The 57,671-nt window shown below is 42.7% G+C and carries 47 protein-coding genes (2 of these 47 running past the window's edge); 35 read left to right on the forward strand and 12 right to left on the reverse strand.

The features are described from left to right. The 8 genes from hutH to ileS form a co-directional block, all read right to left on the reverse strand. Positions 1 to 359 carry the 5' portion of a histidine ammonia-lyase gene (hutH, locus tag ACLWMH_RS03730; RefSeq protein WP_411915406.1) on the reverse strand. The gene continues 1,138 nt to the left of window position 1, outside the view, so 359 of the gene's 1,497 nt are visible here — the first part of the coding sequence; its start codon is at positions 357 to 359; the stop codon falls past the left edge of the window. A 1-nt stretch (position 360) separates the two neighbouring features. Beyond that, positions 361 to 987 carry a cyclodeaminase/cyclohydrolase family protein gene (locus ACLWMH_RS03735; RefSeq protein WP_411915407.1) on the reverse strand — a complete coding sequence of 209 codons (627 nt, stop codon included), beginning with the start codon at positions 985 to 987 and terminating at the stop codon, positions 361 to 363. Between the two features lie 13 nt (positions 988 to 1,000). Beyond that, entirely contained in the window at positions 1,001 to 2,275 is a 1,275-nt protein-coding gene (gene hutI, locus ACLWMH_RS03740) for an imidazolonepropionase (protein WP_411915408.1), read from the reverse strand. A gap of 1 nt (position 2,276) precedes the next feature. Beyond that, positions 2,277 to 3,182 carry a glutamate formimidoyltransferase gene (gene ftcD, locus ACLWMH_RS03745; protein WP_411915409.1) on the reverse strand — a complete coding sequence of 302 codons (906 nt, stop codon included), beginning with the start codon at positions 3,180 to 3,182 and terminating at the stop codon, positions 2,277 to 2,279. 478 nt (positions 3,183 to 3,660) lie between these two features. Then, on the reverse strand, positions 3,661 to 4,788 hold the full coding sequence (gene tgt, locus ACLWMH_RS03750; protein WP_411915410.1) for a tRNA guanosine(34) transglycosylase Tgt: 1,128 nt from the start codon (positions 4,786 to 4,788) through the stop codon (positions 3,661 to 3,663). Between the two features lie 63 nt (positions 4,789 to 4,851). Beyond that, positions 4,852 to 5,685, reverse strand: a complete 834-nt coding sequence (locus ACLWMH_RS03755; RefSeq protein WP_411915411.1) for a DUF4296 domain-containing protein — start codon at positions 5,683 to 5,685, stop codon at positions 4,852 to 4,854. A gap of 6 nt (positions 5,686 to 5,691) precedes the next feature. Further along, positions 5,692 to 6,393 carry a lipoprotein signal peptidase gene (locus ACLWMH_RS03760; RefSeq protein WP_411915604.1) on the reverse strand — a complete coding sequence of 234 codons (702 nt, stop codon included), beginning with the start codon at positions 6,391 to 6,393 and terminating at the stop codon, positions 5,692 to 5,694. Positions 6,394 to 6,448: 55 nt separating this feature from the next. After that, positions 6,449 to 9,862 carry an isoleucine--tRNA ligase gene (ileS, locus tag ACLWMH_RS03765; RefSeq protein ID WP_411915412.1) on the reverse strand — a complete coding sequence of 1,138 codons (3,414 nt, stop codon included), beginning with the start codon at positions 9,860 to 9,862 and terminating at the stop codon, positions 6,449 to 6,451. 496 nt (positions 9,863 to 10,358) lie between these two features. On the opposite strand from ileS, the gene ACLWMH_RS03770 reads away from it, so the two are divergent. The 25 genes from ACLWMH_RS03770 (at position 10,359) to ACLWMH_RS03890 (ending at position 34,956) form a co-directional block, all read left to right on the forward strand. After that, positions 10,359 to 10,712, forward strand: coding sequence for a thioredoxin family protein (locus ACLWMH_RS03770; protein WP_411915413.1), 354 nt, complete (start codon positions 10,359 to 10,361; stop codon positions 10,710 to 10,712). Positions 10,713 to 10,826: 114 nt separating this feature from the next. Further along, a complete protein-coding gene (gene tpx, locus ACLWMH_RS03775; protein ID WP_411915414.1) occupies positions 10,827 to 11,324 on the forward strand; it encodes a thiol peroxidase in 498 nt (165 codons plus the stop codon). A 126-nt stretch (positions 11,325 to 11,450) separates the two neighbouring features. Further along, complete coding sequence (locus ACLWMH_RS03780; protein WP_411915415.1) at positions 11,451 to 12,434, forward strand: M28 family peptidase; 984 nt, start codon at positions 11,451 to 11,453, stop codon at positions 12,432 to 12,434. Between the two features lie 38 nt (positions 12,435 to 12,472). Next, on the forward strand, positions 12,473 to 12,898 hold the full coding sequence (locus ACLWMH_RS03785) for a SufE family protein (protein WP_411915416.1): 426 nt from the start codon (positions 12,473 to 12,475) through the stop codon (positions 12,896 to 12,898). A 3-nt stretch (positions 12,899 to 12,901) separates the two neighbouring features. Next, positions 12,902 to 13,813 carry a DUF2156 domain-containing protein gene (locus tag ACLWMH_RS03790; RefSeq protein ID WP_411915417.1) on the forward strand — a complete coding sequence of 304 codons (912 nt, stop codon included), beginning with the start codon at positions 12,902 to 12,904 and terminating at the stop codon, positions 13,811 to 13,813. Positions 13,814 to 13,827: 14 nt separating this feature from the next. After that, positions 13,828 to 14,829, forward strand: a complete 1,002-nt coding sequence (locus ACLWMH_RS03795) for a GNAT family N-acetyltransferase (RefSeq protein ID WP_411915418.1) — start codon at positions 13,828 to 13,830, stop codon at positions 14,827 to 14,829. A 554-nt stretch (positions 14,830 to 15,383) separates the two neighbouring features. Beyond that, on the forward strand, positions 15,384 to 15,884 hold the full coding sequence (locus ACLWMH_RS03800; protein WP_411915419.1) for a helix-turn-helix domain-containing protein: 501 nt from the start codon (positions 15,384 to 15,386) through the stop codon (positions 15,882 to 15,884). Between the two features lie 829 nt (positions 15,885 to 16,713). Next, the gene (locus ACLWMH_RS03805) at positions 16,714 to 17,358 is read left to right on the forward strand and encodes a CoA transferase subunit A (RefSeq protein ID WP_411915420.1); all 645 of its coding nucleotides are present in this window, start codon (positions 16,714 to 16,716) and stop codon (positions 17,356 to 17,358) included. Positions 17,359 to 17,370: 12 nt separating this feature from the next. Beyond that, positions 17,371 to 17,766 carry a 3-aminobutyryl-CoA ammonia lyase gene (gene kal, locus ACLWMH_RS03810; RefSeq protein WP_411915421.1) on the forward strand — a complete coding sequence of 132 codons (396 nt, stop codon included), beginning with the start codon at positions 17,371 to 17,373 and terminating at the stop codon, positions 17,764 to 17,766. A 56-nt stretch (positions 17,767 to 17,822) separates the two neighbouring features. Then, complete coding sequence (gene kce, locus ACLWMH_RS03815; protein WP_411915422.1) at positions 17,823 to 18,647, forward strand: 3-keto-5-aminohexanoate cleavage enzyme; 825 nt, start codon at positions 17,823 to 17,825, stop codon at positions 18,645 to 18,647. A gap of 45 nt (positions 18,648 to 18,692) precedes the next feature. Further along, positions 18,693 to 19,736 (forward strand): L-erythro-3,5-diaminohexanoate dehydrogenase, encoded by a 1,044-nt coding sequence (gene kdd, locus ACLWMH_RS03820; RefSeq protein WP_411915423.1) that lies wholly within the window; start codon positions 18,693 to 18,695, stop codon positions 19,734 to 19,736. A gap of 101 nt (positions 19,737 to 19,837) precedes the next feature. Further along, the gene (gene kamA, locus ACLWMH_RS03825) at positions 19,838 to 21,109 is read left to right on the forward strand and encodes a lysine 2,3-aminomutase (protein WP_411915424.1); all 1,272 of its coding nucleotides are present in this window, start codon (positions 19,838 to 19,840) and stop codon (positions 21,107 to 21,109) included. 27 nt (positions 21,110 to 21,136) lie between these two features. After that, entirely contained in the window at positions 21,137 to 22,144 is a 1,008-nt protein-coding gene (gene kamB / locus ACLWMH_RS03830) for a lysine 5,6-aminomutase reactivase subunit KamB (RefSeq protein ID WP_459349887.1), read from the forward strand. A 9-nt stretch (positions 22,145 to 22,153) separates the two neighbouring features. Continuing rightward, on the forward strand, positions 22,154 to 23,566 hold the full coding sequence (kamC, locus tag ACLWMH_RS03835) for a lysine 5,6-aminomutase reactivase ATPase KamC (RefSeq protein WP_411915426.1): 1,413 nt from the start codon (positions 22,154 to 22,156) through the stop codon (positions 23,564 to 23,566). Next, positions 23,553 to 25,130, forward strand: a complete 1,578-nt coding sequence (kamD, locus tag ACLWMH_RS03840) for a lysine 5,6-aminomutase subunit alpha (protein WP_411915427.1) — start codon at positions 23,553 to 23,555, stop codon at positions 25,128 to 25,130. Before kamC ends, kamD begins: the two co-directional genes overlap by 14 nt. Beyond that, positions 25,127 to 25,927, forward strand: a complete 801-nt coding sequence (gene kamE, locus ACLWMH_RS03845; protein ID WP_411915428.1) for a lysine 5,6-aminomutase subunit beta — start codon at positions 25,127 to 25,129, stop codon at positions 25,925 to 25,927. Before kamD ends, kamE begins: the two co-directional genes overlap by 4 nt. Positions 25,928 to 25,975: 48 nt before the next feature. Next, entirely contained in the window at positions 25,976 to 26,638 is a 663-nt protein-coding gene (locus tag ACLWMH_RS03850) for a 3-oxoacid CoA-transferase subunit B (protein WP_411915429.1), read from the forward strand. Positions 26,639 to 26,741: 103 nt separating this feature from the next. Next, the gene (locus ACLWMH_RS03855; protein WP_411915430.1) at positions 26,742 to 27,881 is read left to right on the forward strand and encodes an acyl-CoA dehydrogenase; all 1,140 of its coding nucleotides are present in this window, start codon (positions 26,742 to 26,744) and stop codon (positions 27,879 to 27,881) included. A gap of 18 nt (positions 27,882 to 27,899) precedes the next feature. Beyond that, entirely contained in the window at positions 27,900 to 28,688 is a 789-nt protein-coding gene (locus ACLWMH_RS03860) for an electron transfer flavoprotein subunit beta/FixA family protein (RefSeq protein WP_411915605.1), read from the forward strand. 5 nt (positions 28,689 to 28,693) lie between these two features. Continuing rightward, positions 28,694 to 29,710, forward strand: a complete 1,017-nt coding sequence (locus ACLWMH_RS03865; RefSeq protein ID WP_411915431.1) for an electron transfer flavoprotein subunit alpha/FixB family protein — start codon at positions 28,694 to 28,696, stop codon at positions 29,708 to 29,710. Between the two features lie 91 nt (positions 29,711 to 29,801). Beyond that, positions 29,802 to 30,560, forward strand: a complete 759-nt coding sequence (locus tag ACLWMH_RS03870; RefSeq protein ID WP_411915432.1) for an enoyl-CoA hydratase-related protein — start codon at positions 29,802 to 29,804, stop codon at positions 30,558 to 30,560. Positions 30,561 to 30,585: 25 nt separating this feature from the next. Then, complete coding sequence (locus ACLWMH_RS03875; protein WP_411915433.1) at positions 30,586 to 31,434, forward strand: 3-hydroxybutyryl-CoA dehydrogenase; 849 nt, start codon at positions 30,586 to 30,588, stop codon at positions 31,432 to 31,434. Between the two features lie 400 nt (positions 31,435 to 31,834). Next, a complete protein-coding gene (locus ACLWMH_RS03880) occupies positions 31,835 to 32,656 on the forward strand; it encodes a purine nucleoside phosphorylase I, inosine and guanosine-specific (RefSeq protein ID WP_411915434.1) in 822 nt (273 codons plus the stop codon). Next, the gene (locus tag ACLWMH_RS03885; RefSeq protein ID WP_411915435.1) at positions 32,657 to 33,304 is read left to right on the forward strand and encodes a DNA alkylation repair protein; all 648 of its coding nucleotides are present in this window, start codon (positions 32,657 to 32,659) and stop codon (positions 33,302 to 33,304) included. Continuing rightward, on the forward strand, positions 33,238 to 34,956 hold the full coding sequence (locus ACLWMH_RS03890; protein ID WP_411915436.1) for a glycosyltransferase: 1,719 nt from the start codon (positions 33,238 to 33,240) through the stop codon (positions 34,954 to 34,956). The genes ACLWMH_RS03885 and ACLWMH_RS03890 overlap by 67 nt, the downstream gene beginning before the upstream one ends. Positions 34,957 to 34,985: 29 nt before the next feature. On the opposite strand, the gene ACLWMH_RS03895 is transcribed toward ACLWMH_RS03890, so the two are convergent. Genes ACLWMH_RS03895 through leuS form a run of 3 tightly spaced genes read right to left on the reverse strand, consistent with a single transcriptional unit; the run spans position 34,986 to position 39,212 of the window. Then, entirely contained in the window at positions 34,986 to 35,420 is a 435-nt protein-coding gene (locus ACLWMH_RS03895; protein ID WP_411915437.1) for a DUF2752 domain-containing protein, read from the reverse strand. Next, on the reverse strand, positions 35,383 to 36,378 hold the full coding sequence (locus ACLWMH_RS03900) for a YitT family protein (protein ID WP_411915438.1): 996 nt from the start codon (positions 36,376 to 36,378) through the stop codon (positions 35,383 to 35,385). Before ACLWMH_RS03900 ends, ACLWMH_RS03895 begins: the two co-directional genes overlap by 38 nt. A 53-nt stretch (positions 36,379 to 36,431) precedes the next feature. After that, a complete protein-coding gene (gene leuS / locus ACLWMH_RS03905) occupies positions 36,432 to 39,212 on the reverse strand; it encodes a leucine--tRNA ligase (protein WP_411915439.1) in 2,781 nt (926 codons plus the stop codon). Between the two features lie 237 nt (positions 39,213 to 39,449). Between leuS and ACLWMH_RS03910 the strand changes: the two genes are divergently transcribed. From ACLWMH_RS03910 to ACLWMH_RS03940, 7 genes are all read left to right on the forward strand, one after another. Next, the gene (locus tag ACLWMH_RS03910; protein ID WP_411915440.1) at positions 39,450 to 40,853 is read left to right on the forward strand and encodes an MFS transporter; all 1,404 of its coding nucleotides are present in this window, start codon (positions 39,450 to 39,452) and stop codon (positions 40,851 to 40,853) included. An 89-nt stretch (positions 40,854 to 40,942) separates the two neighbouring features. Continuing rightward, positions 40,943 to 43,795 carry a M16 family metallopeptidase gene (locus ACLWMH_RS03915; protein WP_411915441.1) on the forward strand — a complete coding sequence of 951 codons (2,853 nt, stop codon included), beginning with the start codon at positions 40,943 to 40,945 and terminating at the stop codon, positions 43,793 to 43,795. A gap of 208 nt (positions 43,796 to 44,003) precedes the next feature. Continuing rightward, on the forward strand, positions 44,004 to 44,930 hold the full coding sequence (gene msrB / locus ACLWMH_RS03920; RefSeq protein WP_411915442.1) for a peptide-methionine (R)-S-oxide reductase MsrB: 927 nt from the start codon (positions 44,004 to 44,006) through the stop codon (positions 44,928 to 44,930). Positions 44,931 to 45,452: 522 nt separating this feature from the next. Next, on the forward strand, positions 45,453 to 46,592 hold the full coding sequence (gene nspC / locus ACLWMH_RS03925) for a carboxynorspermidine decarboxylase (protein ID WP_411915443.1): 1,140 nt from the start codon (positions 45,453 to 45,455) through the stop codon (positions 46,590 to 46,592). 9 nt (positions 46,593 to 46,601) lie between these two features. After that, positions 46,602 to 47,552, forward strand: coding sequence for a signal recognition particle-docking protein FtsY (gene ftsY, locus ACLWMH_RS03930; protein ID WP_411915444.1), 951 nt, complete (start codon positions 46,602 to 46,604; stop codon positions 47,550 to 47,552). Then, positions 47,553 to 48,857: a 30S ribosomal protein S12 methylthiotransferase RimO gene (gene rimO, locus ACLWMH_RS03935; RefSeq protein WP_411915445.1), complete on the forward strand. Its 1,305-nt coding sequence runs from the start codon at positions 47,553 to 47,555 to the stop codon at positions 48,855 to 48,857. A 31-nt stretch (positions 48,858 to 48,888) separates the two neighbouring features. After that, positions 48,889 to 50,187 (forward strand): LysM peptidoglycan-binding domain-containing protein, encoded by a 1,299-nt coding sequence (locus ACLWMH_RS03940; protein WP_411915446.1) that lies wholly within the window; start codon positions 48,889 to 48,891, stop codon positions 50,185 to 50,187. A 204-nt stretch (positions 50,188 to 50,391) separates the two neighbouring features. On the opposite strand, the gene feoB is transcribed toward ACLWMH_RS03940, so the two are convergent. Next, positions 50,392 to 52,890 (reverse strand): ferrous iron transport protein B, encoded by a 2,499-nt coding sequence (feoB, locus tag ACLWMH_RS03945; RefSeq protein ID WP_411915606.1) that lies wholly within the window; start codon positions 52,888 to 52,890, stop codon positions 50,392 to 50,394. A gap of 457 nt (positions 52,891 to 53,347) precedes the next feature. On the opposite strand from feoB, the gene ACLWMH_RS03950 reads away from it, so the two are divergent. The 3 genes from ACLWMH_RS03950 to dnaE form a co-directional block, all read left to right on the forward strand. Then, a complete protein-coding gene (locus ACLWMH_RS03950; RefSeq protein WP_411915447.1) occupies positions 53,348 to 54,067 on the forward strand; it encodes a hemerythrin domain-containing protein in 720 nt (239 codons plus the stop codon). Positions 54,068 to 54,076: 9 nt separating this feature from the next. Next, positions 54,077 to 54,670 (forward strand): response regulator transcription factor, encoded by a 594-nt coding sequence (locus ACLWMH_RS03955; protein WP_411915448.1) that lies wholly within the window; start codon positions 54,077 to 54,079, stop codon positions 54,668 to 54,670. 224 nt (positions 54,671 to 54,894) lie between these two features. After that, a protein-coding gene (gene dnaE, locus ACLWMH_RS03960; RefSeq protein WP_411915449.1) for a DNA polymerase III subunit alpha crosses the window boundary here: on the forward strand, positions 54,895 to 57,671 show its 5' portion. It continues 964 nt past the right edge of the window; the window shows 2,777 of its 3,741 coding nt (coding positions 1–2,777); it begins with the start codon at positions 54,895 to 54,897; its stop codon lies off the right edge, out of view.

Raw genomic sequence — 57,671 nt, forward strand, 5'->3', positions numbered from 1 at the left:
ACCTGAACACCGCTGTGCCCCAGCTGAAGCGCATAAGCTTTCAGTAGAAGCATGAGACGCACTATATCGGGGCGCACTTCATCTCCCATGCTGCAGGCGTGACTCTTGACAAGATTTTCCTGAAGCGTAGTAAGCTGTTCAGTGGAAATGGAGCGGTTGCAGAGCGAACCGAACCCGGTGGTAACGCCATAGATGGGCACATCGCTCTCCTTTACCTTATTATCCAAGTATTCACGGCAATGGTTGATGCGCGCTTTTCCCTCCTCACTTAGGACAATAGGATAGCGATTTTTTAGCCATTCAGTTATATTTTCAATGGTGAGGGGCGCTTTGCCCAATTCGTGCAATATTCCGTTCATTTTATTCACAGGCTTTCTTAGTGTGGGCAATAACGTTCTTTTCGCGTCTGTTTACCTCTTCTTCCATCTTATCGGCTTCTTGGCTCAGCTTGGAAGCAAAGTCCCTATCCTTGAGAGAAGTTAGGTTGATACGGACATTAAACAATGCACCTACAATGGCACAACGAGCGCACATCATAGCCACACAGCCATCCGTTACGGCATTCTGGTTACCACGAGCCACAACGGCATCTATCATATCGAGCAAAGAGTATACACGACGAGCAACCTCCATAGGTACTTCGGCAGCATACTTAGTGCTTTCCTGAATAGCTTGGCTACGGGCAGCTTTTTCCTCATCGGTTTCTTTTGGGAGCTTAAAAGCGGCAAATACTTTGTCGTATGCATCGCTGTCGCGATCCACGTCCAGTACAAGCTCTTGCGCTATAGAGGCAGCCTTAGCGGCAATTTCCTTCATTTCGGCCTCACTATCAGCATATTTTTTTTTCCCGATGGTTAGGTTCGCCACCATTTGGCAGAGCGAAGCGGCAATAGCTCCGTTCAGTGCGGATATACTTCCTCCTCCGGGCACCGGCGCTTCTCCGGCCGTTTCAGCGAGAAAGCCCTTTACGGTTAATTCTGTAAGCATATGTTTGTTATTTCTATTCTTGTTCTATTTCGTTGCGGTACACAACCCCTCCCTTGATCGTAGCATCTACAAGGTTCATTCCAAAGTGATAAGAGAGGAACTTGTAGTTAGGCATACGCAAAAGGGCAAAGTCACCTTCCTTGCCCACTTCTATAGAGCCAATGCGATCGGCACGATGTAATGCCGCCGCTCCATTAAGAGTAAGTGCGGTAAGGGTTTCTTCTATGGTCATACCCATATATATCGTGGCAAGAGCCATAAGCAAAGGCGTAGAGGCACTGAAGCAGCTACCCGGATTAAGATCACTGGCGAGCGCTACGGCACAACCACTGTCTATCATCTTACGAGCCGGAGCATACTCGGCTTTTAGGCTAAATGCGGTGAGCGGCAACAGAGTTGCCACGGTATTTCCCTCTGCAAGATCGTGAATACCCTTATCGGAAATGCGGAGCAAATGATCCGCACTGAGGCATCCCAAGGAAGCGGCAAGCTCAGCGCCGCCGAAGGGCACGATTTCATCAGCGTGCATCTTCAGCGCAAAGCCCATCTCTTTGGCTGCAGTGAGCAGGCGAATTGTTTCTTCGTGATTAAAGACGCCCTTCTCCGTAAATATATCGCATGCTTCAGCCAATCCTTCTTCCTTAACGCGTGGCAGCATATCTTCAATGATATACTCTATATATGCCATATTGCGTCCCTTGTATTCGGGCGGAATGTCGTGCGCCCCCATAAATGTGGAGAATAGTGCAACGGGCTGTATTTCCTGCAGGCGACGCGTAACACGCAGCTGCTTCAGTTCGGTTTCCGTTTGCATTCCGTAACCGCTTTTGGCTTCTACGGTAGTAACGCCCATAGAGAGCATCGCCTTAAGATGCGCTAAAGCGCTCTCGGTGAGGCTATCCTCTGATGTAGAACGAGTGAGCTGCATCGTTTTTGCGATACCGCCTCCACGCTCCATAATACTCATATAGCTATCGCCGGCAAGGCGCCATTGGAACTCGTCTTCCCGATATCCGCCGAATACTAAGTGCGTATGGCTATCCACGAAGCCGGGAAGCAGTGCATTTCCCCCGGCATCCAGCACCTTGCAGCCTTGTGGCAATGCGCTCGGTAGCTCACTTTCCTTGCCCACAAAGGTGATAATGCCGTTTTCCACTATTACAGCGGCACCTTCAATTACCTTAAGGGCACCCATCGCCTCCTTACCCTTTCGGGCAGAGGAGCCGACAGGCGTTGCAAGCTGACCTATGTTTTTGATGCAAAGATTCGCTTTTGGAGTCATTACCACGTTACTCCATCAAACGAGTTTCCAGTATTTGATCTTCGGAGAAGTTTTCGATTCCGAGGTAATATTCCGCACACTGAACAAGCGCCATCATAGGTACCAAGCCGATTACTTCACTTCCTACCACTTCCACTCCGTAGCGTTTTGCTTCCATACGCACCATTTCGTGCGCACGATATACGGCTGTTTTGGTATAGTCGGTTAGGTTCATCGATACCTGTACGATGTTACGATCGTGCAGTTCTACACCCATAGCTTTGCAGAAGCGTAATCCGCCACCGATAAAACGTACTTTTTTGGCAATAGCATCGGCAATGGAAAGATCACTTGTATTGAGGTTTACGTTGTAAGCTACCAGCGGCATACGCGCACCTACGGCTACTACACCGGCTGTGGGGTGAATATCCTTCGGACCGAAGTCGGGAATCCATTCCGGTTCGTGTACCTTTTCAGCCATTCCTTCGAATTGTCCCTTGCGAATCTTAGCAAGATTTTCACGATGAGGAGCAGATGCACTCTTTTCATACAGGAATACGGGCACACCAAAACGTTCTCCTATTGTTTTACCTACTTCCTTGGACAGGGCAATAGCTTCGTCCATTTCCATATTGCGAATAGGGATAAAGGGAACTACGTCCACAGCGCCCATGCGAGGGTGCTGCCCTTCGTGCTTGGTCATATCGATCTCCTTGACGGCAACTTCGATCGCTTCATACAGCGCTTCGGTGAGAGCTTTCGGCTCACCGATAACCGTCACCACGCAACGGTTGTGATCTTCGTCATTGCTGTAGTTAAGCAGCTTAACGCCTTGTTTGGTACGGAACGGATTGACAATTCGTTCGATCTTTTCTTTGTCGCGTCCTTCGCTAAAGTTAGGCACGCATTCTACTATTTTCGTCTGATTCGCCATAGTGATTTATTAAGTGTTATTTTACTATTTTCTTTACTGTTTTCTGAGAAATGTAGTAGTTTATAAGTATAAGAGCTATACAAACCTACTGACCTGATTGCTAAACATACTCTTCTTTCATTACCAATAAAGGAGAATATCGACTTAATCCTCTGCGACACTTATGCCACAGATCTAATTTCTACTTGCTCCGCTTACAAAGATAGTCAAATTAGAAGGAAAACCTCCCCGTGCTAAGCTGAAAAAATGAATATGTGTAAGGAAAATAATGAGTAATGAAATTTGGTCGATTGTTTAGTGGAAAGATGCAGACTTATTATCAAATAATTCCGCATCTAAGATTACGTATGTAGGAGGTGGAAGAAGAAAGTCTATGTCCCAGTAACAGTCAGCAGCGGTATCTTTTTAGCACACCACGCATAGAGAACCTCTTAATGTATAGAGGCATTGAGGTTTTTTATTTTGCAACGAAATGTTATTATAAGCGTTGCATGAGACGCTTTACAGCGTCATCCTTCCAAAAAGAAAATGTGCCATCAGCTATCTTTTCACGAACTGTTTCCATTAGTCTGAGATAGAAGGCTACATTGTGTATAGAGGCGAGAGTTAGGGCTGTTATCTCTTCTGCTCTGAAAAGGTGATGTAAGTAGGATAGTGAATAACGTTCGTCTATTGGTGAAGCTCCGTTACGTTCAATAGGCTCGAAGCAATTCTTCCATTTACTATTGCGTACATTTATAATGCCATTTTGTGTGAAAAGTTGAGCGTTACGCGCATTACGTGTTGGCATAATACAATCAAACATATCTACACCACGAGCAATTCCTTCCAATAAGTTGGCGGGGGTACCCACACCCATAAGATAACGGGGTCGATCCTTTGGAAGAATTGTATTAACCAACTCAATCATTTCATACATTTTTTCAGTTGGCTCTCCTACGGCAAGTCCACCTATTGCATTCCCTGGAGCATTGTATGCAGCCACCGCTTCGGCTGATTTACGTCTTAGATCCGGATAGACGCAGCCTTGGACGATTGGGAATAGGGCTTGGGTATATCCATACAAAGGTTCCGTTTCGTTAAAGCGCTTAAAACAGCGTTCCAACCAATGAAGTGTAAGCTCGAGAGAGTTTTTTGCATAGTGATATGAGGCAGTGCCTGGAGGACATTCATCAAAGGCCATTATGATATCACCTCCAATTATTCGTTCAATATCCATTACTCTCTCAGGAGAAAATAAATGTCTTGATCCATCAATATGCGAGGAAAAAGTGACACCTTCTCTTGATATTTTTCTACGATCGGCTAACGAAAACACCTGAAACCCACCACTGTCCGTAAGGATTGGCTTATTCCAAGTACCAAATTTGTGCAATCCTCCTGCAGCTTGTAAAATAGTTAATCCCGGCCGCAAGTAGAGATGGTATGTGTTCCCCAAAATGATTTTTGCATTGGTTTCTTCTACCTGCTCCATAGTCATTGCTTTTACGCTACCAGCAGTGCCGACAGGCATAAAAATAGGAGTGGGTATAGAACCGTGGTCAGTGGTTATAATGCCACAGCGAGCATCACTATATTTATCAGTAGATGTAATTGTGTAGGTCATTGTTTGTTGTGTAGGGGAACGATTTTAGCAGAGTGGCTTATTCTTATTAATGGATTATGAGAATTAATCATCCTCCTCGTTTTCTTTGTTAGAGGGAGGAGAAGCAAGCTGTGGCCTAATGGAAAGCTCAGTAACAAAGATAGGGCAGATGTGTGGGTTGTTTCCTGAATGAAGCAAAATGGAAAATCGACCATTTTTTATGTCTTTGTCAAAGTATAAGCAAAGGTCTTTCGTCCCATTTGAGGATAGGGTAGTCTGTGCTTTCACAAAATTTCCGTTAGTGTCAATACAAGACACTTCAAGGAGAGGACAGTCTTTCTTTTCTATTTTGTTTGGAAGCCCATAAAGTGTGATCTGTATCGTAATGGTAGTAGTTTTGTATAATGTATTCCTTACCAGAGTAGAGTAGAAGAGGGCATCAACACCATCTGAGAGAAGAATTGTAGACGGATATTGCTCTATGGGGATTAGGTCAGCCAATTCATAGGCATCTAAGCTCTTTGGAATTTGATACTTCAAATTTTCCTCAAAAGTAGGAGGGGTTGACTTCTTTTGATAATCTTCTAAGTCGGCTGTAATTCCATCAGCGGCTTTTTGGGCGATAGCAGAGAGACGATCAGACTTATAATGGGCATAGTATGTAATGACGCTATCGAAATCACTTTCAGTAACCTGATACTTTTTGAAAATTGAACGACGAAGGGAAATCAATAGTGTATCTGTGGAGGGGGATGGATCATTTATATAGATATTTTGAGCTACATAAAGCTCTCCAAGAATAGCTTCAATCTCTTTTTCAGAAAGCCTCTTTCCCCATTTATTGCCACATGAGAAACTTAGTCCTATAGTTGTAAAAAGGAGCAAGAGGGCAACTATCAAGCGTGCTTTTGAAGGCATTGTGTTTTACTTCTTTACTTTCTCTTTTGGTGCTGTTTGTCGCTTCTCTTCGTTAATGGTTTTAGTGGCTTTTCTAATTCGGGGGTTAGAGAAGTATTCCAAAGCCTCTGTAAATGGACGAACATGGAACACAAGCAATAAAATGACTCCTATTGAGATGCAGCTGTCTGCAAAGTTGAATACAGGATCAAAAAAAGTAAACGATTTTCCCCCAATGAAGGGTATCCATGAGGGCCATACCGTATCAATTAACGGAAAGTATAGCATATCAACCACCTTTCCGTGCATAAAGGTACCATATCCGCTACCAGTTGGAAATAGCTCTGCTACTTGCCCATGGCTGTCTGAGAAAATGATTCCATAGAACATGGAGTCTATTACATTTCCGATCCCACCTGCAAAGATAAGAGCCAAACAAGCAAGGAAGCCGAGAGGAAAGTGACGACTTTTAATAAGTATCACAATTGCATAAGCAATAAGCCCCATTGCAATAATGCGGAAAAATGTGAGAAAGAGCTTACTTCCGAGCTCAAGTCCAAAGGCCATTCCCATATTCTCCACAAAGAGAATGCGGAACCAATCAAAGACCCTAATTTCTTCTCCCAACTGCATGTGCGTTTTAACCCATATTTTGATCACTTGATCAATGATGAGAGTCAGCAAAACGATTGCACAAACCCAGACGGCTTGCTTGGTTGGGTTTTCTATACTAAAAGGATCCGAGTTATTGGCTCTCGGATCCTTAGGCAATGTGGACCGCTTCTTATCTTTCACTTTTATTTATGGACAAGGTTAATTTGTAGCTTTCCATGTCAATCTCAATTCCATCGCTTACTTTATCTGTAAGTACAAGATCGTCTGCTTGTACCTGCTCTGCAATGTAATCGTGAAATTTCTCAAAAGCCTGATCCATCTCCGTGCCGGATAGCACGAATACATTAATATGGTCATTTACCTCCAACCCAATCTGTTTACGCAGGTTCTGTATTCGGTTAACCAACTCTCTTGCTAATCCTTCAACGTAAAGATCAGGTGTGACTGTTACGTCAAGGGCTATCGTATTGCGACCATCTGTGGCAACCAGCCTACCCGGTATATCTTCCACATTGATAGTTACATCTTCTCTCATTAGCAATACCTCTTTGCCCGCTACATGAAGGGTGAGTTGTCCCTTTTGATCTAATTCGGTTATTTTATCTTGTGGAAGCGTAGAAATCTCTTGGGCTACGTCTTTCATGATCTTTCCGTAACGTGGCCCAAGTTTCTTAAAATCAGGTTTAATCGTTCGATGCCATACATCTGCGGAGGCATCTTCGTAGTTTATCGCCTTTACATTTACCTCATTAAGGATCCACTTGCTCACGGCTTCTATATCCTCTTTTTCTTCTTCGGAGGCTATGAGAATCATTATGGAAGCCAATGGTTGACGCACTTTAATATTTACTTTTCTACGTAAGGCGAGAACCATTCCTGTTAGCTCTTGAGCTCGCTTCATTCGGCGCTCAAGCACGCTGTCAATGCCTTTTTGATTTGCAATCGGGAAGCTAGTTAAATGGACAGATTTCTCGCTGCAGGTTAGATCTCTATAGAGACGGTCTGCATAGAATGGAGCAATTGGTGCAATAAGCTGTGCTACTGTTACCAAGCATTCGTATAGAGTGGCATAGGCACTTTTCTTGTCTTCTGTCATGTCTCCCACCCAGAAGCGTTTACGAGAGAGACGAACATACCAATTGCTTAAATGCGTTTCTACAAACTCTTCAATAGCCCGCCCCGCACGTGTAGGCTCGTAGTCCTCCAATGAGCTTGAGACCTCTCCAATTAGTGTATGAAGCATGGAAATAATCCACCTATCTATTTCAGGTCTCTCTTTGTAGGAAATGCTTTTCTCATCGGGATTAAAGCCATCAAGATTTGCATACATAGCAAAGAATTGGTATGTATTGTATAGTGTTCCAAAGAATTTCCTGCTAACCTCTTTAACTCCCTCGATGTCAAATTTGATGTTATCCCAAGGAGATGCATTGGTAATCATATACCAACGCAATGGATCGGCTCCATATGTATCTATCGTGATAAAGGGATCTACTGCATTGCCAAGTCTCTTGCTCATCTTATTGCCATTCTTGTCAAGGACAAGTCCGTTGGCAAGCACATTCTGATAGGCAACGCTATGCTTAACCATAGTAGCAATCGCATGTAGTGTGAAGAACCACCCTCTTGTTTGGTCAATACCTTCAGCAATAAAATCGGCAGGAAAAAACTTTCCTTCATCTACTGCTTCCTTATTCTCAAATGGATAGTGCAGTTGTGCGAAAGGCATAGCTCCTGAATCTAACCATACATCAACTAGGTCTTTCTCCCTATACATTGCTTTGCCAGTTGAGGATGTTAGGATGATTTCATCTACTATAGGACGATGCAAATCAACATGTGCATAATTCTCATCGCTCATATCTCCGGGCACGAATCCTTTAAATGGATTTTCATGCATCAGCCCGGATTGGATAGAACGTTCAATCTCATTGTATAGCTCCTCTATTGAGGCAATACAACGCTCTTCACCCCCATCTTCTGTACGCCAAATGTTAAGAGGAGTGCCCCAAAATCTGCTTCTAGATAAGTTCCAATCTTGGAGATTCTCTAACCATTTGCCGAAGCGCCCTGTACCAATGGTGGCCGGCTTCCAGCGGATGGACTCATTGAGGCGCATCATCTCTTCGCGACAAGCGGTTGTCTTGATGAACCAACTGTCTAATGGATAATAAAGGACAGGCTTGTCCGTACGCCAGCAGTGAGGATAACTATGCACATGTTTCCCAATCTTAAAGGCTTTGTTCTGCATTTTAAGCATGACACAAAGATCTGTGTCCAGGGTCGGATCACTTTCTTTGAGACTTTCGTCATAAGCATTCTTTACGTAGCGGCCGGCATAAACATCATAAAGTGATTCATTCATGTATTCAGCCCGAAAGGAGGCATCAATTTCTTCTGTTAGATAGAAGCGACCTCGCATGTCCACCATTGGACGTTCATTGCCTTCGCTATCTATAAGAACCAAGGAAGAAATACCAGCCTTTACAGCTACACGTTTATCGTCTTGACCGAAAGTAGGAGCAATATGCACAATGCCGGTTCCATCCTCGGTAGTTACATAATCTCCCGTGATCACTCTAAATGCATCACCCAGTGGCTTGACCCATGGTATAAGTTGCTCATAGGGTATTCCCTCAAGATCACAACCTTTCATCGTAGCAATTCTTTTCCATGGAAGATCCTTTGCCTCTCCATCCCATGTTTCGGGGAGTTTATCACACTCATTAGAAGAGGTAAAGTAAGCTTCTAAGCGTGCCGTGGCAAGCACTACGAACTCGTGGGTATGAGTATAAGGATTGAAAGTTTCTACTAATGTGTAGTCGATACCACTTCCTACGCAAAGGGCCGTATTACTAGGAAGCGTCCAAGGAGTTGTGGTCCAAGCTAAAAAGTAACATTCGTCCGTTATGCCCCAAGAATCCGGTATCCGGGTGATCTTAAACTGCGCTGTGCATACCGTATCTTTTACATCTCGGTAGCAACCCGGTTGGTTAAGCTCGTGTGTACTTAACCCTGTACCAGCAGCGGGTGAATAGGGCTGTATCGTATAGCCTTTATATAGAAGGCCCTTTTTGTAGAGATCAGCGAGCACCCACCAAAGTGTTTCCATGTATTTAGGCTTGTAGGTGATATAAGGCTGATCCATATCTACCCAATAGCCCATCTGCTCAGTAAGCTGTTCCCACTCTTTAGTGTAACGCATTACAGCTTTGCGGCACTCATCATTATATTGACGGATACTGATTTTCTTGCCGATATCTTCTTTTGTGATATTCAGTGCTTTCTCAACACCTAATTCCACAGGAAGTCCGTGAGTATCCCATCCGGCACGTCTTTCGACCAAGAATCCTTGCATCGTTTTATACCTGCAGAAAATATCCTTCAGAGATCGAGCTATAACATGATGGATTCCCGGCATTCCGTTGGCAGAGGGTGGCCCCTCGTAAAAGACAAAAGAGGGTGCGTTACGACGTGCCTCAACACTTTTAGCAAAGAGATCTTCCTCTTGCCATTGTTTTAGTACTTCCTTATTGATACGACTAAAATCCGGGTTTTCGTATGTTGTGAATCTATTTTCCATCTTTCTCTTCTTTTCTACTACTAAGGGCTTTCAGTTCCTCCTTGTATATAGTTGTAATGCAAACTTATTTATGAGAATGCAATATACTTGGCAAAGATAGCTAATCCGCATTTATCTGCAGCGATCTAAGAGATTGACATTTCCGATGATAGTGTCTGTTGGATTGATTCTATGCATTGTGTCAGTCCTTTCTGCAAGCAATGTTGAAGGAAAAAGGGTTATTGTAAACGAGAGCGTCCATTTTATCAACTTCTTTTATTATTCATTCCGTATCGATGAAGGAGTAACTTACTTCATATCGAATGCTATATTTTTTTGCGTTGCGCCCAATTCATTATTGATTATGAACTTTTTCAAATAATGGTTGTTTATCAATTGACATTTAATGCATGTAATGAAAATGAGAAAAAGAAGTCAATATTTATTTGTCGGGATAAGTATATTTATATTGTCGTACCTGGGTTGTTCACCCCTCATCGCTCAACAGAGGAAGGGTGTGGAAGCAATTGAGATTGATGCGACTTATATGAAAGCCAATATATATGATTGGGAGAAAAACCCAACGAAGTTTGTATATAAGGGGGAAAAACCTTGTGTAATTGATTTTTACGCAGATTGGTGTGGCCCATGCCGTGCCCTTGCTCCCAAGTTGGCTGAAGTCGCAGGAAACTATGTCGGTAAGATTGTTGTGTACAAGGTTAATATAGACAAAGAGAAGGAACTGGCAAAGCTATTTAAAGTGCAGTCTATTCCTATGTTACTCTTTGTTCCTATGAAAGAGACTCCTTATGTTTCAATGGGTAATGTGCCTAAGGAGTATATAAAAGATGCTATTGACAAGATATTGTGAAGATTTCGTTTTAATATCCAAAATAGTGGTCGTTATTCAAAATAAATGCGTACCTTAGCAAGGTAGAAGGGTAGGAGATACCCAAAACAAGAACAATGACTTGGAAAATTTGATATGATAAAATTTAAAGGAGAGATAGAAATTAAGCTTGGAGGAAAACAGCCGGAGGTAGGGCAGATGGCTCCTGACTTTATGGCTGTGAAGAATGACCTTAGTGAGGCACATCTAAGTGATTATAAAGGCAAAAGGGTAGTCCTGAACGTTTTTCCCAGTGTGGATACCGGTGTGTGCGCTGCAAGTGTGCGTCGCTTTAACAAAGAGGCTGCAGCTTTGAATAATACGGTTGTGTTATGTATCTCAATGGATTTGCCTTTTGCTCAACAAAGATTCTGTGCTGCAGAGGGAATTAAGAATGTTGTAATGCTTTCTGCTTTCCGTTGTACCTGTTTTAGTGAAAAGTATGGTTTGCGTATGGAAACAGGACCACTTGCAGGTCTTTTAGCCCGTAGCGTTTTTGTAATTGACGAAGAAGGAAAGCTGGTTTATAGCCAAATTGTACCGGAAGTTACTGAAGAGCCAAACTATGAGGCTGCTCTTGCTAAATTAAAGTAACTTCAAAGAAAGAACCCTTGTGAAAGGGCTTTTCATTATTTCATGTGTTGGTGTGTTGGGTCGTTGTGATACGCTTAGGTGTTTTACAGCGACCCTCTCCACAATCTAAAAGCCTATCTATACATAATGCGTATACACCCAATTCTACTCATCTTGACTATATTAGTCCCGCTTTCTTCTTTTGTGTCTTGTAAAAATAGAAAGGAGAAAGATAATAATGCTACTACGGTAGTGGCTGACAATCTACCAGTTTCGTCACCTTTCAATGCAGATAGTGCATATTCTTTTGTGTTACGTCAGGTAGAGTTTGGACCTCGCATACCGGGTAGTAATGCTCATAAGGAGTGTGGAGACTGGTTGGCCAATAAGTTGTCAGCGTTTGGAGCGTCTGTGATTGAGCAGAAAGCCCCTCTTACAACTCATGATGGCAAACAATTTGAAATGCGCAACATTATCGCTTCTTTTAACCCTGATGAGGCGGAACGTCTGCTTCTCTTTGCCCACTGGGATACACGCCCATGGTGTGATCAGGATGAAGATCCAACGTGGCATAATAAGCCTTTGGATGGTGCTGATGATGGAGCCAGTGGAGTAGCCGTACTTCTTGAAATGGCGCGCCTGATACAGGCTGAGAAAAGCAAGTTGGGGGTTGATATTGTACTCTTCGACTTAGAAGACTATGGCAAGTATAACGCTGAAGACTCATGGTGCTTGGGTTCAACTTATTGGAGTCAGCATCCACACAAAGAGGGATACACAGCTCGTTACGGCATTTTACTTGATATGGTCGGTGCTAAGGATGCACGCTTCAAGTGGGAGTACTTTTCAAAGTCAAATGCAAGTCATATATTGTCGAAAGTGTGGAAGAAAGCGAGTGAAAACGGATATACAGACTATTTTATTCCTGCAAGCACCGCTGCTCTGACGGATGACCATATACCCGTAATGCGCTATAGGGGTATCCCTTCAATCAATATTGTGAACTATTGTGAGGATAGAACCAAAGGATTTGGAGATCATTGGCATACGCACGCAGACAATATAAATGTAATTGACAAGAATGTGCTAAAGGCTGTAGGTAGCACGATATGGAGTACTATAAATGAATAGCACTCTAATTCCGGGATGGTAAAATATAAGTGACAATTATGACAAAAACGATAGAAGAGCTTCAGAATGAACTTATAGACGAGTTTGAACCCTTTGATGATTGGATGGATAGATACCAACTCATCATTGAAATGGGTGACAGTTTGCCCCTGATCTCTGATGCTGAAAAGGTTGATGATAACCTTATAGAGGGGTGTCAAAGTAGAGTGTGGATAGTTTGTAGTCAGGCTCCGGATGGCAAGCTGTATTTTAGAGCAGATAGCGATGCGCTTATTGTAAAAGGCATTGTGGCTATGTTGCTCAGAATCTACGATGGCCAAACTCCGAACGCTATATTACAAACTCCGCTTTTCTTCATAGAAAAACTGAATCTAACGGGACATCTTTCTCCTACGAGAAGTAATGGTCTAATGGCTATGTTGGCTCGTATCAAGGAGTATGCTACAAGCAAATTAGAGGGGTAACAAATGGATTTCAAACCAATACTCCTTGAGGATAGAGATATCTTATATCCTATCTTATTTAACTCAGGGCGGCCCATTTGTGATCTCTCATTTACAAATCTCTATGGTTGGAGCTTTCTCTATAACACTTCTTGGGCTGTAGAAGGAGACACGACATTAGTCATTCGTTTTAACGACAAACGGCATAATCATCCGGTTTACCTACTTCCATATTGTATTGATCTTGACTCTTGGCATAATACAATAGAAAGGCTTAAAACAGAAGAAGTTGGAGCAGAAAATGAGCCCCTTGTTTTCATGGGGGTTTCCCAAGAATGCTCTCATTTGTTAGAAGAGCATTTCCCGGGAGAATTTAGTCTGTTATGGGACGAAGACTATGCAGACTATATATATAAGAGAGAGAAGCTTGTATATCTGCGTGGAAAGAAATTACAGCCTAAGCGAAATCATATTAATAAGTTTAAACGTAGATATGTAGATTGGCATTTTGAGCCACTGAATATGTCTCTTTTGGACGAAGTCTTAGACTTTTCTACTCGTTGGTTTGAGGCCTCCGAGCCTTCTGAGGGGCTGAAAAATGAGCAGATTATGATTAGGCGAATACTTAGTCCGGAGGCTTATGAGACGCTACAACTTGAGGGCGGAGTGCTCTACGTGGAAGGTCAGATAGTTGCATTTACTTTAGGATCCCCCATTAATAAACAGACGTTTGATATACATGTGGAAAAAGCCCTTCCGGATATAGATGGAGCCTATGCTATGATTAATCAATCGTTTGCTTCTATTGTGTCGGATACCTTTGAGTATATCAATCGAGAGGAGGATTTAGGTATTCCGGGGCTCCGTTTTGCGAAAATGTCCTATCAGCCTGATATGCGCTTAGCGAAAGGAACTACTGTTTTAAGGCGTCCGTAGATAGGTGCAGAGAGATGGATAAGAAGCGTGCTGCATTCGATATATGGAAGGCTATTTTTCAAGATGACGAAGCCTTCATGCAGCTTTTTTTCAGTACGCTTTACCACGATCAAAACACCCTTTTAGTACAAAATGCTGCTATTGGAACAGCAAATGCACACCTCCAATTTTTGCCGTATAATCTGTGTGTGAATGACAGACTGTACCGCTCCTATTATGTCTGTGGGGTGGCAACTCGTCCGGAAATGCGTAGCCGAGGCCTGGCTAAACAGTTACTGCGTGCAGCTCATTATCAAATGTGGCTCAATGGGGCTACATTTAGCTTTCTAATTCCACAAGAGAATTGGTTATATGAATATTATAATAGGGTAGCACAATACCTTCCATTAGGGGAAAGAGCACAGTGTCTAACAGTTGATGAGAAGTCTTTTTCTCAGAGTTTGACTTCTGATTCTTACAAGCGCTTCTCAGCATTTCGCCAAAGGGCTCTTTCTGTGCCTCATGTAGTGCCTGATTACCTTCAGTGGCGTATTGCATTACAAACTGCAGTAATGAGTTCCGGAGGATATTTTTTTTATACTGCACAACATATGGACGCTTTATTTGAACGCCTTGGCGATTCATTCATAGCCCCCGTTGCGGCCACGAATAAAGAAAAGAATGTCTATCGTTGCGGTATGATAAGGTTGATTAATCCTATAAAGCTGCTGGTTGCTTATGCCAAAGAGCATATGCAAGACTCTTGGAGCTTCTTTTTATCCGATAAATCACTCCCTATGAATAATGGACTCTATATCCTTAAGAGTGGAATGGTTCGTTTTTTTCGACCAACCATTAAGGATGCTTCCAAATGTTCGACTCCTGAGGCATTTCAACAAGAAATAAAAAAGGAGTGGAACAGCATCTCTAAAAAGACACCTCGTCCAAAAATTTTTACACCCGAATCTTTACTCCTTTTTTTGATTGGTGAAAAGCGATTCTTTTTTGATCAACTGATGGATGGCCTAAGCTTCTAAAATGCATCCATTTGTTTTCTTTTCAAAATCTGTTTTGAAAATCATTCAATCTTAGTTTATTTTCCTTTCAGAAAAAGAAACTCAATATCCCTTCTTTTATTTCTTTTTGCAGATTGAGTTTCCGAATTCAAACTATCATATTCTATTTCTGTATTTCTAATCCAGAAATAGAAATGCCGGTATAATAGATAATATGCGATCATTGATAATATATTACAACAAACTATGTATGAGCGAGATACGATGTGTTTGGAATAATATATTTCACTATTTATAGGGCTCGTTGCTCTCGGTACTGGATTATCTTCTTATTTACGTAGGAAATAAACAGCTAACACTTGAAAATCAATAGAATACTTTTTCTAGATTAAATTATTATAGCGTTGAAAAGGGTAGTGTAATTCTTAAGTGCAAAACTTTCCATAATAGAAATAGCAATTAGCAATATATTATTTGGAAATTAGAATTGACGCTCCTGTGTTTCAATTTGCAAATAAGAAAATATGATTTTATCTTTGCTTCTGAAAGAAAAATCAAAAAACGGGTAAACAAAAATGAATGAGCAACTCCCAATAGACAACGAAGCTATCCGCATTCGTCTGAAAGAGATGATTGATACATTAGGCATCGGAAATACAGGTTTTGCAAATTCTGCTGATATCACTCCTTCTGTTGTTTCCAACATAATGAATGGGAAAAGCAATATCACCTTTGATACCTTAAATAAGGTGTTGACGGCTTATCCTGATTGGGAGAGAGACTGGCTACTTTTTGGCGAGGGCACTCCGTTAGTGGCCCCCAAAGACCACAATGCAGACAAAACAGTAAAAGCCTCAGAATCCAATTTGGAATTGACTCTTTCCAATCCATCGCCCTCTCAACCTATAATAGACAATGCAGCTCTACGCTCTATCATAGAAGACGTGACACAGAAGGCAGTGCATGCATTGCGAGAAGAGCTTCTGGAGAGCAATCAAAAGGAAATAATTGAAATACGAGTTTTTTACAGTGACGGCAGTTATGAAACCTTTCCCGGGAAACAGCATAGAAGTTAAATCACTTTTATAACGTAGATGCAATATTTAGGAGATAAAAATATTTCTCCTTGAAATATTCGATTTATGCTCTTATTCGAAGTGACCTACATCAAGGTTCAATTTATTCTCTCCGAATTAAGGCATGAAGACCAAAATAATACATCCCTATCTTTTAACTAAAATATCTGGACCTTTCCACAGAAAGATTCGTATATTTTGATTGAAAAGTATAGATCTTTTGGAAAGGGAGTTTGTCTCCATGTTTTGAGACTATTTTTCTTCCTTATAACCTTAGTAGACAAAAATACGATTAGGTATATTATGTTTAGTTGTATATATTCAAAACACTCTGTGCCCATTGTTGAAACTTATTCTACATACATATACTAGCCACTCTAAGATCTGTATGGAGAAAGATAAAGCTATCCCAAATGAGACTTTCAAAATGCTTTAATTCCAGTACAGTTATTAGGTTATGTACAAGGAACTCCCATCATAACTATAAGGTATGATTGAAGTCAAAAAACATGCCTAGGTAAAGTATTGTACAATGGTATCCGGTTCGAGATAAAAATGAAGCTCTGTCTACCCTATCAATATGTATATATTCCGCATCTCTTAAATCATGTAAGGCAGGTCTTTCTTCTTGTATTTGCGATAACTTTGTGTTAACTTTGCGACACTGAGGATTTTGGCTTGTAAGCCAGGTCTTAGTACAGAATACAGGCTTATTTTGCCGGTGTTCGTAGTATGTGTTGACATAAGCGTCAGTTTAGATGTACTCTTTTTGTCACACAACATAGGGAAACGTAAGGAAAACGTAGTAAGTAACAAAAGGTATATTTCCATGAAAAAAAGTATCACAGTAGATGAGTTAAAAAAGCATTTCTTCGATGGAATGACAATTATGGTAGGCGGTTTTCTCAACAACTCGTCACCTGCACACATCATAGATGCTATTATAGAAAGCGGAGTAAAAGATATTACGCTGATAGCAAATGACACTTCATATCCGGATCGCGGTTGCGGAAGGTTGATTGAGAAGAAGCTTGTAAAAAAACTCATTGCATCACACATTGGCACTAACCCACTGACCGGGCAGCAAATGAACGAAGGCTCTTTGGAGGTAGAATTTTCCCCACAAGGCACTTTGGCAGAGCGCATTAGAGCAGCGGGAGCCGGACTAGGCGGTGTGCTTACTCGTACCGGTTTGGCCACTGATGTGGAAAAAGGAAAAGAGAAGATTGTAGTTGATGGGAAGGAGTATCTTTTAGAGAAGCCACTACATGCTGACTTCGCTTTTCTTCAGGCACAAGAGGGCGATGAAATCGGCAACTTGGTATTCAAGGGCACAGCTCAAAACTTTCAGCCACTCATGGCTATGGCTGCCGATAAAGTTGCTGTGGAAATAGAACACAAAGTTCCGGTTGGCGCAATTTCGCCCGAAGCCGTTCATGTTCCCTCAATATTAGTAACTTGGATTGTAGAATAATTGATAATAAATATGGCAAACCCGACTTCTAAGATACGCTTGAGAATGTCTCAAGCTGATGCTCATTATGGGGGCAATTTGGTAGATGGCGCTCGCATGCTCCAGCTTTTTGGTGATGTAGCTACTGAGCTACTGATTATCCAGGATGGGGATGAGGGACTGTTTTGTGCCTATGATTCAGTTGAATTCTTGGCTCCTGTATTTTCCGGGGACTACATAGAGGCTGTTGGAGAGATTACTCATGTAGGAAATACATCTCGTAAGATGACCTTTGAAGCCCGCAAGGTTATAGCTCCTCGTCCCGATATCTGCGACTCAGCGGCTGATGTGCTTGAAGAGCCTATCGTCGTATGCCGTGCTACCGGTACATGCGTGGTTCCGAAGAAGAACCAAAGAAAAAATGGGTAACAAGGAGTCTTGATTCTTGTTTATAAGGTTGATTAATCACTTAAATTAGTAGGATAATGGAAAAGCTAATTATCACTGCTGCTATATGTGGTGCAGAAGTGACAAAAGAACAAAATCCGGCTGTTCCCTATACCATTGAAGAAATGGTGCGTGAGGCTAAATCTGCCTACGACAACGGAGCAGCTGTGATCCACGTTCATGTGCGTGAGGATGATGGCACCCCAACGCAAAGTAAAGAACGCTTCAAAGTTGTGTTGGATGCTATATATAAGGAGGTACCTGATGTAATCGTTATCCCCTCCACAGGAGGTGCTGTAGGAATGAGTGCAGAAGAACGTTTGCAGCCTACTGAGCTCTTCCCCGAAATGGCTACTTTGGATTGTGGTACATGTAACTTCGGAGATGAAGTATTTGAGAATACTGTTCCTATGATGCGTGCTTTTGGAAAACGCATGTTAGAGAATAACATCAAGCCCGAGTACGAATGCTTCGAAATGGGACATCTAGATACTATTTTGCGCTTGGCACAAAAGGGTGAAGTACCTGGCGGCCCTATGCAATTTAACTTTGTATTAGGGGTGTTCGGGTGTACGCCAGCTACCACAGAAAACCTTGCTTGGCTTGTGCGCAATATTCCCGAGGGCTCCACTTGGACGGCTACCGGTATTGGGCGTCATGCATTCCCTCTCGCTATGGCTGCTATTGCTATGGGAGGAAATGTACGTGTGGGATTTGAGGATAATCTCTATCTGTCTAAGGGAGTCCTTGCCAAATCCAATGGTGAGTTAGTAGCAAAGGTGGTGCGTATGGCTAATGAGCTTGGACGTGAAATCGCTACTCCGGCAGAAGCACGGCGCATCTTGTCACTTCCCCAAAAATAAGAGTTAAAGTATAGATTTATAATAAGTACGTAGAAACAGCATTTTATGCAAAAAAAAGGCAACAAATACGGCACTCATCGTGTGCTAGAACCAACCGGGGTACTACCCCAACCTGCTAAACGGATAGATAATAACATGGATGAGATCTATGACAACGAGATACTCATTGATGTACAGACGCTTAACATAGACTCTGCAAGCTTCACACAGATTCAAGAGCAAGCAGGTGGTGATAAGAAAAAAATCGCTGAAATAACGCTTGACATCGTTGCTAAGCAAGGAAAACATCGTAATCCGGTGACCGGTTCAGGCGGTATGCTTTTGGGTACGGTTGAAAAGATCGGTGATGCTTTGAAGGGTAAAATTGATTTGAAGGAGGGCGATAAGATAGCTACATTAGTATCTTTATCGCTTACCCCACTTAGAATTGACAAGATAAAAGAAATCCGTGCAGATGTAGATCAAGTAGATATCGATGGTAAGGCTATCCTGTTTGAAAGTGGTATCTATGCTAAGATCCCAAGTGATCTACCTGAGAAGTTAGCTTTGTCTGCATTAGACGTAGCTGGGGCTCCTGCTCAAACTGCCAAACTGGTAAAGCCCGGTGACACGGTATTGATCATTGGTGCTGGAGGAAAGAGTGGTATGCTATGCTGCTACGAAGCAAAGAAACGTGCCGGAGTTACAGGAAAGGTAATTGGCTTGTGCCACTCTCAGCGTAGTACTGACCGCATGAAGAAGCTCGGCTTCTGTGATGTTGTCTTCTCTGCTGATGCAACTCAGCCCGTACCTGTTATGGAGGAAATCAGCCGTTTGACTAATGGAGAGATGTGTGATGTTACGATCAATAACGTCAATATTACAGATACTGAGATGACCAGTATCCTTTGTACGAAAAATACCGGTATAGTATATTTCTTCTCAATGGCCACAAGCTTCACAAAGGCTGCTTTGGGAGCTGAAGGAGTTGGCAGTGACGTTACAATGATCATCGGTAACGGATATACGAAAGGACACGCAGAAATTACCCTTCAGGAGCTAAGAGAGAGCCAAAAACTGCGTGATATTTTCACAGAATTATACGCATAAAAGAAGAAAAGGAGAGAGAAGAAATGAGTGTTCTTTGAGTCACTCTACTTCTCTCCCCTCTCGCTTTTATGTAGCGTAATTCAAAATAAGGTTGGAAAAAGATGACAGAAAGTAGAAGAAAGTACTATTTCCCTGATGTCAGTGATGAAGATTGGAATGATTGGCATTGGCAAGTACGAAATCGCATAGAGACTTTAGAGCAACTAAAGAAACTAGTTAAGCTTACACCGGAGGAAGAGGAAGGAGTACGCGAGTCACTCAAGACGATTCGTATGGCTATTACGCCTTACTATCTAAGCTTGATCAATCCTGATGATCCTAACGATCCTGTCCGTATGCAGTCTATACCGACGGCTAATGAGCTTATTGTTTCTCCGGAGGATCAATTAGACCCACTGAGTGAAGATGAGGACTCTCCTGTCCCAGGCTTAACACATCGTTATCCAGATAGAGTGCTTTTCCTTATTACGGACATGTGCTCTATGTATTGCAGGCATTGTACACGTCGTCGCTTTGCAGGACAGAAGGATGCTTCTTCTCCTCGTGAGCGTATCGATAAAGCCATTGAGTATATAGAGCGTACCCCTGAAGTGCGTGATGTATTACTTTCCGGTGGGGATGCTCTGATGGTACCGGATAGTACCCTTGAGTATATTTTCCAAAGGCTCAGAGCTATACCTCACGTTGAAATCATCAGAATCGGAAGCCGCACACCTGTTGTAATGCCTCAGCGGATAACGCAAGAATTGGTTGATATGATTAAAAAGTATCATCCGGTTTGGCTCAATACACACTTCAATCACCCCAATGAGGTTACGCCAGAGTCTAAGGCGGCTTGTGAACGTATGGCTAATGCCGGTATACCATTGGGCAACCAGTCTGTACTCTTGAGAGGAATCAATGACTGTCCTCACATCATGATGCATCTGGTGCATGAGTTGGTGAAGATGCGTGTTCGTCCCTACTATATATATGTATGCGACTTGTCTCGTGGCATTGGTCACTTCCGTACTCCTGTTTCCAAGGGAATTGAAATTATGGAAAATCTCCGTGGGCATACCTCCGGGTTTGCAGTGCCGACCTTTGTAGTAGATGCTCCAGGCGGTGGTGGAAAAATACCCGTAATGCCTAATTATGTGGTTTCTCAAGGCCCTAATCACGTTGTGTTGCGCAATTTCGAAGGGGTCATCACTACGTACACTGAACCGAGGAACTATGTTTCTGAGTGTCATTGTCCTGAGTGTGAGAAGGAACGCCAAGATGGAGTCGCTTCTTTATTAGCTGGGAAACAGCTTGCATTAGAACCGCAAGGTCTCCTAAGGCATGAGCGTAACCGCAAACGCCGTGAGGCAATGCAGAAGGAGAATAAATAAGGGAGTGTTTAAAGATTTCGCTTAAGAATGCCTTTTGTAGCAGATATTGCTAAGCTGAGCAGTTTGGCAATTGTTGGAATGGCTAAGAATACTGGCAAGACAGAGACACTTAACTATGTGCTCTCTCGCCTTGCCGACTATTCCGAGCTCTCCATTGCTTTGACCTCAATAGGCATTGATGGTGAGAAAAGAGATCAAGTAACACAGACAGATAAGCCGGAGATATTTCTACGCTCAGGCACAATATTCGTTACAGCAGAGAAATACTATCTGACGAAACAGGTTCCTTCAGAGATTTTGGATATAGATTATCGTTACTTAACTTCAATAGGACGTGCTATCTATGCAAAAGCTCGCGGCAAAGGAAAGGTGTTGTTGGCTGGTCCATCCACAACCGGTGGCTTGCGATATCTCATTAAGAAAATGAGAAATTATGGAGTAGACCTAACCATTATTGATGGAGCTTTAGCGCGTATGAGTTTAGCTTCCCCCAGCGTAGCTGAGGGAGTTATCTTAGCAACAGGTGCGGCATACTCTGCTCAACCTGATAAGCTGATTAGGGATACTCAAGCACTTCATCGCTTAATTAGTCTTGATGAATATTCCCTGCCGGAATTAATTGATGCAGATAGTAAGGATCTTTGGTATTATACGGATCAAGATGGGTGGTTGTCTTTGGGGACCTCATCAGCTCTATTAGGTGAAACTTGGGAAAAAGCCGCTTGGCTTCGCGATGTTGAAGCCATCTACATAGCAGGCGTTGTTACCGATCGTATGATGAATACCCTAAAGGGATTAAAGAAACTTCGTTGTTTGATTGCAAAGGACTTTACGCATTTCTTTGCTTCTCCGTTAGCGGTAAGCTCTTTTCTTAATTCGGGTAAAGAGTTAGCTGTTCGTTATGCGACAAAACTCATAGCTGTTACATTTAATCCACTATCTCCAACCGGGTACCGGCTTAAATCAGGCGAGATGTGTGCTCGTTTAGAGAAGGCATTGAATATGCCTGTATATGACGTAAAACAGATATCTTAAGTAAGCCCTATGAAGCAACTTAGCGATACAATGAAATGGTTTTCTCCATTACGTTTTGTAGTGGATTCATTGGCTTTATCCTCTTCCGCAGGGCGGCTTCAATTATATGGACAAAAGTGGATTACCTCTATATCGGAAATAAAGGTAATACACGACACTACGGAGCGTCTAATTGAATATTTTTCAGTGTCGGATAAGAAGTCTGTACTTGAAGATATCGCTTATGTTTTGCGAGATCTACGGTCGATAGAGGCTACTATCGGGGTATTGCAGAACCCAGATGCTTCAGTAAGCGATATAGATCTTTTTGAATTAAAAAACTTAGCCCTTATAGAGAGTAAGGTAACTAAGAGAGTAACGGAAGCTAACATTGACATACTGCCTCTCCCTTCTCTGAAAGAAGTTTTATCAATTTTGGATATTGATCATGAAGAACTTCCGGGCTTTTATTTGTCGGACAAATATAGCGATGAATTAGCTCGACTCCGTAAGGAGCAAGAAGCAGCTAATAGCAACGAAGAGCTGGAGCGGATAGCTCTTTTGGTAGCACAGGAAGAGGATCGGGTCAGAAGAGTTCTTACGGAGCAGTTACGCCCCTACTCCACTCCATTATCCGAAGCCTTAGAGGCACTTGCATCAATGGACCTTTTTATTGCAAAGGCACATTGGGCCATTGAAAATACAGCAACTAAACCTATTGTGATTGAAAAGGGGCTATGCTCTCTGCAAGGTATAGTCAATCCTGAGGTGAAATTTTTCCTTTCACGAAAGAATGTAGATTTTCAACCTGTTGACATCTCCTTTGGTGCTTTTCCAACGATTATTACAGGTGCCAATATGGCAGGAAAAAGTGTTTTACTCCACACTATCGGATTAGTGCAAATGCTGTTGCAGTATGGCTTCTTTGTTCCCGCTGAGCATGTAGAGCTTTCCTTAGTGGAGGAAGTGATGCTGTCAATGGATGATGCATCGGATCAATCAAAGGGACTTTCCAGCTTTGGAGGGGAAATGATTAGGTTGAGCAAGATGGCAAAGAAGGCTAAAACAGGTATTCCTCTCCTTTTATTGATAGATGAAGCTGCGCGCACTACTAATCCGCTTGAAGGGCGTGCCATAGTAGAAGGGTTAGTTGCCTTTTTTGCGAAGTACAATACATGCGCTATTATTACGACTCACTACAGTGGTATTCGAGGTGAGGCTAATCGATTGCGTATAAAAGGGTTTATAGAAGAGAATCTCAAGCAGCCATTAAAGGTTGCTAATCTTAATAGCTATATTGATTATAGTTTGGTAAAGGAAGAAAGTGAAAGCACACCGCGTGAAGCTCTCCGTATTGCGGAGATTCTCGGGGTAGATAAAGAATTATTAGACAACTGTAGATACTGTATAGAACAAGATATTTTAATTGATGGGAGAGAGTAAAGTAGGTATAGACTTCGCTAAAGTAGCAGAAGCGCGCAAAGCTTCTGAAGCGATAGCAAATGAAGTCCAAGAATTTGTAGATGCTCATACAACGGTAACGGTGGAGCGCACCCTCTGTCGTTTTTTGGGTATTGACGGTATAAATAACAACGGAGTACCTCTGCCTAATGTATTGGTCAATTTCTTAATGGAGAACGGCATGCTCTCAAATGGAGCACTCTTTTATATTGCCAATACGATGAAGGCCACAGGGCTCACGCCACAGCAAATTGCTGAAGGTGTAGACGATGGGAAAATTGATTTAAGAAGTTTTCCTGCTTTGTCAGAGAGGAATATTGAGAGTGTTCTTAAGCCTTATATCGACGAGGGCATGAATCATATCCTTACGCGTAGAAGACGTCGTGAGAACTTTATTAAGAATGTAGGAGAGGGACCACAACCTTACCTCTACGTTATTGTAGCAACGGGAAATATATACGAAGATGTGATTCAAGCACAGGCAGCCGCCCGACAAGGAGCAGATATTATCGCTGTTATCCGTACTACTGGCCAGAGCTTGCTTGACTATGTCCCCTATGGTGCTACCACAGAAGGTTTTGGCGGTACGTTTGCTACACAGGAGAACTTCCGTATAATGCGTAAGGCATTGGATGAAGTTGGACAGGAGGTAGGACGCTATATACGTCTCTGCAACTACTGTTCCGGACTTTGTATGCCGGAGATAGCCATTATGGGAGCATTCGAGGGACTGGATGTGATGCTCAACGATGCTCTTTACGGCATTCTCTTCCGTGATATCAACATGCAGCGTACATTGGTTGACCAGTACATGAGTAGGACAATCAATGCATTTGCCGGTGTTATAATCAATACAGGTGAGGATAATTATCTCACAACAGCCGATGCTGTAGAGGAGGCTCATACTGTATTAGCGAGTGACTTCATCAACGAACAGTTGGCTATTAAAGCTGGACTTCCGGAGGAACAAATGGGGCTGGGACATGCTTTTGAAATGGATCCTATGTTAGAAAATGGCTTCCTTTACGAATTAGCACAAGCTACCATGACTCGAGAGATCTTCCCCAAGGCAACTCTCAAATACATGCCTCCTACGAAGTTTATGACAGGGAATATATTCAGAGGTCACATACAAGATGCTCTCTTCAATATAATCGGTATTTGGACGCATCAGGGGATACAACTCTTAGGAATGCCTACAGAGGCGATACATACCCCCTTTATGAGTGACCGATATCTTTCAATCGAGAATGCTCGCTACATCTTCAATAATATGCGCTCTATTGGGGACGAGATGTACTTTAAAGAAGGAGGGCTTATTCAACAGAGAGCTCAATTGGTATTGGATAAAACGGTAACCCTTCTAAATGATATACAGGAGACCGGTTTATTCACTGCCCTATCTAAGGGGCTTTTTGCCGACATTAAGCGACCTATTGATGGAGGTAAAGGACTTAACGGGGTCACCAGAAAGGGAGATAGATACTACAACCCCATTATAGATTTAATGCAAAACTACTTTAAAGGAAAGGAAGAGAAGTTATGAGTGGTGGTCTATACTCCATGGAAGAAAAGGACTTTGACCAAACGTTAGATTTAACTAAGGTCAAGCCCTACGGAGATACAATGAATGATGGGAAGGTACAACTGAGCTTTACTCTTCCTGTAGTGCCTGGGCCTGAAGCTGAAGAGGCAGCTAAGCTGTTGCTTAAGGAAATGGGATTTACAAATCCTATGGTGGTCTTTTATAAGGAACTTACCAAGGGTTTTACCTTCTTTAATTGTTACGGAAATAGTACACATACGGTTAATTATGCCGATATCTACGTGCCGAAAGTGGAATCTACCACTTGGAGCATGACAGAAACGGACGAATTCATCAAAACACATATTGGTCGTCCACTGAAGGTTATTGGGGCAAGTACCGGCACCGATGCCCATACGGTTGGTATTGATGCTATTATGAATATGAAAGGCTTTGCTGGGCATTATGGGTTAGAGCGTTATGAAATGATTGACGCTTTGAACCTGGGCAGCCAAGTACCTAATGAGGACTTTATTGCTAAAGCTCTTGAGTACAATGCAGATGTAATGCTTGTCTCACAGACAGTGACACAGAAGGATGTTCACATACAGAACCTCACTAATTTGGTCGAATTAATGGAAGCAGAAGGCATACGAGATAAGATGATCTTATGCTGTGGAGGTCCCCGTATTACCCATGAATTGGCTAAAGAACTTGGCTATGATGCCGGTTTCGGTGCCAATACCTTTGCTGATGACGTTGCTTCTTATATTGCTCAAGAGTTTGATCGACGAAAGCAAGCAGAAGCACAGAATTAGAGATTTAGAACTAAGTAGTAGTAAGAACTAGTAAAACATTATAACGCCATGGACAAAACACAAATTAGAGAAACGATAGCCCGTCGTGCAGCGCTTGAGCTTAAGGACGGTGACGTAGTGAACCTTGGTATTGGCTTACCGACTATGATTCCCTCTTTCCTTCCGGAAGGAGTGCATGTAATGCTGCAAAGCGAAAATGGTATGATCGGGATGGGCCCGACACCGGAAGAAGGAAAGGAAGAAGCCATATGGACTAATGCCGGAGGTGGATACATTACAGCTGTTCCGGGTGCAGCTACATTTGATAGTGCCACTTCATTTGCTTTAATTAGGGGTGGACACGTAGATGTCAGTATCCTTGGTGCATTGGAGGTGGATGAAGAGGGCGATTTAGCAAACTGGATCATCCCCGGAAAGATGGCTCCCGGTATGGGAGGTGCAATGGACCTATTGGATGGGACAAAGTTGGTAATCCTTGCTATGGAACACACAGCAAAGGGGCGTGCCAAGATTCTAAAAAAATGCCGTTTACCTCTTACAGCCAAAGGACAAGTAAATCTGATCATCACAGAAATGTGTGTTATTGAGGTGCGTAAGGGTGAAGGATTGGTAGTCACAGAGCTTAATCCGGAGTTTTCTCGCGAAGATGTGATTGCTAATACAGAAGCAACGCTTACCTTTGCAAGTGATCTGAAGCCTATGCGTCAGTAAATTTCTGTTGAAACGAGTAAGGAACACCTAATCGTCTCCTCTCAGTTGTATACGGAGAGTTGGAATTGAACAATATTTGATTATATAGATATAGTAAAGAACAATGGATTTTTCACAAACCCCACAGGAGCTTCTCTTCCTTCAGATGATTACTGCTTTCGCAGAAAAGGAAGTAAAGCCCTTAGCAGCCACCGTTGATGAAGAGGAGCGGTTTCCTATAGAAACCGTTCGTAAGATGGCTAAAATCGGACTCTTGGGTATTCCTATTCCCAAAGAGTACGGAGGACAAGGTGGAACTAATCAGATCTACTCCATGTGTGTCGAAGAGCTAAGTCGTGTCTGTGCTACTACAGGCATTATAGTATCGGCACATACTTCGTTGTGCTGCGCACCAATCTTAGAGCATGGTACTGAAGAACAAAAACAGAAGTATCTACCTAAACTCGCTTCCGGTGAGTGGATCGGCGCTTTCGGTCTTACAGAACCTAATGCGGGAACTGATGCAAGTGCTCAGCAAACTTTTGCTGTAGAGGAAGATGATCACTGGGTGCTCAATGGAAATAAGATTTTTATTACCAATGCCGAGTATGCCCATGTGTACATAATCTTTGCAATGACCGACAAGAGCCTTGGCAATAAGGGTATCTCTGCTTTCATCGTCGAGAAAGATATGCCCGGCTTCTCAATTGGTAAGAAGGAATTAAAGCTTGGTATCCGTGGTTCAGCTACATGCGAGCTGATTATGGAGAACTGTATCGTACCGAAGGAAAATCTGCTCGGTCGTGTAGGTGCCGGTTTTAAGATTGCTATGAAGACTCTTGATGGTGGTCGTATCGGTGTGGCTTCTCAGGCATTGGGTATTGCTCAAGGAGCTATGGATGAAACTATCAAGTATACAAAGGAACGTAAGCAATTCCGTAGGTCTATTTCAGCCTTCCAAAATACGCAGTTTACTTTAGCCGATCTTCAGACAAAGATTGACTGCTCTCGTCTTTTGGTGCGTAAGGCTGCATGGAAAAAAGACAATCAGTTACCCTACTCAATGGATGCAGCTGAAGCAAAGCTCTTTGCTGCTGAGACAGCTATGGAAATGACTGTGAAGGCAGTACAGTTCCATGGTGGATATGGTTATACGCGTGAGTATCCGGTGGAACGTATGATGCGCGATGCCAAGATTACTGAAATATATGAAGGCACCAGCGAAGTTCAGCGCATGGTGATTGCGGCTCACATACTTAAATAAACGAAGACAATCCCTATGATGAAAATTGTAGTCTGCATAAAGCAGGTACCTGATACTACTGAGATCAAACTTGACCCTGTAAAGGGTACTTTGATTCGTGAAGGAGTCCCCAGTATTATGAATCCTGATGATAAGGGTGCTCTTGAGCAAGCTCTTATATTTAAAGATCTATATGGAGCAGAAGTAACTTGTGTTACTATGGGACCTCCTCAGGCAAAAGCTATTATTTATGAAGCGTTTGCAATGGGTGTTGATAAGGGTATTTTGATTACCGACCGCCGTTTCGGTGGTGCCGATACTCTTGCTACCAGCTATACCCTTTCACAAGCTATTAAAACGCTCGATTACGATGTGATCTTTGCCGGTCGCCAAGCAATTGATGGAGATACGGCACAGGTTGGGCCTCAGATTGCTGAGCAACTTGACTTGCCTCAGGTTACTTATGTAGAGGAGGTTAAGTATAAAGAAGGAGATAAATTTCTTACTGCGAAGCGTGGCATAGAAGAGGGACATGAAATCGTAGAAGTTGATTTCCCCTGTATGCTCACCTTCCTTGCTTCCGGCTATGAACCTCGCTATATGAGTGTACATGGTATTATGGAAGCTTATGACAAAGAAATACTCGTTATGGATGCTGATAGCTTCCCTGTTGACCCTGAACGCTTAGGTTTGAAGGGTTCACCCACGAGTGTAAAGAAATCATTTACTAAGGGTGCAAAGGCTATGGGTACGCTTCACGACGAGGTGACTCCGGAAGAAGCAGTTGATATCATATTAGAAAAACTCAAAGAAAAATTCATCCTCTGATTGCCATGGATAAAGAACAATATAAAGGTATCTTAGTCTTTTCCGAACAGCGTGGAGGCGTTATCCAGAATGTCGCCTTCGAACTTTTAGGAAAAGCAACGGAACTAGCCCAATCAATCAACGAAAAGGTAACCGCTCTACTCTGTGGATACGGTGTAACCCCATTGGCGGATGAATTGATCGCAGCCGGTGCGGACCGCGTTATAGTAGTAGATAATGAGTTACTTAAGGACTATCTCACGGAGCCTTATGCACAGGCTGTAAGCCATGTGATTAATACAATTAAGCCGGAGATTTTCCTATTAGGTGCTACAACAATAGGCCGTGACTTGGGACCTCGTCTCTCTGCTCGTATGCATACGGGTCTTACCGCTGACTGTACATCACTTGATATTAATGAGGAACGTAACTTAATGATGACTCGTCCTGCCTTTGGTGGTAACTTAATGGCTACCATTGTATGTAAGGATCATCGTCCTCAAATGTCTACTGTACGTCCCGGAGTGATGCGTCGTAAGCCGTCTGATCCCACACGCAAAGGAGAAATACAAAAGATTGAAGTTCCCTTTGACGTGTCTAAAAGCCACGTGCGTTTGGTACGCCGTGAGTTGGAGACCAAGAATATGGTGGACATCACTGAAGCAAATGTACTTGTATCCGGAGGTCGCGGAGTGGGTACACATGGAGGCTTTGAGAAGCTCCAAGAGCTCGCCAAGGTAATTCAAGGAGAGGTATCTTCTTCTCGTGCTATGGTTGATGCCGGTGTCATAGGTCATGAGCGTCAGGTTGGACAAACCGGTAAAACCGTTCGTCCTGATGTATATTTTGCAATCGGTATATCGGGTGCTATTCAGCACCTCGCCGGTATGGAAGAGTCTGACTATATTATTGCTATCAATAAGGATAAGTTCGCTCCCATATTCCAGGTAGCCGATCTCGGTGTTGTTGGTGACCTACACAAGATCGTTCCCCTTCTTACTGAGCGCTTGCGTAGTGAATTGAGCAAAAAGAACGCTCAATAATCATCAATTGTTTAAGTCCCCTTTCGGAAATCTCTCCGTAAGGGGACTCTTATTTTACCCCAAACTGCTAAGAGAACAAAGCGACATGAGCATGATTCAGTTACACAACGAGGGAAAGATCGCAACGCTTACCATTCACCGTCCTGAAGCACTTAATGCACTTAACAGTACTCTTTTGGATGAGTTGAGTAAGGTGGTTCAAGAGCTTTCTACTAATCAAGAAATATCCGTTCTGATCATTACCGGTGAGGATCGTAGTTTTGTAGCCGGTGCCGATATAGCGGAGATGGCACAATATACCCCCGAAGAGGCACTTTCATTTGCTCGCAAAGGGGCCGGCCTATTTCGCAGGATCGAACTTTTACCTCAGGTAGTCATAGCTTCGATTAATGGGTTCTGCTTGGGAGGTGGATGCGAATTAGCAATGGCGTGCGATCTGCGTATCGCTTCGGAAAAAGCTAAGATGGGACAACCTGAAACCGGGCTTGGAATACCTCCTGGGTTTGGGGGTACACAGCGTCTTCCAAGACTTGTAGGTATAGAGCGGGCAAAAGAATTGATCTTTAGCTCTCGAATTATACGTGCTGATGAAGCACTCGCCATTGGTCTGATTAGCAGGGTTGTTCCTCATGATGAGTTAATGTCTCAGACGATGGCATTGGCTCAGTCAATTGCTGCACAATCCCCATCTGCGCTTCGTTTGGCTAAGGATGCTATCAATAGAGGCATACAGAGCGATATTGATACAGCTCTCTCCATTGAGAACGATTTATTTGCACTCGCTTTTGCCTCTCCGGAGCAAAAAGAGGGTATGAGTGCCTTCTTAGAAAAAAGAAGACCACAGTTTTAATTTAATTACTAACTAATAAAGCATTATGAAAATAGCAGTTATTGGAAACGGAACCATGGGACAAGGTCTCGTACAGTGCATTGCACAGCATGGTTTCAAAGTTGTTATGAAGGGACGTAGGAAAGAGTCATTGGATAAGGCTATGATGCGTCTCAATAGCTCTTTTGACAAGCTTGTCACAAAGGGAAAAATGGATCGTACAGCAGCAGACGGCTATCTGGCTAACATAAAGGCATCTCTGGACTTTGCTGATGTAGCTGATGCGGATCTTATTATCGAGGCGCTCTCTGAAGATATGGAGATCAAGAAAGATCAGTTACGCAAATTGGATGGCATCGTTAAGGAAGATGCTATTTTGGCTACAAACACCTCTTCATTGAGCATCACAGAGCTTGCCAACGAAACAAAGCGTCCCGAAAAGGTCATTGGGTTACATTTCTTCAACCCTGTACCCATGATGAAGTTGGTGGAAGTTATATCCGGTCGTCGCACAGCTCAGGAAGTACAGGACAAGGCCATTGCTTTTTGCAACGAGTTGGGTAAAACTCCTGTTACTGTAGATGAAGCTCCCGGATTTGTAGTCAATCGTCTCCTTATTCCTATGATCAACGAAGCTGTAGGGGTATACGCTGAAGGAATAGCTTCAGTTGAAGAGATCGACACGGCAATGAAGTTAGGTGCCAATCATCCTATGGGCCCATTAGAGTTAGGTGACTTTATCGGGTTGGATGTTTGCTTAGCTATTATGGAAGTACTTTATACTGAGTTCTCCGATAGTAAGTATCGTCCTCATCCCCTGCTCCGTAAGATGGTGCGTGCCGGTCAATTAGGACGTAAGACAGGACAGGGCTTTTACGACTATACGCGCAAGTAATGTAGCGTAAAATCGTACAAATAAGATTAGACTAAGGGGAGAGTAGCCAAGTCGCTACCCTCCCCTTTTATTATATTATGGCTTACTCAAAATTTCGAAATCAATGTTTCCGGAGACTCAGTCTATAGTAAGGAAAGTGCAGTGCTCTTATTTAATCAAAAGTTCATATGGCATGGTAGTAACCTAAAATGAGAAAAAAGATCTATGACTTTCCCACCAAATATTCAGATCTTTTGGCGAAAAGGCACAGATGTTAGGAAAGAAAGGTACAGATGTTTTGAAACTCGCAAAAGAAGAAGATTTTCCTCACAGTGAGGCACTACATAACGTTTACTTGAGTACAAAACATTATATTTGTGTAGTAACAAAATAAGAAAGTAATAGATATAGGTTAATGGATATGATACCACAAAATTATTATACCGAGGCAGCTGAATATATACGCAGTAAAATGCCACATACTGCTAAGATTGCCATTATATTAGGTAGCGGGTTGGGCGAGCTTGGAGAGAAAATAGAGGAACGTACCATTATCCCTTATACAGAGATACCTCACTTCGCCAGCTCTACAGCTATTGGTCACAAGGGAAACTTTATTATCGGCAAATTAGGAGGGAAGTGGGTAATTGCTATGCAAGGTCGTTTTCACTTCTATGAGGGATACCCAATGGAGATCGTTACTTTCCCTGTAAGGGTAATGAAGTTGTTGGGTGTGGAAATTCTTTTCGTTTCGAATGCGGCAGGCGGAATTAATCCGAATTTTCATGTGGGCGATTTGATGATGATCAGAGATCATATCAACCAGATGCCTAATCCTCTAATTGGACCGAATAACGACGACTTCGGCGTTCGTTTTCCCGATATGAGCAAGGCTTATGATCGTGAGTTAATGGCCGCTGCAGAAGCAATCGCTCAAAAAGAAGGTATAGAGCTTAAAAAGGGTGTTTATGTGGGTTTAACCGGTCCGAGCTATGAAACTCCGGCAGAGTATCGCTTCTACCAACTGGGTGGGGGTGATGCAATAGGTATGAGTACAGTGCCTGAAGTTATAGTGGCTCGTCATGCCGGAATACGGGTTTTCGGTATATCTGTTATTACCAATGAGGGATGGCACTTTGATGGCAACTACACAAATGATGCTCAAGAGGTAATAGACGCAGCTAATGCAGCCGGAGAACGTATGGCCACTCTCTTCCTTGGTCTTATTGCTCATATTGAGTAGATGCAAACGACGGAGGCAACACTAATCGAAATAAAGAAGGCAGTATGCGCACGCATGGATGGCACTACGGCATCCTTGATGCGCTATAGAGGAGCCTCAGAATGTGACTACATCATGGGGCTCTCTATACCTCAGATTCGAGACCTCGCAAAGCAGTACATACCATCTGAAGAGCTTTCGAGCGAATTGCTGAAGCATAAAATGCGTGAACTGAGGCTGTTAGGGATCCTGCTTTTCCCTCAGAATAAGTTAGGTGTTCAGCAGTTGACTTCTCTTTTATCAAAAGTTGCTTCACGAGAAGAGGCAGAGTTGCTTAGTTATCATTTAATTGCTCCGTCTGAAAGCTTTGATTCTTTAATAGATACACTACTAAGAAGCAATATTCTTTTTGCATCTGAAGCTGCTTACAATGCATTGGCACGCAGAGCATTACTCAAAATGCCAATCAAAAGATCTATACTTGAGCGCGCACTGATCCGTATTGAGAATGATCCTGAATTACATGAATCCTCCATGCACTTTCTTGTACGGCTGAGTGAATATACAGAACTAAAAGAGCTCATGAGTGAGCATGTGAAGCAATGGGCGATAAGCGAAAAGGAAACACTAAGGAGGCTGAGCAACGTGCTGTCAGAAGTAGTAGATTGACAGTAACTCCCACCCCTACTCTTATTATAGAAGCCTCATGGGAAGTTTGTAATAAAGTTGGAGGTATACACACAGTCTTGTCGGGTAGAGCTGCCGAGATGATGCAGCGCCACGATGGACAGGTATTGTTTGTGGGGCCTTTGCAAAGTGAGGAAGCGTTATCAAATAGCTTTGAAGCCTGTGAAATACCCTTCCTTAAAGAGTGGTTAGAGCAAACAGTCCTACCCTTTCAATTCAAATTAGGCAGATGGCGCACTTCGGCTAATCCGCCCGTTTTACTAGTTGATTATTCAGTACCACAAGAGGAACTTCATCATTTCTACTATCAACTATGGAAGCAATATGGGATTCCCTCCGATAAAGGATTTGGTGACTACCCCGAAGCTCTATCCTTCTCTTTACGCGTAGCAGAGGTTATAGCCTCTCTTTATACTTACTACCATAAGAGGCGACCCATGGTGGCTATCTTCGATGAGTGGACTGTGGGTGGAGCTCTGCTCAGACTGAAGCATTTAGCTCCTACGTTACCCACGATCTTTATAACCCATGCCACTACATTAGGACGCTCTATTGCAAGTAACGGGAAAGAGCTTTATCGTTACCTCGAGCAATATGACAACGATATAATGGCACGAGAACTTAATGTAGAGGCAAAGCATTACGTAGAGCGTGCAGCAGCTCTTACTGCTACCCAATTTGCGACAGTAAGTGATACAACGGCGCAAGAGTGTCAACAATTCATTGGCCGTAAGCCTGTAGTGCTTCCCAATGGATTTCCTCTTTTTTCAGATAGTGATTATCTCCGTTTGGAAAGAGAGCACCACTCTATAAGGCAGGAGATCCTCAAGGTGGTAGCTACTCTGTATGGGGTGGACTTGCCTAAAGACTCTTTACTGGTATTAACTTCCGGACGTTACGAATACCGCAACAAGGGCTTTGATGTAGTCATTGATATGCTCTATAGCTTAAGTGTTAAGAGGTGCGCTAAGCCATTAGTTATGATCTTTGCCATACCTGCTTGGGTCGCTATGCCTCGTGGAGATTTAAGAGCAATGCTTCAGGATGTGCAAAGCGATATGGGAGAATCTATGCAATGCCCTTTCCTGACCCATTGGCTCCATCATGCAGACTCTGATACGCTGACTCAGGCTTTGATCCGCTTCTGTAAAGTCAATGGTCAAAAGGCACCTATTTACCCGGTTTTTATACCCTGCTATTTAGATGGGAATGATGGTGTTTTCAATATCCCCTATTATGATTTTGTCTCTGCCTGTGATCTGACACTTTTTCCTTCCTATTATGAACCATGGGGATATACCCCGCACGAGAGTATCGCATTAGGAGTACCTACAGTGAGTAGCACTTTGTCAGGCTTTGGATTAGCAATGGCAGATCTATTGGGGAGACCGAATGGAGATGTGACAAGAGGTATTGCTGTCGTGGAGCGTAATGATGAAAACTATATTGAGGCTGTAGAGTTCGTTGCCGATATAGTACAATACTTTCAGATGCTTCCTACTATCTCTCAAAAGCAACAAATAGCATTGCAAGCAAAGAAGTTGGCATCACAAGCCGATTGGATTCATTTCTACAATTATTATCAGCAACTGATTGATGATATACTTACCCGACATGGTGAAGTATCAAATTAAAAGCACTTGAGGAGCCTATCGGGGAAAAGCTACAGGAAGTTTCGCAAAATGCCCCACCCTAATAGGATGAAGGCAATTATAATTAGAGAAATACGATTATTAAGCTTATTGTAGATAAGGTCCAGTACCCTATTATGACTCCGTAATATTCCTGTAAACAAAAGGAGAAGAATAAAAGGGATAGTAAGAAGTAGCATGGGGTTTAGGTGCCACGCCTCGGCAATACGCCCATGAAGCAGTGCATGGCTAGCCCTAAGAGAGCCACACCCCGGACATTCTATACCCAGTAAATACTTAGTAGGGCAAGGAGGATAGAATCCTGAAGTAGAAGGATTATACTTGTATAAGATATAAATGAAAAAGATGCTCAAAGCAGCTATAGTGGCTACTAAGAGCATCTTTTTCATTTGTTGGGGTTGATTACACTTATTTCTCACGTTTGATCGGATCGAATCCTTCTCCATAAACACCGTGTACTACGGCTTGAGAAACAAATGCTTTAGGATCTATTTCACGAACGATATCCATTATATGCACTAGCATATTCTTCCGTACAACTACCATGAGCACTTTGGCAGATTGCTTGCTATAGCCGCCTTGTGCTTCAATTATGGTGCACCCTCGGTGAAGACGATTTATGATCGCATCGCTAATCTCTTCATATTTAAGGCTACTGATAAAGCACTGCACACTCTGTTTGTTACTATTGAGGAAGAAGTCCATAGTAGTGGCAGTAACTACGATCTCTACCACTGAGAAAGCAAGCTTTCCAAGTGCTTCAGACCACTCGTACTGAGGACCAAAGTAGTGACTAACCACGCTACCGCATATTACGATGATGGCATCTACGATGATCATGGCACGCCCCAAAGAGATGTTTTTGTACTTATTGATAATAGCTACAATCACATCAGTTCCTCCCGTACTACCATTTACAGAGAATACGCAACCTAACCCGATACCACACATCACAGCACCGATCATAAGCGCAGCGAAGGGCTCTGTTTCAGTAAGTAAGGGACCTACATTAGGTATAGACTCTCTTAAAAAAGGCCAAATATTCTCATACACGACTGCTTGCTCCACCGGGTCGGTAAAGAGTGCCTGTCCGATAGGAATGGTAAGAAATAGCATACCAACACCAATCACGGTACGTACAGAGAACTTCCATCCCAAGAAAACAAGAGCCAATATAAGAAGTCCTCCATTGATAATGTAGTATGGAATAGTGGCAGGTATATTAGTTGCTAACTGAATAATTGTTGTAACACCGGCCAATCCACCTGATGTAATATTCTGAGAAAGAATGAACGCAGTCCACCCAAAGGTGTAACTAACCACGCCAATGAAGATAATGATAAGCTCGCGTATCACACGCCAAGCAGAACCGCTTTCTGACGGTAACTTAGTACTTATTCCCATATTGTGAATTAAATTGTATTATCCTTTATTTCAATTTAGTCGTTAAGGTTGCTCTATATCACTATATTTACTATTCTACCGGGCACTACTATTACCTTTCGGGGAGTCTTTCCCTCAAGCCATTTAGCAGCTTCCGGAGAGGACAGTGCAGCAGTTTCGATTTGCTCTTTGCTACTATCAGCAGGCAGAGCGAGCTTGAATCTTACTTTGCCATTAAAGCTAATCGGATAGGTTATCTCAGACTCTATAAGAAAGCTTTCATCATATTTAGGCCATTCAGCTACCACTATAGAGCTGTCGTATCCTAATTTTCGATAAAGCCAATCTGTTAAGTGAGGAGCAAAGGGTGAGAGAACGATAAGCAAAGGCTCCAATATCTCAGTACTATGACATTGCTGCTCACTAAGCTCATTGAGTGCTATCATAAAGGCAGACACGGCTGTATTAAGAGAAATGGATTCTATATCCTCCCCTACTTTCTTAATAAGCTTATGCAGGGTCTTGTATGATTCAGAAGAGGCTTTCTCATTCGTAACTATCCATTCTTCATCTTTCCAAAAAAGACCCATTAAACGCTTTAAGAAGCGATGTACTCCCTCTATACCTTTCGTATCCCAAGGCTTACTCTGCTCAAGCGGTCCTAAAAACATTAAGTAAAGTCTCAGCGTATCAGCTCCGTACTGATCAATTACATCATCAGGATTGACCACGTTATACATGGACTTACTCATCTTCTCAGTAGCTGTACCGCAATGATACGTATTGTCTGCTTCAAGAATAAACTCAGCATTCTCAAATTCAGGTCGCCAAGCTCTAAATGCTTCTATATCTAAGCAGCCATCTTTCACTAGATTAATATCTGCATGAATAGCAGTTGTTTCATATTTATCTTTTTGGGACAATGTAACAAAGCGGTTAGTATCCTTTATGCGATATACAAAACAACTCTTTCCTTGTATCATCCCTTGATTGACCAGTCTCCTATATGGCTCTGCTTCACAAACCAAGCCCAAGTCATACAAGAACATGCACCAGAAGCGACTGTATAGCAGGTGTCCTGTAGCGTGCTCTGTACCTCCTATATAAAGATCCACATGCCGCCAATACTCATTTGCTTTTTTCCCAACGAGAGCAGCCTCGTTGTGCGGATCCATATAGCGTAAGTAATAGGCACTGCTGCCGGCAAAGCCCGGCATAGTGCTCAACTCAAAGGGATAGCCCTCTTCCGTACACCAGTTTTTAGCCCTTCCCAATGGGGGAATGCCCTCTTTAGTAGGTTTGTAGCTATCAATAGGGGGTAATTCAAGTGGTAATTTATCGTTAGAAAGTAAATGGGGAATATGATCCTTGTAGTAAATAGGAAATGGCTCTCCCCAATAACGCTGCCGGCTAAAGATCGCATCACGCAACCGATAGGTAATGCGACGCTTACCGATACCCTTCTCTTCAACAAGATCCAAAAGCTGCTGTGTAGCTTCCTTTACCGATAAACCATTGTATTGATCTGAATTTACTAAATGCCCCTCTTTAGCAGTTTGAGCATCCTCCCATCCCGAGGTACTCGTAGGCTCTTCTCCATCAGCGCAAATTACTTGGCGAATGGGTAAGTTGAAGTGACGAGCAAAAGCAAAGTCTCGTGTGTCGTGAGCAGCTACAGCCATTACAGCTCCTGTTCCATATCCTGCTAATACATAGTCGGCAATCCATATGGGCAAGGCTTCTCTTGTTAGTGGATGTAAAGCATAAGCCCCTGTAAAAGCTCCACTGATGCGACGATCTGCCATACGCTCTCGTTCTGTCTTACGTTTGGTATCTGCAATGTAAGCGTTCACTTCAGCACGTGCAGAGTCAGTTGTGATAGTATCAACTAATTCATGCTCGGGCGCCAAAACGAGAAAAGAAACTCCGTAAATGGTATCTATTCGGGTAGTGAATACCGCAATGTCTTTGTCTGTTCCTTGTACTTGGAAATGTAATTCAGCACCTTCAGAACGTCCAATCCAATTGCGCTGTGTTTCCTTTAGGGCATCGGTCCACTCTAAGTCTTCCAATCCTTTCAAAAGACGCTCTCCATAAGCAGAAATACGCAGGCACCACTGAGTCATCTTGCGTTGTATGACAGGATATCCACCGCGTATGCTTATTCCTTCGCTTACTTCATCATTTGCTAGTACAGTGCCCAATTCCGGACACCAGTTAACCATTGACTCGCCTAAGTAAGCTAATCGGTAATGCATCAAAAAGTTACTTTTAGCTGCTTCATCGTATTGATTCCAAGTGACGTTATCAATCTCCGGAGCTGTGGTTGAATAGGCATTCAAGCCTTTTGTGCCAAATTTTTCAAGATGGGCTATTAGTTCTTTGATGGGCTTTGCCTTTTCTTCTTTCGTGTCGTAGTAATACTCAAAGAGTCGAGAGAAAACCCACTGAGTCCATTTGTAGTAGGATGGATCCGAAGTTACAACCTGCCTTGACCAATCAAAGCTAAAGCCTATTCGATCCAATTGCTTTCTGTATCGTTCACTATTGATACGAGTAGTTTCAGCCGGATGCTGCCCCGTCTGGATAGCGTACTGTTCTGCAGGAAGGCCAAAGGCATCAAATCCCATCGGATGGAGCACCGAAAAGCCTTTAAGGCGTTTGTAGCGTGCGAAAATATCGGAGGCTGTATATCCCAATGGATGCCCCATGTGAAGACCAGCACCGGAAGGATATGGGAACATATCCAAGACATAGTACGCCGGCTTTGCAGCATCTTCTTCTACTTTGTATATATTTTCTTTGCGCCACGCTGCCTGTATAGTGGCTTCTATCTCACTGAATCGATACTCCATTGTGCACTTTCCTATGCTAACCGAGTGCAAAAGTAGCTATTTCACGGCATAGAAACACAATAGCTTTAGGCGAATACGATACGAAGAACTAAAAAGGAGATAAGAAATATAAAGGAGCCTGTTTCCTACTTTAGAGGTATGCTGCCGAGAATGATGCTCATAGGCTAAGAAGTTATTCAAAGTCTCATAAAAGGCTACCTTTGCTGCAACAATTACAATTGCGCAATTATAGTTTTTATGCCTATACTATGTAAGTTACACTATTCGCCAAGGGTGATTCTACTCCTCACTACCCTTGCGTCCATGCTTAACCCATTTATTTCCACGTCCGTACAAGTGGCTTTGCCTTCTATAGCCCACGAGCTATCACTTGATAACTATATGACCGGATGGATTGCTCTGAGCTATATTGTCGTTAGCGCAGTCTTATTGATTCCTTTTGGCAAGATGGCAGATAGGCGTAGTCATGGCACACTATTTGTTCTGGGATTGCTACTCTTTTCTATTGCTAATCTATTCTGTTTTATGGCACACTCTCTTCCCTTCTTACTCACTTTTCGCATTGTCAAAGGTGTGGGAGGAGCGCTTATCTATGCTACTGCCATTCCTATTCTGACCCGAGCTTATCCGGATAGTCAGCGTGGGCTTGTAATAGGTATCAATCTAAGTGCTGTCTCTTTCTCGTTACTTGCTGGTCCTCTCCTTGGTGGCTTTATCATCAATTATTTAGGATGGAGGTATCTCTTCCTTATTGTGGGACTTATTGCCTTTGGTACTCTGTTAGGAGCTGTCGGACTGTGGAATACTAATAGAGCAGAAACACCTCAAAAGCACTATGATTACATAGGGGCATTTATTTACATTCCGGCTATTGCGCTGCTTATCTTGGGTTTGACACGTCTTTCTGCATATACGGAACCATTCTCCGGGACTGTCCAGGATATCCTTCCCCGACTGTTGCTCCCAGTAGCTATTATCTTACTGATCCTGTTTTTTGTCTACGAAAGGCATAGAGATAATGCCATACTCGCTACAGATCTATTGACACACAATAGACGCTTTCTGTTGGCTTCTCTTGCCGCATGGGCTGCGTATGGAGCAGACTTTACGGTAAATTACATGCTTAGCTTTTGGCTACAACGCTCAGCCGGCCTCCCTTCTCACCTAACCGGTCTTGTCCTTATGAGTCAACCACTTGCTATGATGTTACTTTCTCCCTTCGCAGGTATTTGGAGTGACAAAATAGGCGAACACAAAGTAGTACTCATCGGAAGCTTTATTATGATGTGTGGGTTTATATTGCTCGCTCTGATCCACGAGCATACACCGATATGGTATATTGTTGTGGCAGAACTATGTATGGGTTGTGGGTTTGGTGTTTTCTTATCTCCCAATGTGTCTATGCTTATGGGATCTGTATCCAAGGATAAAGCCGGTACTGCCTCTGCCATGCTTGCCTCTATGAGACAAATCGGTCAATCTACCGGTCTCAGCATGGCTATGCTTGTAGCTACACTAATACCGGGGACCTCCTCAGTTGACACAACCCATAGTACCTATACAGTGATGAGGATCTCACTTGTTCTTATGCTTATTTGTGTGATTACTTCATTATTTTGCAGAAAGGAAAAACACAAATAATCCCATTATATTATGCGGATTTTGATTACCTTTGCTCATAGTGGCAAATAAAAAAGAAAGAACACAGATACAACTTTAGAAAGATATTTATGCGATTGAAAAAACTATTGACACCGCTACTCCTGTTAGCGACTTTCCTGATGCCTACTATTGCCGGGGCACAGGAAAACATGTCACTTCCAATTGATCCGGCTGTTAAGATGGGTACTTTGCCCAATGGATTAACCTACATTATTCGCAAGAATACAGAACCCCAAGGACGTGCACACTTTTACATAGCACAAAAGGTTGGTTCTATCCTTGAAGATGACAACCAGCAGGGTTTGGCTCACTTCTTGGAGCACATGGCATTTAATGGGACAAAGAACTTCCCCGGTAAAAACCTTATTAGCTTTTTAGAGCGTATTGGTTGCCGTTTCGGTGCAGACCTGAATGCTTATACAGCGTTTGACGAAACTGTATATACGGTAATGGATGCTCCTACCGATAAAGGAAACGAGGTAATTGACAGTTGTATCCTTATCTTACATGACTGGAGTAGCAATATTGAATTGCTCGGCAGCGAAATTGACGAGGAGCGTGGCGTTATTCATGAAGAGTGGCGTATAAGCAACAATGCAGGTATTCGCAACTTTAAGAAGCTCCTTCCCGTTATTCTCCCTAATAATAAGTATGCCAACCGCTTACCTATCGGTACGATGGAAGTAGTTGACAACTTTGAACACAAAGCTATTCGTGATTTCTACCACAAATGGTACCGTCCTGATTTGCAAGGTATTATCATTGTTGGTGACTTGGATCCCGACTACGTAGAAGCAAAAATTAAGGAATACTTTGCCGATATACCCAAGAGAGAAAATCCGGCAGAACGCTATTTTGTACCTGTAGCAGACAATGCAACTCCTATTGCTGCTATCGCTACCGATAAGGAGGCTACAAAAACAGAACTGACTATCATGTTTAAGCATGATCCAATGCCTCGCGAACAAAGAGGTACTATCCTTGGAGCAGCTATAAACTATGCCGACTTCATTGTGAACACTATATTTAGAGAGCGTTTCCGTGAGATTGTTAGAAAGCCCAATGCACCCTTTATGCATGCCAGTGCATCCCGTGGCGAGATGCTCGGCTTTGTAAAGACAAAAGATGCTTTTGAGTTCATGGCAATAGCCAAAGACGGAGGCTGGGAAGAGGCTTTCAAAGCTTTGGTAAAGGAAATTGAAGAGGTTAACCAGTATGGCTTCCTACAGAGTGAATACGATCGTGCTAAGACAAATGTTCTAAAGCGCTACGAAGACCTTTACAATGAGCGTGAGAAGACAACAAACTCATCTTATGTAGAAGAGTACAAGGACTACTTCCTAAACGGAGGATATATCCCCGGTATTGAGATGGAAAAGATGATTGTAGAGCAATACGCACAATCATTTACTCTGGCTGACATTAATACTTATGTAAAGGAATTGATTTCTTCTGACGGTAAGAATTTGGTAATGTACCTTACCGGTCCTGAAAAGGAAGGACTTACCTATCCGACTGCTGAGGAGATGATTGCATTGTACAACAAGACAGTTGCTGAGCCTATTGAAGCTCGTAAGGAAGAGGTTATCGCAACGACGTTGATCGACAAGCCTCTTAAGGGTGGTAAGATTGTTTCCGAGAAGAAAAATGGTCAGTTTGGTGCTACCGAACTTAAGCTGAACAACGGCATCACTGTTTACATTAAGCCGACAGACTTCAAGGATGATGAAATTCGTCTCTCCGGTATTACGCATGGAGGTAACTACCTTTATACTACCCCTAATGATATCTTACATACCCATGTATTGGGTGACGTAGCTAACTTGAGTAAGGTGGGTAAGTTTAATAGAACTGACTTAACAAAGGTTCTTGCCGGTCGTAGCGCAAGTGTGGCTGCAAGTATTAACGACTTTACTACCTCTATCTCCGGAGCTTCTACAATCAAAGACTTCGAAACAATGCTTCAACTCGTGTACCTCTATCAAACTTCTTTGAATGAGGATACTGAGTCTTTTGAAGCTTACAAAGAAAAGCAGATCTCTTACTTGAAGATGGTTGAGCGTAACCCGATGTCTTCTTTGCAAGACTCTATGCTTTACCTCCTTTACGATAATAGCTTACGTAATAAGAGCTTGAAAGAAGCTGACTTGAATGCTGTCGACTATAATAAGGCTCTCAAAATGGTACGTGAGCGTTTGGGTTCTGCCGATGGATTCCAGTATTACATTGTAGGTAATGTAGATATTGAAGCCGCTAAGCCGCTTATTGCTAAGTACCTTGGTAGCATACCAAAGGGCAAGGCTGTTGCAAAGATGGACCGCAAAAAGGAAGAGGATATTCGTAAGGGTCAGATGACTATCCAGTACAAGAAGGACTTTGATACGCCGACAGCAGTAGTTGTTGACCACTTGCAGGGGGCTGTCAAATACGACCTTAAGGCAAGCTTAACGGGCGAGATTCTCAACAACGTGCTGGATCAGACCTTAATTGCTTCTATTCGTGAGCGCGAGAGCGGTACATACTCTCCTTATGCCGGAGTTAGTGTAGATGAATTCCCCGAAGGTGCTGCATCTGTGATTGTACAGTTTATCTGTGATCCGCTGAAAGCAGCTTCTTTGAATGAAGTCGTTTATGTAGAGTTTGACAAGATAGTAAAAGAAGGTGTTGATCAGGCAGCTTTCGACAAGTCAATTACCAGTATCAAAAAGCGTCATGCAGAGTCTCTTCGTGACAATGGGTATTGGCTGAATCAGCTCAAGCTTTATCACTTCTTTGGAAAGAACTATGCAGATACGTTTGATGCTACATTGAATAGCATTACAACGAAGGACATTACCGATATGCTTAACTCCATTATAAGCTCAGGTAATCGCTTGGAACTTATCCTACGCAGCAATCAAACAGAAGCTAGTAAGAAGTAACACACGCTCATAGAGCAAAAGTTATTGGAAAGGGTTGTACCGCTTTGGTACAGCCCTTTTCTATTATATTGCTTATCTTAGTATGCCCTATTCTTAAGGTGGATGTAACTGCTGAAAGCAAAAACGAAACTTTGAATAAGGAGCATTAGGTAAAGGTCTCGTAAATGTGGACAAATAATAAATATATAACAACGAACAAATGACAGCAATGATCAAAATAATTTATCTGGCGGGAGGTTGCTTTTGGGGTATGCAAGCCTACTTTGATGGAATACAAGGAGTTACTAAAACAGAAGTGGGATACGCTAACTCTTTGATCGAGAATCCTCGCTATGAAGACACGCATAGTGATTATGCGGAAACTATTGCCGTGCACTACGATAGCGACCAAGTACCACTCAGCTTCATTCTTGAAATGTACTTCAAGGTTGTAGATCCCACTATATTGAACCGACAAGGGAATGATGTGGGGCGCAGTTATCGAACCGGTATTTACTTTACGGCCCCAGAGGATGAGAAAGTTATTCAAAGTATAATAGCTTCAGAACAAAAAAAGTATGCATCGCCCATTGTAGTAGAGGTTATGTCATTGAAAAACTTCTATCCGGCCGAAGAGTACCACCAAAAGTATTTAGAAAAGCATCCCGGTGGGTATTGTCACATCAGTCGCTCCAAAATTAGAGAAGCACATCGCACACGCTATATCGATAAAGAGCTTCTCAAGCAACACCTTACCCCATTGCAATACCAAGTTACATTAGAAGCCGCTACCGAGCCTCCTTATGCCAATGAGTACAACAACACTTTCGAACCGGGCATCTATGTGGACATAGTGGATGGCACCCCATTGTTTATATCTTGCGACAAGTATGAGAGTGGTTGTGGATGGCCTGCTTTTACACGTCCCATTAGTGAAACCGCTGTAACTGAACATACAGACCGCTCCCATGGTATGCTTCGCACTGAGGTCAAAGGCGCGTCAAGTGGTATTCATTTGGGACATGTGTTTGAGGATGGTCCTATAGAAGATGGGGGACTTCGCTACTGTATTAACAGTGCTGCACTGCGCTTTATTCCTCTAAAGGATATGGAGGCGGAGGGCTATGGGCAGTACATCCCAATGATCAAAGAATAGACTTCCCGAAAGGTACTGATCTTTGAAATGAAATATCAGTACCTTTCATTTGAAACATCTGTATCTTTTGTGGAAAAGATATAGATCTATTTTCATAGCCCAAAGAGGATATGTTGCCTATCCCATAAAAGGGAATCTTATGATCCTTAAACAATGCGGCTGACGAGTGTTTGTATCACACGCAGAACGGAACCTATTATTCATCGGTTTCTCCTCCGTATACGAAACTTTCATTTCTTGGCTCGTCACTTACTTCCGCATAAAAGCTGTGGGGAAAACACTTTTCCTAGACTACTACTCTCTTCTTCTGCTACGCTGATAAAAGAAGAAGTAATCCTTCTAATTTTGTCTATCTTTGTACGGGTAAAAGAAAGAGAATAAATGCATTGAGACTTTTGAAAAAGTCTCAAACTACGAAGGAATTTGAATATCCATTTTACTGAAAGTGTCTCTTCTACCGAGTTGGATAGGAGGCATTTACTTGTAAGATAAGCGGTTATTCAACAACATGTCTTTTATAGTGTGAAGAGAATTGACCATCCTGAAATAGAGCGTGCCTCCTATGTGTTAGAGGAAAGACTGCTCAGACGAAATCTTGCTACTATCAAAGAGGTCTCCGATGAAAGTGGTGCCGAGATTATCTTGGCGTTTAAGTCGTATGCACTTTGGCGTACGTTCCCCATATTTAGAGAGTATGGTTTTTCCTCTACGGCAAGCTCACTTTGGGAGGCTCGCTTGGGGTATGAAGAGATGAAGTCTCAAGTACATGCTTTCACCCCTGCATACCTACCAAACGAATGGGCACAATGGCAACAATATGCCTCTCACATTTCCTTCAATTCTCTTTCTCAATACGAACGATATAAAGGAAATTTATCTCCTAATGTGTCGTATGGTATCCGTATCAATCCGGAATACTCTCCTGTAGAAACTGACTTATATAATCCGGCTCTTCCGGGTAGCCGATTCGGTGTTACTGCCGAAGCCTTGGACAAAGGATTGCCTAAAGGTATTGAAGGATTACACTTTCATGTGTTGTGCGAAGGGAATAGCTTTCAGTTAGAGCGTACTTTGGGTATTATTTCCAAGAAATTTGATACAGCCCTACGCCAAGCCCAATGGCTTAATATGGGAGGGGGGCATTTAATGACGCATAAAGAGTACAATATAGAGCATCTTGTAGAGGTACTCAAGGGCTTTAAGCAGCGCTATCCACATCTAAAACTAATCCTTGAACCGGGAAGTGCCTTTGCATGGCAAACAGGTTTTTTAATTAGTCATGTGGTGGACATAGTGTCTCATGCAGGTATTCAGACCGCTATTTTGGATGTATCGTTTACTTGCCATATGCCGGACTGCTTAGAAATGCCCTACAAACCCATTGTTAGAGGTGCGCATCAAGAACCTATCAATGGTCTTCCAACCTATCGCTTGGGGGGGGTGAGCTGCTTAAGTGGTGACTATATAGGGGCATGGAGCTTTGACGAACCACTCGAAATAGGAGATGAAATTATATTTGAGGATATGCTACACTACACCACAGTAAAAACGAATATGTTTAATGGAGTAGCTCATCCGGATATTGTGTTGCTACATGAAGAGGGCGGCTATGAAGTGCTCAGACACTTCACCTATGAGGATTACAAAAGAAGAATGGATTAAGTTTGAGATATGGGATTATTTGGCATCTTCTCTAAGAAGAAAAAAGAGACACTTGACGAAGGGCTTTCTAAAAGCAAAGAGAATGTGGTTGGCAAGCTTACACGAGCTATAGTAGGTAAGTCAACGGTTGACGACGAAGTACTAGATAATCTGGAAGATGTACTCGTAACAAGCGATGTGGGGGTTGATACAACGCTGAAAATAATCAAACGTATTGAGGCGCGTGTAGCACGTGACAAATATGTATCAACTAGTGAGCTGAATGTGATTCTTAAAGAGGAAATTGAGGCTTTGCTCACAGAAAATGGATTAGTAGATGGGGATAGTTTTTCTCTGGAAGGGGTTAAGCGTCCTTATGTAATTATGGTAGTGGGGGTCAATGGTGTAGGAAAAACGACGACTATTGGCAAACTCGCCTATCAATTTAAGAAAGCAGGTCACAAGGTAGTAATCGGAGCGGCAGATACATTTCGTGCAGCAGCCATTGATCAGTTAGAAGTATGGGCGCAACGGGTAGACGTACCTATTGTAAAGCAAACAATGGGCAGTGATCCGGCTTCGGTAGCTTTTGATACGCTGTCGTCTGCAGTTTCTCAGGGGGCTGATATTGTACTTATTGATACAGCCGGTCGCTTACACAATAAAGTAGGACTGATGAATGAGCTTACTAAGATTAAGCGCGTGATGCAAAAGGTTGTACCGGATGCGCCTCAGGAAGTATTGCTGGTATTAGATGGATCTACAGGTCAGAATGCCTTTGAACAAGCCAAGCAATTCACAGCTGCCACAGAGGTAACTGCCCTTGCTATTACTAAGCTGGATGGAACAGCTAAAGGAGGTGTAGTAATCGGCATATCAGATCAATTTAAGGTTCCGGTAAAATATATCGGAATAGGGGAAAAAATAGATGATTTGCAGCTCTTCAGGAAGAAAGAATTTGTTGATTCTCTATTTGGATAAATGCATCGAGGAGAGGTTAATATCATCACTTTAGGCTGCTCGAAGAATCTTGTTGACAGCGAGCAATTAATTCGATTGTTCGCTTCATCCGGCTATCGTGTGCGGCACGATCCGAAAAGGATTACCGGAGAGATCGTAGTAGTTAATACTTGTGGGTTTATTGCGGCCGCACAGGAGGAGTCTATCAATACAATCCTGGGCTTTGTAGAGGCTAAAAAAAGCGGACGAATTGCCAAGTTGATCGTAATGGGCTGTCTAAGTGAACGCTTCCGTGATGAATTGGAATCCGAAATACCTGAGGTGGATGCTTTCTACGGGAAATTCGATTGGCATAAAATGCTTTCAGATCTGGGAGTAGCGACCAGAGCTATCTTAGGCGAGAGGACGCTTACTACTCCACATCATTATGCCTATATGAAAATCTCGGAAGGATGTAATCGGCACTGTTCTTACTGTGCTATCCCGATTATTACAGGCGATATGAAGTCTCGCCCGATATCTGAGTTGGTTCAAGAGGGTAAAACACTGGCTTCTAAAGGAGTCACAGAGATACAACTCATCGCTCAAGACCTTACTTCCTACGGATCGGATATTGGCAAGAAGGGCGCCTTACGTGATCTCCTATTGAGTCTGAGCGATATAAAGGATATAAGAAGAATCCGTCTGCATTACGCTTATCCTACAGGCTTCCCGAGAGAGATTATCCCTGTAATTCAAGAGCGGGAGAATATATGCCATTACCTTGATATAGCTTTGCAACATGCATCAAATAAAATGTTGCGCTTAATGCGACGAGGTATTACCAAAGAGGAGACGATTGACCTAATTCAATATATTCGTAGTGAGGTACCTGACATAGTGCTTCGCACTACCATGATGGTGGGACATCCGGGAGAGGAGGAAAAAGATTTTGACGAATTACTGGATTTCGTTGAGTCAACTCGATTTGAACGCTTGGGAGCCTTTGCCTATTCGCATGAGAAGGACACTTACGCATACAAGTACTATGAGGATAATGTGCCTCAAAAAATAAAGGCAGAGCGCTTGGAGCAACTCATGAATTGTCAGGAACCAATAGGTGCTTCCTTTAGTGATAGCTTAATAGGGAAGCAGCTGGAAGTGCTGATCGATCGTACAGAAAGTGATTATTATATAGGGCGAACTGTATACGATTCCCCTGAAGTAGATCCGGAGGTACTTATTCCAAAGGAGCAAACAAGAGGACTTGTCACCGGACACTACTATATGTGTGAGATTACGGCAACGGAAGGATTTGATCTTGTCGCTCATCCTATTATACAATAGACACAAATGCTCTTTAATTTGAGACTCTAATATGATTGAAACGGCACAGTGGTTAATTAAACTATCGGAGGCATCATCTTTAGATTATGATACCGTAAAGACTGTTTGGGAAAAGCTAATTGAGCTTACTGTCCAGCGTCTTTCATCCGAATATACAGTTTCCGGGACTACCCTGCCGGGCATTGTTGAACTATCTACACAGAAGGAGGGAGAATTTGTGGCACACCTATCTAATGGTGAGTCCTGGATCATTCCGCCTCATATTCGGCTCCTTGTCTCCCCTGTTTCCGTACAAGGAACTGATCTTATCAATCAGTTACTCATTGAAACACTATCCTACACCAAAGAGACAATTCTTAAGGTGTCTAATGCCATAAAAGATTCCTTTAAAGAGTGTATGTGTGTGGGGTATTGTTTGCAGTGGCAACACATAGGTACCTTTAGCGCTACCTCCGATGGAAGTAAGATTTTTTTGACTCCTTCACAAGAGCTTTTAAACAATATCAATAAGCCATTTTCAGCTCTATCCCCGACAAAGCTCAATAACGAAAATATTTTATCGGGCATAAGGGAGCAATCATTTCCCTCACTTATGGAGGCTCTTAGGTACGAACCACTCTATATTCCTCTCGTTCTTCGTAGAACAACACCGCCTGAACTTCCACAAAAAGCCATTCTTCCCCCACCTATTAAAAAGATCTCACAGACTACTCTACCACCACTCATTAGAGATACCAAAGAAAAGAAGCAGAAGCGAAATGGGGCCGGGCTAAAGGTATGGCTACTCGTAATATTAATCCTTTCTCTAGGATACTTTATTATTTCAATTATCCCTCACTTACGTCAATCGCAAGGTTGTACCTCCCTTTCTCGTGAAGACACAGTAACTTCAGTACCTCAAACTACTATTACTGAAGAAAAAGAGCCTACTTGTGCACCTTATTCAGAGTCTTCTGTTCGCGAGGATAAAAAAGACTCTACAGACCGGCAACCTGCTGTTGCTGTTCAGCGAGTTGATACTAAACCTAAAGTGAATAGGTCTCAGAAGCTTGATCTTCGTGTAGAATCAGGTTATACGCCTTATGTCGTTAGAAGTGGGGATACATTAGCATCGATTGCTACCAAAACTTATGGGAATAGGGTCTTCTGGGTTTATATATACAATGCCAATAAGGATGTGCTCTTGTCATTTGACCATCTTGAGCCCAATACAAAGATCTATCTTCCCCCATTAGAGTCATGGGGTATTTCAGCAAATAATACTGAATCGATACAGGCAGCCGAGGAACTTCAGTCTAAGCTGAAGCATCCGGATGCAGACAAGCTATAAGGGGACTTTACTTCTTCTGCTTCTCGGGTATAGGGTGCGTAGTGCATTTGGAGCATCCCGGACAATGTGGAGCCCCTTTTCCCCCTTTAGACCTTAGCATCTGTAACAAGCGTCTTACAATGAGAGTGATTGTTAACGCGGCTATTATGTAGACAATGATTAATTGTACCGAGGTGCTCATAATCAAAAGTAACACACATTCACTTATACAAATCCCAACAATAATCCCCCTTGATATACAAGGAAGGAGACGATCCAAGCCAACAGACAGGTATATGCAATCGTAATGCCTCCCCACTTCCAGCTTCCGGCTTCGCGACTAATAGCAACAATCGTAGCTACACAGGGAAAATACAGCAAAACAAAGAGCATGAAGGAAATAGCTTCCAGAGGAGTAAGACCGGAACCCTCTGTTCCGTTTTGGTCTGCTTTAAGCTTTTCCGATAGACGAAAGGTTGACTCCTCAGAGTCATCACTTTGACCGGTATAGAGCACACCTAATGTACTGACTACTACTTCTTTTGCAGGAATACCGCTTACAATGGCGATGCTCACCTTCCAATCAAAGCCTAAAGGAGCAAGAATAGGCTGTATACCGAAGCCAATGCGTCCCAAGTAAGACTGCCTTTGCTGCTCAGATCGGAAAGCCTCTGTTGTCTCTTTCTTTTGCAACTCCTTCATAGTCTCAGAGAGTGTTTGGTTTTGCTCAATCTTATTTATGGCAACCTCTTCTCTTTGCATTATATCTTTTCGGGGAAAGTAACTTAGCATCCATATTACAATTGAGGCTGCTAATATTATAGTACCCATTTTTTGGAGATATTCTTTTGACTTTTCCCACATGTGGATCAGCAACGACTTAGAAGTAGGTATGCGATAAGGTGGCAATTCCATCACAAAGGGAATATCTTCCTCTTTAAATAGGGCTTTGCGGAAGAGTCGTGCTATCACAACTGCAAGCAACACGCCCAAAGCATACATTATGAACAATACTAATCCAGCTTGGTTTGGGAAGAATGCTCCGGCTAAGAGTAGATAGATAGGCAGACGTGCACTACAACTCATCAATGGGGTTATCAACATTGTGATAAGCCTGCTTTGTGGGCTCTCTATTGTTCTACTTGCCATTACAGCCGGCACATTACAACCAAAGCCCATTATTAGCGGTATGAAACTCTTACCATGGAGCCCCATCCTGTGCATCACCTTATCCATAATGAAGGCAGCTCTCGCCATATAGCCGGTGTCTTCAAAGAAGGAGATGAATAGGTAGAGAATCAATATTTGAGGTAAGAAAACAATGACTCCGCCCACTCCACTGATAATGCCATCCACAATCAGATCGCGCAGTGGTCCGGATGGCATTGCGTCTGTGATGGTACTACCTAACCAGTCGACCAAGGACTCTATCCATCCCTGCGGATACTTCCCCAGAGAGAAGGTCGCCTGGAACATTAGTGCAATGCATAAGATAAAGATAGGAAAGCCCCACCATCGATGTATCAACCAATGGTCAATCCGATCAGTCTTTGTTCGCTTGCTCCTTTGAGCGGGGCGATAGGTTTCGCGTAAAGCTCCCGATATAAATCCGTATAGAGCGTCTGTAATAACTGTTTCAACCTCTTCTCCGCCTAAGAGACGATTGATCTTTTCGTACTCATACTTTGCTTTAGCAAGGATAAACCCACCTTTTTTATCTTGTTGGACTATTCGTTCTATTTCCGAATCCCTTTCAAGTAATTTGACCGCCACATACCGCGAGGAAATATAAATAGGAAGCCGAAGGTGTAGCTCTATACTATCACTTAACTCTTTGACAGATGGCTCTATGTTAGTTCCGTATGGAATTCGGATAAAACGGTCTTCTGATGCCGGTTTTTCGTATAAGGCAACAGCTGCATCAAAAAGATCCTCCAGTCCTTGTCCTGTCCTTCCAACAGTTGGCACGAGGGGTATATCCAACAGCTTGCTGAGTTGTTGTTCATCAAGCTTTGCGTTGCTTTTCTCTAACTCATCATGCATGTTGAGGGCTACAACCATTCTTAGCCCCATCTCTTTTATCTGCATGGTTAAGTACAGATTGCGCTCCAGATTACCACTATCTACGACATCAATTACAATATCCGGACGTGTTTTTTCATCCGTCAAATAGCGGCGAATGAAAAGTTCTTCGGGGCTATAGGGGGAAAGAGAATAGCTACCAGGTAGATCCACTATTTCTATATTGTAGTTCTTATGTCTGAAGTGACTTTTTTGTGCATCTACTGTCACTCCACTATAATTACCCACCCGTTCATGTGCCCCACTGGCAGCATTGAAGATGGTTGTTTTACCACAATTAGGATTACCCACTAGGACTATCCTTATTGTAGGACGTTTATGCACTTTATCCACTATTGCGAGCTCGCTCTTCTCCCTTTCACAGGTAGAAGATTGGATTAAGTTCTCCTCTTGTGTTGCGCTCTCTAATTCATGAGGTTCAATCAGCTCTATTTGGATCAGTTTCGCCTCGTTTATTCGCATGGAAACATTGTACCCCATTACTCTAAAGTAGAGGGGGTCTTTCATGGGAGCAGCTTGAAGCATGGTAACCTCTTTACCGCGCAGAAATCCCATTTCAAGGATTCTTTTGCGAAAAGCTCCGCTGCCACCTACACGTAGTATGCGTGCTGTTTGTCCTGGTTGTAGCTCTGAAAGTTTCATCTCCACAAAGTTACACAGCGTTTCTCGTTTTCATCCCCCATTTCTCGGCCATTACTATACCCAGAAGTAGGTATTGATATGAGATAGTGTCACAAATCTCTTTAGTTTAGGTATCTCCTCACCTTACAATACTTATAGATCTTTAATTCAAAAAGTATAGATGTTTGAATTGAAAAGTATAGATGTTTCAAATGAAAGATATAGATGTTTTTTCCTCGGGTGATATACAGAGCATTATACTATGTCTAATAAACGCGAAAAAATTGATGGGCATATCTAACTACCTTTGATGAATACCTATTTATAACGACCCGTACCTTAAAGGTCTTTCAGATAGATTATATCACACGAAGTAATATTCTTATCTTTGTCATAAGTTGAGTAGCAAATCTTCTGACCTACCGGAAGCAATTGCTATAACAAAGAGAACAAATACGAGCGACAAAAGTCCCTTTCTATGAAACTACAGCAACCTCGTTACTATACTAGTGACACCTTTATTAGCGACCTTATTGCGGAGTGCTACGACATTCTACTTGTAATGACTCGATTTGGCATTCCCTTAGGGTTTGGAGATAATGCTACAATAGGAGATGTAAGTAAAAGAAATAATGTACACACTCCTACTCTACTGGCTACTATCAATGTAATAACGAATGATATAGATTATAACGAAATAATGCAGCTGGGATCGGAAGAGCTCTCCCCCACAGCCCTGATTGACTACTTAAAGCGTAGCCATCACTACTTCCTCTCCTATCGTCTCCCCATGCTTCGCAAAGAGCTTTTAGCTGCTATTGCAGATGGGCCAAAGGAGATCACCCAACTGATTATTAAATTCTACGATGAGTATGTAGAAGAGGTAAATAAACATATGGGATATGAAAACAAGACCGTTTTCCCTTATGTAGAGCGGATACTTGAGGGCAATACCAACGAACATGACGAACACTATAATATTGCCGTTTATGGTAGACGCCACGACAAAGTAGAAGCGAAAATAAGTGAACTAAAGAATATTCTAATAAAGTATTACCCCGATGGCAAGGGATATGATCTCACTTTTGTAGTACACGAGCTATTTGAAACGGAACATGATTTGGCAATGCATAATTCTGTTGAAGATAACCTCTTTATACCATTGATAAGCGCACTAGAAGCAAAAAGAAAGGCATAGTTTTACATCATGATAAGATCCATAACGAAAGTACTCGTTGCAGATCCAACCCCTATAGTGGCCTTGGGATGTGAAGCAGTGCTAAGAAGAGCGAATAAATTTCGCACTCAAGTCCTGATAAATCCCGATTTAGAAGAGCTGACAGAGGCTATCAGCACTTATAAGCCGGATCTAGTAATAGTCAATCCACTCATCTGTGGGGTAAAGTTGGATAGCAAGATATTGCCCCACATAAGAGATACGAAAGTGATCGGGCTTTTGTACAGTGGCATGCAAGATCTAAGGTTTGTAGGTTATCATACTTTTATAGATGTGGACTGCAAGGAAGATGTGCTTTTGAATCTGATCAATAGTCAGCTGGATGCACCTACTGAGAAGGCAGAAGAGCGAACTGCTCTATCCCCCAGAGAAGAGAATGTGGTTACCTTGGTAGCCAAAGGACTGACTAATAAGGAAATTGCCGCCAAACTCTCTCTCTCCATTCATACGGTGATTACCCACCGAAGGAATATTGCCAAGAAACTTCAGATCCATAGCCCGAGCGGACTAACTATTTATGCGATCACCAATAAGCTGGTGAGCATAGATGAGACTAAGCTGTAACGCAATCAGCACACTTTCTTCATGTTGTCCCTCGGCTCTATTCTTTTTGAGCTAAGGAGAGGGCATTTTAGAGAATGACTTTGTTGTTGAAAAGTAAACAACAAAACTCTTGACTTAGGAAGGTTGATCATGTACCTTTGTATCGCGGTAATGACTACCCTTTAATAAGATGAAGGTATTGTCGTGATGCTACTTTTATACATTGCCCAAAGAATAAGACTATTATGAACCCATTTGTTCACTTACATGTACACACCTACTACTCCACATTGGATGGTCTCTCCAGCATAGAAGAACTTATCTCCAAAGCCCGTGCGGATGGTATGCGAGGTATGGCTATTACGGACCATGGGGTGATGTATGGGATAAAGTATTTTACTGACCAGGTTAATCAGATCAACTCCGGAACTCTTGATCAGATTCACGAGATAGAAAGTCAGATAAAAGGGAAAAAGGAACAGAATGATACTGAAGGAATTCCTGAGCTGGAAGACAAAATAACAGAGCTAAAGAAAAAACTATTCATACCCATTGTGGGCTGTGAGGCATATTGTGCGCGAAGATCACGTTTCCTGAAAGAAAAAAATGTTCCACACCCCTATGCTCCCAATAAATCTATTGATAGTTCGGGGTGGCATCTTATTCTTCTTGCCAAGAATTATACCGGCTACCAGAATCTAATCAAGATGGTCTCCCTTGCTTACACAGAGGGAGAATACTACAAGCCTCGCATTGATAAGGAACTTTTGGAGAAATATCACGAAGGCATTATTGTGTCTACTGCCTGTATTGCAGGAGAGATTCCACAGCATATATTAGGCGGACGAAAGGACTTGGCTGAGGAAACCATACGCTGGTTCAAAGGGATATTTGGGGATGACTTTTACTTAGAGGTACAGCTACACCAAACCTCACGCAAAGGATATAATAAGCATACCTATCAAAAACAACTCATAGTAAATGAAGCGCTTTATGAGCTTTCGGAGAAGTGTGGCGTAAAGGTTATTGCCACTAATGACGTCCACTTCCTCAATCGTGAAGATGCTGATGTACATAAGCGATTGCTCTGTGTAGGCTTGGGTAAAGAACTTGCTGATATGGAGGTCACAGATGATGAGGATAAAGGGATGAGCTATTCCGGAGAGGAGTGGTTCAAAACACAGGAGGAGATGAATGAAATATTCAAAGATCATCCTGAAGTGCTCTCTAATACACTTGAGATATTAGAGAAGGTTGAGCTTTATTCAATCAATCACGATGCGCTTATGCCGGAATTTGCTATACCGGAACCCTTTAAGACCCCAAGCGAATACCTTAAGCATCTCACCGATGTCGGAGCTGCAGAGCGATATGGTACTCCTCTTCCCGACGTTGTGCGGGAGCGTCTTGACTTTGAGTTAGAAACTATAAATAGAATGGGATTCCCGACCTACTTCCTTGTAGTATGGGATTTGATAAAAGCAGCCCGAGATATGGGCGTTTCAATAGGGCCGGGCCGAGGCTCTGCTGCCGGTAGTGTAGTAGCATACACACTTAACATCACTAAAATAGACCCCATTAAGTATGACCTTCTTTTTGAGCGATTCCTCAATCCGGACCGAACCTCATTACCAGATATCGACATAGATATTGAAGATGTAGGGCGTGATAAGGTGCTGGAGTATGTTACCGAAAAGTATGGAAAGGAAAAGGTAGCTCATATCGTCACTTTCTCTCAGTTGAAAGCCAAGAGTGCAGTTCAAGATATGGGTCGCATTGAAAAAATGCCTCAAAGAGAGCGAGACCGAATCTCCAAACTCATTCCAAGCAAGATCCCCGGCGTAAAAGATGTAACGATCGAGGCTGCTATAGAGAATGTACCTGACCTCAAAGAAATTGCGGACAACGGAAGCGAACTGGATAAGACTGTCCTATCCTATGCTACTCGTGTTGAAAATCGCGTAAGAGGAACCGGTGTACATGCCAGTGGAGTTATCATTTCTGCTACTGATCTTAGCAAAGTGGTACCTTTAGCAACCGCGAAGAAACAACGCACTGTCAATGAAGGAGAAAAGGGAGATACAGAAAAAGTAGTTGTCACCCAGTATCCCGGAGACGTGATCGAGTCAACCGGATTGATCAAAATGGACTTCCTTGGATTACAAGGATTAGCCATTATCAAAGAAACACTTCGCTTGATTAAGGAGACTACCGGAGAAGATGTCGATATTGATCACATTTCGTTGGAGGACAAAAAAACCTTTGATCTGTTTTCTTCAGGTCGTACGGTGGCAATCTTCCAGTTTGAATCTCCCGGTATGCAAAAGCACTTAATGGCACTTCATCCTTCCCGTTTCGAAGATATTATCGCTATGAATGCCCTTTATCGACCGGGTCCCATGGATAGTATCCCTGAATATATCAACCGCCGACATGGCAAATCAGAGATAAACTATACGCTTCCCGAAGAGGAAGAGGTGCTCAAAGAAACCTATGGTATCACCGTATACCAAGAGCAGGTCATGCGTCTTTCTCGATCTATTGCCGGCTTCACGAGAGGAGAGAGTGATAAACTTCGTAAAGGGATGGCAAAGAAACGGGAGAAAATCCTTGCGGCCCTTGAAACGAAATTTATGAAGGGAGGCGAGGCTAATGGTCACTCCACAGAAACACTTTCTAAGATCTGGCAAGGGTGGAAAAGCTTTGCACAATATGCCTTCAATAAGAGCCACTCAGCCTGCTATGCCTATGTATCCTATCAAGAAGCCTATCTAAAAGCACACTACCCCAGTGAATTTATGGCCGGTAACTTGAGTTGCATGCTACGTAAGGCAGATGAAGTGGCCAAGCTAATGAATGAGTGCAACGCTATGGGAATTAATGTGCTACCTCCCGATATTAACGAGTCTCATAACACATTTAGTGTAACTGACAAAGGAGATATACGCTTTGGGATAGGGGCGATAAAAGGTGTTAGCTCTTCTGCGGTAGCTGCTATCATAGAAGAGAGGAATGCAAATGG

The organism is Porphyromonas miyakawae (assembly GCF_045865415.1).
Classification (GTDB): Bacteria; Bacteroidota; Bacteroidia; order Bacteroidales; family Porphyromonadaceae; genus Porphyromonas; species Porphyromonas miyakawae.

Bases quoted from the DNA above. Each gene is read 5' to 3' on its own strand.
- ACLWMH_RS03735 (WP_411915407.1), bottom strand. From the start codon at position 987: ATGCTTACAGAATTAACCGTAAAGGGCTTTCTCGCTGAAACGGCCGGA.
- ftcD (WP_411915409.1), bottom strand. From the start codon at position 3,182: ATGGCGAATCAGACGAAAATAGTAGAATGCGTGCCTAACTTTAGCGAA.
- tgt (WP_411915410.1), bottom strand. From the start codon at position 4,788: ATGACCTACACAATTACATCTACTGATAAATATAGTGATGCTCGCTGT.
- ACLWMH_RS03755 (WP_411915411.1), bottom strand. From the start codon at position 5,685: ATGCCTTCAAAAGCACGCTTGATAGTTGCCCTCTTGCTCCTTTTTACA.
- ileS (WP_411915412.1), bottom strand. From the start codon at position 9,862: ATGGAAAATAGATTCACAACATACGAAAACCCGGATTTTAGTCGTATC.
- tpx (WP_411915414.1), top strand. From the start codon at position 10,827: ATGATAAAATTTAAAGGAGAGATAGAAATTAAGCTTGGAGGAAAACAG.
- ACLWMH_RS03780 (WP_411915415.1), top strand. From the start codon at position 11,451: ATGCGTATACACCCAATTCTACTCATCTTGACTATATTAGTCCCGCTT.
- ACLWMH_RS03785 (WP_411915416.1), top strand. From the start codon at position 12,473: ATGACAAAAACGATAGAAGAGCTTCAGAATGAACTTATAGACGAGTTT.
- ACLWMH_RS03790 (WP_411915417.1), top strand. From the start codon at position 12,902: ATGGATTTCAAACCAATACTCCTTGAGGATAGAGATATCTTATATCCT.
- ACLWMH_RS03795 (WP_411915418.1), top strand. From the start codon at position 13,828: ATGGATAAGAAGCGTGCTGCATTCGATATATGGAAGGCTATTTTTCAA.
- ACLWMH_RS03800 (WP_411915419.1), top strand. From the start codon at position 15,384: ATGAATGAGCAACTCCCAATAGACAACGAAGCTATCCGCATTCGTCTG.
- ACLWMH_RS03805 (WP_411915420.1), top strand. From the start codon at position 16,714: ATGAAAAAAAGTATCACAGTAGATGAGTTAAAAAAGCATTTCTTCGAT.
- kal (WP_411915421.1), top strand. From the start codon at position 17,371: ATGGCAAACCCGACTTCTAAGATACGCTTGAGAATGTCTCAAGCTGAT.
- kce (WP_411915422.1), top strand. From the start codon at position 17,823: ATGGAAAAGCTAATTATCACTGCTGCTATATGTGGTGCAGAAGTGACA.
- kdd (WP_411915423.1), top strand. From the start codon at position 18,693: ATGCAAAAAAAAGGCAACAAATACGGCACTCATCGTGTGCTAGAACCA.
- kamA (WP_411915424.1), top strand. From the start codon at position 19,838: ATGACAGAAAGTAGAAGAAAGTACTATTTCCCTGATGTCAGTGATGAA.
- kamB (WP_459349887.1), top strand. From the start codon at position 21,137: ATGCCTTTTGTAGCAGATATTGCTAAGCTGAGCAGTTTGGCAATTGTT.
- kamC (WP_411915426.1), top strand. From the start codon at position 22,154: ATGAAGCAACTTAGCGATACAATGAAATGGTTTTCTCCATTACGTTTT.
- kamD (WP_411915427.1), top strand. From the start codon at position 23,553: ATGGGAGAGAGTAAAGTAGGTATAGACTTCGCTAAAGTAGCAGAAGCG.
- kamE (WP_411915428.1), top strand. From the start codon at position 25,127: ATGAGTGGTGGTCTATACTCCATGGAAGAAAAGGACTTTGACCAAACG.
- ACLWMH_RS03850 (WP_411915429.1), top strand. From the start codon at position 25,976: ATGGACAAAACACAAATTAGAGAAACGATAGCCCGTCGTGCAGCGCTT.
- ACLWMH_RS03855 (WP_411915430.1), top strand. From the start codon at position 26,742: ATGGATTTTTCACAAACCCCACAGGAGCTTCTCTTCCTTCAGATGATT.
- ACLWMH_RS03860 (WP_411915605.1), top strand. From the start codon at position 27,900: ATGAAAATTGTAGTCTGCATAAAGCAGGTACCTGATACTACTGAGATC.
- ACLWMH_RS03865 (WP_411915431.1), top strand. From the start codon at position 28,694: ATGGATAAAGAACAATATAAAGGTATCTTAGTCTTTTCCGAACAGCGT.
- ACLWMH_RS03870 (WP_411915432.1), top strand. From the start codon at position 29,802: ATGATTCAGTTACACAACGAGGGAAAGATCGCAACGCTTACCATTCAC.
- ACLWMH_RS03875 (WP_411915433.1), top strand. From the start codon at position 30,586: ATGAAAATAGCAGTTATTGGAAACGGAACCATGGGACAAGGTCTCGTA.
- ACLWMH_RS03880 (WP_411915434.1), top strand. From the start codon at position 31,835: ATGATACCACAAAATTATTATACCGAGGCAGCTGAATATATACGCAGT.
- ACLWMH_RS03885 (WP_411915435.1), top strand. From the start codon at position 32,657: ATGCAAACGACGGAGGCAACACTAATCGAAATAAAGAAGGCAGTATGC.
- ACLWMH_RS03890 (WP_411915436.1), top strand. From the start codon at position 33,238: ATGGGCGATAAGCGAAAAGGAAACACTAAGGAGGCTGAGCAACGTGCT.
- ACLWMH_RS03895 (WP_411915437.1), bottom strand. From the start codon at position 35,420: ATGGAGAAGGATTCGATCCGATCAAACGTGAGAAATAAGTGTAATCAA.
- ACLWMH_RS03900 (WP_411915438.1), bottom strand. From the start codon at position 36,378: ATGGGAATAAGTACTAAGTTACCGTCAGAAAGCGGTTCTGCTTGGCGT.
- leuS (WP_411915439.1), bottom strand. From the start codon at position 39,212: ATGGAGTATCGATTCAGTGAGATAGAAGCCACTATACAGGCAGCGTGG.
- ACLWMH_RS03910 (WP_411915440.1), top strand. From the start codon at position 39,450: ATGCCTATACTATGTAAGTTACACTATTCGCCAAGGGTGATTCTACTC.
- ACLWMH_RS03915 (WP_411915441.1), top strand. From the start codon at position 40,943: ATGCGATTGAAAAAACTATTGACACCGCTACTCCTGTTAGCGACTTTC.
- msrB (WP_411915442.1), top strand. From the start codon at position 44,004: ATGATCAAAATAATTTATCTGGCGGGAGGTTGCTTTTGGGGTATGCAA.
- ftsY (WP_411915444.1), top strand. From the start codon at position 46,602: ATGGGATTATTTGGCATCTTCTCTAAGAAGAAAAAAGAGACACTTGAC.
- rimO (WP_411915445.1), top strand. From the start codon at position 47,553: ATGCATCGAGGAGAGGTTAATATCATCACTTTAGGCTGCTCGAAGAAT.
- ACLWMH_RS03940 (WP_411915446.1), top strand. From the start codon at position 48,889: ATGATTGAAACGGCACAGTGGTTAATTAAACTATCGGAGGCATCATCT.
- feoB (WP_411915606.1), bottom strand. From the start codon at position 52,890: ATGAAACTTTCAGAGCTACAACCAGGACAAACAGCACGCATACTACGT.
- ACLWMH_RS03950 (WP_411915447.1), top strand. From the start codon at position 53,348: ATGAAACTACAGCAACCTCGTTACTATACTAGTGACACCTTTATTAGC.
- ACLWMH_RS03955 (WP_411915448.1), top strand. From the start codon at position 54,077: ATGATAAGATCCATAACGAAAGTACTCGTTGCAGATCCAACCCCTATA.